Genomic DNA, 57,671 nt, shown 5'->3' with positions numbered 1-57,671 from the left:
CTGGATCCGTTTCAACCCTGCATCGACCAGAATCCGGTTGTTATAGTCCAGACTCGCGACATCGGCATAAGTACCGAGTGCCACCAGATCAAGATAATTGGTAATTACCGTAGAGGATTTTCCAAGTTTCTTGCGATGGGTAGACAGATTGGCCAGTATATAAAAAGCCACCCCGACCCCAGCCAGTGCTTTGCTTGGAAAGTCGCAACCGAGCTGATTGGGATTGACCACGGCTTCGGCTTTTGGTGTCGGCTTGGTCGTCAGATGGTGATCAGTAATGATCACCTGCATGCCATGATCCTGCGCCTGTTTTACTCCGTCATGGCTGGAAATGCCATTGTCCACGGTAATCAGTAAATCAGGCGTGAAATTGACAAAGGCCAGATCTGCAATTGCGGGCGTCAATCCATACCCATATTTAAAACGGTCTGGTACCAGATATTCAACATTGGCGCCCATATCACGCAGTGCCAGCACCATGAGTGCAGTACTGGTCGCGCCATCGGCATCATAATCGCCGACAATCACGATTTTCTGGCCATGATCAATCGCCTGATCCATCAATTGAATGGCTTCAGGCAAGCCTTTCATGGTCGGTGCCAGCAAATGCTTCAGCTTGAGCTCAAGTTCCTGCTCGGATTCCACCCCACGACGAGCCAGAATCTCGGCCACAAATGCAGGGACGCCCGGTAAATTTTCAGGGCGTGTCAGCAATGGACGTTGTTTGATTTCCAGTTTTTGCATGGTTATGGCATTAAGCGCTCTAAAGTCCAGCCGGCATCGGTTTTGCGATAACTTAAACGGTCATGCAAACGGTTCGGACGACCCTGCCAGAATTCATAATAATCGGGTTCGAGACGATAACCGCCCCAGAATACCGGCTTGTCCAGCTGTTGCTGATTGGCAACCTGGGTATGCAAATCCCAAAAACGTTGCTGCAATTCCTCACGACTAGCCACGATGCCACTTTGCGGGGTACTGATATGCGCGGCAATCTGGCTTTCGCGTGGACGTTTATGATAATAGTCGGTCGATTCTTCTTCCGATATTTTCTTTACACGACCCGAAATACGAATCTGACGTTCCTGATCCTGCCAGTAGAACAACAGTTCGGCATAAGGATTTTTAGCCAGATCCAGACCTTTTTGACTATCATAGTTGGTATAAAAATCATACCCTGCGTCAGTCGCTCCACGCAGCAATACCGTACGCACATGCGGACGGCCTTGTGCATTGGCTGTTGCCAACGACATGGCATAGGGTTCATGCAATTTTGCTTCCAGTGCATGGTTAAACCATTGCAGGAACTGCATATGTGGATTCGGATTGACTTGCTGTTCCTGTAACTCGCCTTTTTCATAATTCAGGCGTAGTTCACTCAGATCCTTGATCAGATCACTCATTATCTATGTTCCTGTTAAGCGGCATTGGCACGCACAGCATCTGCCAGGCTGTTTGCAAGTGTGGTGACTTCAGCCAGATCATCGCCTTCGACCATCACACGAATGACAGGTTCTGTGCCAGATTTACGAATCAATAAACGGCCACGACCTTTAAGCTGCTGTTCGGCTTTTTCAAATTCAGCTGCCAGTGCAGGCACTGAATAAGGATCAAACATGGCATTTAAACGTACATTGACCAGGACATTGGGCAACAGTTTAAAGTCAGCCACAAGTTCATGCAGAGCTTTTTTCTGCTCAACCATCACGGTTAAAACTTGCAGGGCTGCAATAATGGCGTCGCCTGTGGTGCTCTTGTCTAAAGTCAGAATATGACCAGAAGGCTCACCGCCAATTACCCAGCCATTTTCTTCCAGACCTTGCAATACATAACGGTCGCCGACTTTGGCACGTAATAACGGCACTTGTGCTTTTTCCAGCGCCAGTTCCAGCGCCATATTGCTCATTAAGGTACCGACGATACCTGCCGGTTTTTTCGAGCTTTGAGTCGCAAGAATATAAAGAATATGGTCGCCATCAATCAGATTACCGGCTTTATCTACGAGAACCACACGGTCAGCATCCCCATCAAAGGCAATACCCAAATCCGCTTGATGTTGAATCACGGCTTGTTGCAAGCTTTCCGGATGCGTTGAACCACAGCCCTCATTAATATTTAAACCGCTCGGCTCATTGTGAATCGCAATCACACGTGCGCCCAGTTCACGGAACACTGCAGGTCCCACGTTATAGGCTGCACCATTGGCACAATCCACCACAATGGTGAGTTCATTCAGATCCAGATGATACGGGAACGTCGATTTACAGAATTCAATATAGCGACCGTTGGCATCTTTAACCCGGATACTTTTACCCAGATTCGCCGTATCTTCAATCACAAAATCTTTTTCAAGTTCCTGATTAATTTCGTCTTGTAAAGCATCTGGCAATTTTTTACCTTCCGCAGAGAAGAACTTAATGCCGTTATCAAAATACGGGTTATGCGAAGCGGAAATGACAATACCCAAGCTGGCATGTAAGGCACGGGTCAAGTGAGCAATCGCCGGTGTCGGTAGTGGACCTAAAAGGTGAACATAAACGCCAGCGGCATTTAAACCTGCCTGTAAGGCAGCTTCCAGGATATAACCAGACAAACGGGTATCTTTACCCAGAACCACCAATGGTTTGGATTTTTTACTATGACGTTTTAAAACTTTACCAGCCGCAAATCCCAGTTTCAGGGCAAACTCAGGGGTAATCGGCAATTCGCCAAACTTTCCACGAATACCATCCGTACCAAAATAACTCATCTTTATCTCACTTCTTAGCGGATGATTGATATCACCCATTTTTTTCCTTGAGTCACACTTTACACCAAAATAAAAAAGCCGTCATTTGCATGACGGCTTTTTAAAATTTTAAATCACAGGAAATTAACCTACGCGATAGTTTGGTGCTTCTTTGGTAATGGTCACATCATGTACATGCGACTCAGACATACCGGCAGAAGTGATTTTCACAAACTTGGCATTCTGACGCAGGTCTTCAATCGTCGCAGAACCGGTATAACCCATTGAAGAACGTAGGCCGCCCATCATCTGATGTACGATATTACCCATTGGGCCTTTGTACGGTACACGACCTTCAATACCTTCAGGAACCAGCTTCTCGGCACCGGCCTTGGAGTCCTGGAAGTAACGGTCAGCAGAACCTGTCGCACCCGCCATCGCGCCCAATGAACCCATACCGCGATAAGCCTTGTAGTAACGACCCTGGAAGAATTCAACTTCGCCTGGTGCTTCTTCAGTACCGGCCATCAATGAACCAACCATAATCGTGCTTGCGCCCGCACCAATCGCTTTGGCCATATCGCCAGAGAAACGAATACCGCCATCTGCGATCAAAGGAATCTGATCTTTCAGCGCATTGGCAACAGAATCAATCGCAGAGATCTGTGGCATACCAATACCCGCCACAATACGCGTGGTACAGATTGAACCAGGACCAATACCAACTTTAACGGCATCCGCACCTGCATCAAGTAACGCCAGCGCAGCATCACCTGTCGCGATGTTACCGCCAATCACCTGAACTTGTGGATAATTGGCCTTAACCCAACGTACACGCTCGATCACACCTGCAGAATGGCCATGTGCAGTATCGACTACAATCACGTCCACACCTGCATCAACCAAGGCTTCTACGCGGCTTGGCGTTTCTGCACCAGTACCGACAGCAGCACCAACACGCAGACGACCCAGGTCATCTTTACAGCTATTTGGATACAATTCAGCTTTACGGAAATCGGTTACCGTAATTAAGCCTTTCAGCTCTTGCTGATCGTTGACCACCAATACTTTTTCAATACGGTGCTGTTGCAATAAAGCTTGGATATTTTCTTTCGATTCGCCTTCACGAACTGTCACCAGGCGATCCTGACCAGTCATGATATTGCTGACTGGCTGCTCAAGATTGGTTTCAAAGCGTGTATCACGACCGGTCACGATACCCACCACTTTGCCATCTTTCACAACGGGTACACCGCTGATATTGTTGGCTTGAGTCAACGCAATCAGTTCACGTACTGTGGTTTCAGGAGTGACTGTAATCGGGTCTTTGACCATACCCGCTTCGAATTTTTTCACACGGCGCACTTCTGCAGCCTGAACCGCGATATCCATGTTCTTGTGCAAAATACCGATACCACCATTTTGCGCCATTGCAATTGCCATACGGGACTCAGTCACCGTATCCATTGCTGCAGACACAAGAGGAATATTCAGGTTAATGCCACGAGTTAAACGTGTCTTTAGGGAGACATCTTTTGGAAGAACAGTAGAATAGGCAGGGAGTAATAGGACATCATCGAAGGTTAACGCGTCTTGAACGATGGTCAACATAACAGTCTCACTGGTAATTTCCGTGCACTATTATAAACAAATATCGGCTTAAATTTCATTGCAATTGCAAAATTATTTTTTTATTCAAGCTTTGTACACGCAGATCTATGTGGGTGCTAAAACAGTATCAATAATACCTCTGATAATGAAGTTCCCTATTTTAAATATACCCCGATCATTTTAATGGAGTGAAAAGCAGAGCCTAAACTCTGCTTTGGGTCGATTTAGCTGACGTATTCAAAACTGTCATCATTGTCAGCTTCATCATTTTCAATCTGAATAAAAGGCAACATATTATGTGCCAAACGGGCTTTATTGCATTGATCATCGGCGATCTGTACTTCTTTGCAGGATGAACTGCGCAGCTCATACATACCGCAACTGACCTGCTGGCCAATGGTGCCATCCAGTGCAATACAGCGTGGATTTTTTTGATTAGTTCCAGCCATACATGAATAGACTGCTGTCACAGGTTCGGTATAGTGCTCAGGCATATGAATACCTTCGGCCCAATAGAACGAAACCCTGAAATAGGCGCAGCACGCCCCGCAGCTTAAACACGCATCCGGTTTTGGAACTTGAGACAACATTTCTTATAAGTTCTCATGATCAAAAAAAAGTTTTTTGGAGAAGAAATATAAAAAATGTTGTTTTTCTACACAAGAAAAATTTTATTTTTCTGTGAACTATTCAGGACAGGTAAAAACAGTTTCGTCCATCAGGTCGGTGCCACATTGCAGCGTTTCAATCCAGTCCAGAAACTGGGTGATCTGCTCTTTACCCATAAAAGGCGTGCCATGCTGCGGCACAATCATCTCGATATCCATGCCCCGCACCATGTTCACCCAAAGACGAATCACCTTGTTATTGCACATATAACGCTGATGAAAGCTTTTCATTTTTGGGATATGCGCCGCAAAGTTTTCCAATGGTTTGGCAGCATCATCGACCATCGATGCGCCCATATCTCCCGAAAACAGGATCTTGGCAATCGGATCATAAAACTGGAAATTCCCCACCGAATGCAGGAAATGCGCCGGCACCGCCACAATGTGTGATTGACCCAACGAAACGATCTGACCATGATCCGGAAGTTCCACCAATCGATCCAGCCAGTTGCCTTTCATCCGGTCACTCATAAAGGCCGAGTTTAAGTGTGGCAAGAAGCGCGCCCACAGCTTGGATGCGACGACTTTGGCGTCCGTATAGACCAGCCAGCGTGGCATCGAGGTGATGATATCCGGGTCCTGGTGCGAGGCCATGACATAATCCAGATTGGTCAAACGGGTGTATTTATTCAGTTCCATGGTCAGCGGCACATAGGTTAAATCACCACCCGGATCAAGTACCGCCGCGCGCTCATGATCAATGATCAGAAACTGGTTTGCCTGAACGCCTTCACCTTTGACCAGACTGGTAAAACTGATGCATTTATGTGTCCCGTTATCAAACAGAACCTGCGATGTGGTGCGTTCAAAAGCCATGTAAATTCCCCAATTTATAATAAAAATAACGTTTTTATACCCGTATAAAATATAAGGAATTAATCAAACTTACAATCAATAAAACTAGCCATATCACACTATTTACCAAGGTTTTGAGAGAATTTTAACCATAAAAAATCCTGAGTTTTTAGCTCAGGATTCATGTAATTTATTATTTTATGATTTAAAAGAAATAATGTTGAGCCAGTGTTGCGACACCAATCACCAGGAAAATCGCCGCCCCAATTTTATGAATCAGGCTGATCGGGAGTCTATTCGCCAGCTTATCTCCCAAAAATACTGCAGGTGCATTGGCCAGCATCATGCCCAAAGTGGTCCCAAGCATCACCCAGAATACGCTATCGAAACGTGCTGCCAATGCGACTGTAGCAATCTGAGTTTTGTCACCAATTTCTGCCAGAAAGAACAGAATAAAGGTCGCACCAAATACCCCGAATTTTTGCCATTTATTGATACTGGCATTTTCATCCCCGAGTTCATCCGGAATCAGCATCCAGACAGCCATTGCGATAAAGCCAATCGAGACGATCCACAGTAGCACCTCCGGCCCGATCACGGTGGTCACCCATTGTCCCAATACTGCAGAAAGGCCGTGGTTAATCAGCGTCGCCAATAAAATGGCAACTAAAATAGGAACAGGTTTGCGAAAACGTGCGGCAAGCAGCAATGCCAGCAGTTGGGTCTTATCACCCATTTCAGCCAGTGCTACGATTGCAGTCGACAGTAAGAATTCATACATGAGGTTTTTCTCTGGCTAGCATCCAATACCAATGACTCACCGCTCCTGCTAGCCAAAATCTGCAGAGTGGTAAATCAAAGGTCTTGCCAACAAAAGAAAGCTTGGAAAAGCTAACTTGGTTCTTTGCTATGATGACCATGCTCGTTTGAGCAAATATGTTGACCATCACCCTTCTGCTTTGCGCAAAAGGCGGCTACTCCCCAATGAAGTGCGTCAAGTATAGAATCAAATAGATTATTTTTCAATGCAGCAGCAAAAAACCCTGCCGAAGCAGGGTTTTTCTCTTTACACCCTCTTTATATTTCTCCCAGAGGAAGAAAATAGAAGGCATATACATGATTTTTTAGATCAATAAAGTACGGATATCTTTAAGCAGCTTGGTCAGCTTGTTGGTGAAACGAGCAGCATCTGCACCATTGATCACACGGTGATCGTAGGACAATGAAAGCGGCAGCATCAAGCGTGGATCAAAGCCTTCACCATTCCAGACCGGTTGCATGGTTGCAGGTGAAATACCCAGAATTGCCACTTGCGGCCAGTTCACCAATGGCGTAAATGCCGTACCGCCAATTGAACCCAGGCTAGTGATCGTGAAGTTGGCACCTTGCAGATCTTTCGGCGACAATTTCTTGTCACGCGCTTTTTGACCCAAGGTTCCTAGCTCAGTAGCAATCTGTTTAATTGACTTCTGTTCTGGATGACGCAGTACAGGCACAGTCAAACCATCTGGCGTTGCGACCGCGATACCCATATGGATCTCGTTACGTAGCAAGACTGACTTGCCATCATCGGCCAAGTGACCAGCAAACTCACGCTCTTCTTTTAACAAGTGCGCAACTGCTTTGATGATGAATGCCATAATGGTCAGGCTCAAGCCTTCTTTTTTGAAGTTGCCTTTCAGTTCATTACGCCATGCTTCCAGTTCAGTAATATCCGCTGCATCAAACTGGGTCACTTGCGGAATGAAATTATTCAGCGACAACTGTGGAATAGACACTTGTTGCAAGCGCGTCAAGGCTTTCTCTTCCACACCACCAAAAGCGCTAAAGTCTGGCAGTTTTGGCAGACCTGCGACTTGAGCAGCAGCGGCTACAGGAGCCGCCTGTGGCGTAGTAAGACGCGTTTTGACATACGCTTTCAGGTCTTCTTTCATGACGCGCGCATGTGGGCCAGATGCTTTGACGTCTGCCAACACGACGCCCAGTTCACGGGCCAGTTTACGCACCGCAGGACCGGCATAAACTTTAGAATTAGCGGCATTCTGCTCTTTGGTCAGCTTGTCAGCATTATCCGACGTCGTGACTGTTTGAGTAGAAGATGCAGCAGGTGCCGGGGCTGCTTTTGGTGCTTCTGCTGCTTTCGGTGCTTCTGCTTTGGCTACGACAGGTGCAGCAGCTGCTTGCGCTTCAGCTTCAATTGTCACCAGTGCAATGCCTTGAGAGACATTTTGACCCAGTTCCACATGAATGGCTTTAATCACGCCGGCTGTAGTGCTTGGCACTTCAACAGTCGCTTTATCTGATTCCACCACGATGATGCTCTGGTCTTTTTCAACCGTATCACCGACCTGAACCAGAATTTCAGCCACAGCCGCCTTGTCTACACCTAGATCAGGCACCTTCACTTCAACATCACCTGCAGGTGCTGCTGGCGTTTGTGGCGCTTCAACTGCTTTCTCTTGGGTTGCCGCTTGAGCAACTGGTGCTTGAGGTGCTTCTGTCTGTACTTGTGCTGCCGAAACAGCCGTTTTCACTTTCAGAATGACCACACCTTCTTTGATCGTGTCGCCTTCTTTAATCTCGATGGACTCTACCGTGCCTGAAACCGTACTTGGCACTTCAACAGTCGCCTTGTCTGATTCCACCACTACGATACTTTGATTTACCTCGATTTCATCACCGACAGCGACCAGGATTTCCCCTACAGTAGCTTTTTCTACACCAATATCGGGGATTTGTACATCAACCACCTGTGAGCTCGCTTGAGCCTCAGGAGCAGCAGAAGCTTTAGACTGATGTGAAGCCAGTTCCTGCATGATTTCCTGATCCGGCAATGAAGTCGGAGTATTTTCTGAAGTTTTTTGTGAGGCATCTGCTTGCTGTGGCTCGACCACATCAGCGCTGCCGTCTTCAGCTTGTAGCTCAATCAGTACCGCGCCTTCAGCCACTTCATCACCCTGACTCACCAGAATGCTTTTTACCACGCCTGCTGAAGTGCTAGGCACTTCAACAGAGGCTTTATCAGATTCAAGCAATACAATGCTGTCATCGATCGCGATCGTATCACCCACTTTGACCAGAATTTCGGCCACTGTTGCCTTATCTACACCAATATCAGGAGTCGTAATTTGCATGCTTAGTTCTCCTCTTTGTAGTCAGCAACAGCATGTACAGATGGGGTTTCTTGCGGTGCCCAAGCCACTGGACGATCTGTATCAAGCTCAAAAGTCGAGATCGCATCTTTTACCAGGCGCGCATCAACTTCACCTTCATCTGCCAGTTTTTTCAGGGTTGCAACCACAATATGGGCAGCATCGACACCGAAGTAACTACGCAAGTTGGCACGTGTATCTGAACGGCCATAACCGTCAGTACCCAATGCTACGAATGGACGGCCATCTGGAAGATAAGCACGAATCTGTTCGCTATAAGCACGCATATGATCGGTTGCAGACACGACGATACCTTCAGTACCGCGAAGCTGTTTCGATACCCATGCTTCTTTTACGTCTTCAGCCAGCGGATGCAAGCGGTTGTATTCTTCACATGCCATACCGTCACGTGCCAGTTCATTGAAGCTGGTCACGCTGTAGACATTTGAATGAATTTGATATTCTTCACGCAGAATCTTCGCCGCCTTGATCACTTCACGCAGGATTACACCTGAGCCCAGTAACTGAACAGTGGCTTTTTCATCTTCTTCCAGTAAGTACATACCACGCTTAATGCCTTCTTCAACACCTTTTGGCATTTCCGGATGCTCGTAGTTTTCGTTCATCACGGTCAGGTAATAGAACACACGTTCCTGGTTCACATACATACGCTGTAAACCGTCATGCACGATCACTGCCAATTCATAACCGAAACATGGGTCATAAGAGACACAGTTTGGAATGGTATTAGCCAAGATGTGTGAATGACCATCCTGATGCTGTAAACCTTCACCGTTCAGTGTAGTACGACCCGCAGTTGCACCCAGCAAGAAGCCTTGTGCCTGTGCATCGCCTGCTGCCCATGCAATATCACCAATACGCTGGAAACCAAACATCGAGTAGTACATGTACATCGGAATCATTGGCAGGTTATTGGTTGAATAACTGGTCGCCAATGCTGCCCATGCACTCATCGCACCGGCTTCGTTAATCCCTTCCTGCAACATGTGACCGTCTTTGGCTTCACGGTAATGCATCAGCTGTTCTTGGTCTTCCGGAGTATATTTCTGGCCATGCGCGGCATAAATACCGAGCTGACGGAACATCCCTTCCAGACCGAAAGTACGGGCTTCATCTGGAACAATTGGAACAACGCGGTCTTTAATCGCTTTCTCTTTAAGAAGTGCAGAGATTAAACGCACCATCACCATTGTGGTGGATTGTTCTTTACCATTTGAACCGGCCAAGACCGAATCAAATACTGAAAGTCCAGGAATCGCCAGCTGTTCGCTTTCCTTACGACGTGCAGGCAGGTAGCCACCTAGCGCCTCACGACGCGCCTTCATATATTTCAATTCAGGGGAATTTTCGCTTGGACGGTAGAACGGTACTTCTTCAAGCTGTTCATCAGTGAAAGGAAGGTGGAAACGGTCACGCACGTATTTCAAAGAATTGATTTGCATCTTCTTGATTTGGTGAGTTTTGTTGACTGCTTCGATTTCTTCCGACAAACCATAACCTTTCACGGTTTTTGCCAGAATCACGGTCGGCTGACCTTTGGCCGTACATGCTTCGGCATAAGCAGCAAAGACTTTGTACGGGTCGTGACCACCGCGGTTCAGATTATCAATATCTTCGTCGCTTAAGTCTTTAACCAACTCAGCTGCTTCTGGATATTTGCCGAAGAACTTTTCACGCGCGTAAGCACCACCTTTTACCTGGTAACGCTGGAAATCGCCATCGACTGCTTCTTCCATCACTGCTTTCAGTGCACCGGATTTATCTTTATCCAGTAGTGGATCCCAATGACGGCCCCACACAACTTTAATCACACGCCAGCCTGCGCCGCGGAATAATGACTCAAGTTCCTGAATGATCTTGCCATTACCACGTACCGGACCATCCAGACGTTGCAAGTTACAGTTCACTACCCAAATCAGGTTGTCGAGCTTTTCGCGACCTGCCAGAGAAATTGCACCCAAGCTTTCCGGCTCGTCCATCTCACCATCACCCAGATAAGCCCAAACCTTACGATCTTCTTCTTTAATCAGGCCACGGTTCATCAGGTACTTTTGGATATGTGCCTGATAAATTGACATGATTGGACCCAGACCCATCGATACGGTCGGGAACTGCCAGTAGTCCGGCATCAAATAAGGATGCGGATAAGATGGCAAACCTTTACCACCCACTTCACGACGGAAATTATTCAGATGCTCTTCAGTCAGACGGCCTTCTAAAAATGAACGCGCGTAAATACCCGGTGCACAGTGACCCTGGTAATAGATCATGTCGCCGCCGAAGCTATCGCTGTTGGCACGGAAGAAGTGGTTAAAGCCCACATCATAAAGGGTTGCAGAAGAAGCAAAACTCGCCAAGTGACCACCGAGATCATCACCGGTTTTATTCGCGCGTAATACCATTGCCAAGGCATTCCAGCGGATCAGCGCGCGAATACGGCGCTCCATGTCCTGGTCGCCTGGCATTGCAGGTTGTTCTTCAACAGAAATCGTATTTAAGTAGGGAGTATTTAAACGCTGAATAGGAACATGCTTTGCAATTGCGCGTTGATAAAGTTTTTCTAATAAAAATGCTGCACGCTCAGTGCCCATGTGCTGCAAAACAGAGTCAAATGCATCTTGCCATTCTTGGGTTTCTTGCGCGTCTGTATCGCCATAAAACGCCATAATCTACAGTTCCTAAAAGCCTAATCTAATGTCTTATATGTACCATATTTAAGACCTCTGCAGGTATGGCCTTAGCTGAATGCGATTTAGCAGTACTATTTAGGAACTAAATGATGGGTGACGTATAATTACACTACATAACAAAAAATAGTCAATAAAGGCGATTTATTATACAATCATTATAATAGTTGGTGATAATATGAGACTTAAAAGTGATAAAACAAAAAGCCCTTCAAGTTGACTTGAAGAGCCTGCAGTTTAAACGCTTTAAAATGCTTATTGGAGGTTTTTATGTATAGAGATGCTTCTTGTTATTCAGGTCTATACTTAAGGTAACATGGCCAAATAAGTAGATGGGTTTTTACGTTGACCGTCTTTTACTACTTCATAATGTAAGTGTGGACCGGTACAGCGACCAGTACAGCCAACGTTGGCAATATGATCACCTGCTTGCACCTGCTCTCCCACACGTGCAATAAGACGTGAAGCATGGGCATAGCGCGTTAAATAGCCATTGCCATGATTGATTTCAACGTATTGACCATAACCTGTGCCCCAACCTGATTTGGTCACAATCCCTGGACCTGTTGCATAGATTGGTGTACCACTTGGCGCTGCAAGATCAAGGCCTGAATGATTTTCAGCACGGCCACTCATGGTACGGCCACCGTAATTTGAACTTACGCGAGAATTAGGTAAAGGATGAGAAATTAGCCAAGAATAAGCACTGTTTGCTGCCGCTTTGTTGGATGAAGTATTGGCATACTTCTGAGCAAGCGTACGATTGTTTAGTTCAACCGGTTTCTCACGAAGCTGAACATTCAATTTAGTCTGTGCTGGAATATCGATATCATCTGGATGAGTATATGCACCCTGTGCCAGAGTACGCGTCAATTGCTCGATACGATCTGTTGAACCATTTTCTTGATTTAGATTAACTAAATCTGCGAACGCAACCGAAGCCGCTGAAACTGATAAAGAAAATGCCAACAAAATACGTCGCATATGCATAAAAAACCTCTCTAAACTGCTTTAATCGAGTTCCTTGAAGATCTCTATCCTTGATATCCACTAAAAGAAGCGCATAAGATTAAGACATAAATATGTAGGAATTATGTATGTCGGAACCTGTCAACGTTTTTCAACAAACAAGAAAACAGATAAAAACAGGAAACTTTTCGTTTCTCTCATCACAAGTCGCTGCTTGGCAGAAACTCACGAAACTCGTACAACCGCTATTGCCCCAACCGGAACGCTGGCAAGTTGTCTGCTATCAAAATGGTGTGTTAACGATTACTGGTGAAAACCAGGCCATGATCAGTCAATTGGCCTATCTTCAAAAGCAATACATTTCACAACTCTCTCAAATAAATGAATTAACAGATCTCACTAAACTTCAAGTTTGTCTGCGGAATCCTTCGCAAACGCCACCTGTTTCAGCAACACCTGAAAGAGCCTTAAATGCAGAAACACAGGAATTACTTCGTAGTGCTGCTGACTTTATAAGCGACCCTAAGCTTAGCCAAGCTTTACTACGTTTGGCAAGCAATAAAAAGTAACATCGCAATCAAATGTAATAAATTAAAAAGCAAACATTATGTGATGTGTATCACAGTATTAAAGCAATAACAAAAACATAAAGACACAAACACAATGACTTATGTCACATTCACATACATGATTGGACAATTGGCTTCGTCATCAAATGTTACAATTTCATAGCAGCTTGGATCACTTTTCACATTGCGTAAAAGTTGATTATTCAAGGCATGTCCAGATTTATAACCATCAAATTTGGCAATAATCTGATGCCCGAGCAGGTATAAATCACCCACGGCATCCAGAATTTTATGACGTACAAATTCGTCCGAGAAACGTAAACCTTCTTCATTAACGACCCCGGTTTCATCCACACCAATGGCATTTTCCAGACTTGCACCTAAGGCCAGATTATTGGCTTTGAGATAATCCAGATCTTTCATAAACCCAAAGGTACGCGCTTCACTGACTTCATAAACGAAGGTTTCAGTAGAAAAATCGATACTGGCGGACTGATGTTCTTTTTTAAAGGCAGGATGATCAAAATCGATGGTGAAATTCAGCTGAAAGCCCTCATGTGGGCTAAAAATGGCACATTTGTCATCAATCAGTGCTTCAACCGGTTTAATAATCTTGACGAATTTTTTAGCAGCATCCAGTTCTTGCAAACCACCCTGCATGAGCAGGTAAATAAACGGACCTGCGCTGCCGTCCATAATCGGCACTTCAGAAGCCGATACTTCAATAATTAGGTTATCAATGCCCAGACCAGCGATCGCACTCATGACATGTTCAATGGTGCCTACTTTGGCATTTTCCTGAACCAGGTTCGAGCACATAAAGGCTTCCTGAATCAGCATGGCATCGGCAGGAATGTCGACTGGCGGATTCAGGTCAATACGACGAAACACAATTCCCCCATCGGCATGGTGCGGCACAAAGTTAATCATGACTTTTTGCCCACTGTGAAGACCGATTCCGCTCGCTTTCACGACACGTTTCAGGGTACGTTGTTTCAACATGCTTTTATCATCTGTTCATCTATAAAACCGCTATACGTTAGCATATTTGGCTATTGATAAAAAACAAAAAGGTGGCTTAAAAGCCACCTTTCCTGTCTAATCTAGCTAAACACATGATGTTACATGTTATTTACGCTGTTGATTCTTAAGATAATCCTGAATGCTCATTGGCGTTGGGCGCGGGCTAGAAACTGAAGCCGCCGCTGGATTCGCTGCTGCACCTGTTTCATGCTGCTGACGCTGAATTGCCGGTACATCATCATCTTCCACCACAGCCTGTGCAGCTGCTGCTGGACGAGTTGCCTGTACATTAGTACGTTTGGTCGGTTCAACTGAATCCGCTGCATGACGGGTGAGACCTGTTGCAATCACAGTCACGCTGATTTCATCACGCGCATCCGGATCAAAAACGGTACCGTAGAACACTTGACCCTCATCTAAATCGACAATCTGGTTCACGACATCAGTAATTTCTTCAATTTCACCGAAAGTCACGTCATCGCCACCAGTCACGTTGATCAGAATGCCTTTGGCATTCATGATAGTCACGTTGTCGAGTAATGGACTACGGATTGCCTGCTCAGCAGCCTGACGTGCACGGTTCTCACCACGACCCAGACCGACACCCATCATGGCATAACCACGAGTGCTCATGGCTGTTTTTAAGTCAGCAAAGTCAAGGTTGATATGGCCAGGACGGACTACCAAATCAAAAATACTGCGTACTGCATTCAACAATACATCATCCGCTTTTTTATAGGCATCTTTCATTGAAATATCACGGAAGACTTTCAATAGACGCTGGTTTGGAATGATGATTAATGAGTCTACATGCTGCTCTAGCGCTTCAATCCCTTTTTCAGCAGACTGTAGACGGCGTTTGCCTTCAAAGTTAAATGGCGTGGTCACGACACCAACGGTCAGAATACCCATTTCTTTCGCAATTTCAGCAACCACTGGCGCTGCACCGGTACCGGTACCACCGCCCATACCCGCAGTTACAAAGACCATATCGGTCCCTTCAAGCTGTTGGCGAATCAGTTCACGGCTTTCTTCTGCTGCGGTCTGGCCGACTTGCGGATTTGCACCTGCACCCAGACCACGGGTACTTTGCTCGCCCAGCTGAATTTTAAATTCGGCTTCCATGCGATCCAATGCCTGTTTGTCCGTATTGGCACAAACAAATTTTACGCCCTGGATATCGGACTGCAACATATGTTGTACCGCATTACCACCCGCACCACCTACACCAAATACAGTGAAACGGGCTTGACCATTGCTATCGCTATGATCGTCTTCGAAAAATTCAAATGAGGCCATGACCTATAAAATTCCTAATTCATAATTGGCAGTCACTAAGCCCGTATACTGCCTTAATCTTAATAAAATTGTTTTTAAGAATGCTGCTCATGCGTTCACTTGTCAAGTACAAGCCCGATTAACTACATCTTCCCAACAATATTCACAATAAAAATCGACTTAAAAGATTGATTTCAGGGTGTCATTAAAGCCAAACAAGGCTCTTTTGACCCGCTTAGCCAATGACAACCGCTCTACATCATCCTGTTCCACAATCGTGTCCTGGGTATCACTCTGACTAAACATCAGCAAGCCAGCCACCGTACTATATTGCGAGCGACGTAAAGCAGCCTGATGTTGTTCGTCTGCATACACCTGAGTCGGCGGATTACCTAAATGCGCCGAGACCCCCATGGTACGGCGAACAAAACTCACCATCCCTTCGATATGACTGGCATCACCGGTCAATACCACACCATGATACAAGCCCTGGATGGCACCATTTTTCACCAGCTCATCACGTACCAGACCCAGAATTTCTTCATAACGAGCCATAATAATTTCAGTCAGTTCAATCCGGCTGATGGTTTGTGGCCCGTCAATTCCTTGGAACTGAATCATATGGTCAGGCTTGACCACTTTCAGGTCGACACAGCCATACAATAATTTCAGACGTTCAGCTTCTTCGGTCGTGGTTTGCAATACTGCTGCAATATCACGGGTCACATGTTCACCGCCACGTTGGAAGGTATGGGTTAAGGCCAAACGACCATCCACATACACTGCAACATTGGTCGTGCCGGCACCGATATCTACTAAGCATACGCCATATTCTTTTTCGTCTTTCAGCAGGCTGGCTTCAGCAGTAGCCAAGCTCGACACCACCATTTTTTCTACACCAATATTGGCACCTTTCAGGGCGCGATCAATATTCTGCATGGTACTGATCGGCAGCATCATCAAATGATAGTGTCCGGTCATGCTATGTGCCGACATCCGAATCGGGTTTAACACCCATTCCGGTGAGTCGTCCAGCTCAAAACCCAGAGGCACAGCACTGACCAGATAATGATCTGAAGTCAAATGACTGGCTTTGGCCAATTCCAGTGCACGCACCACTTCACTGGTGGTAATCGCATGCTCGCTATTGTCGATCGAGGTGCGACCTGAAGCATAAAAGCTTTTTAATTCGGCACTTGGAATAGAGACCCAGGCAGAATGTACACGACATTCCGCCATATCTTCTGCTTCTTGAACGGCATTTTTAATTGCAGTAATAACTTTATCGAGACTGACAATTTTCCCTTTACTCATGCCTCGGTTACGAGCGGTGGCCATACCAATCACTTGGATATTGTCTGGCGCGTGTACCTTGCCAATCAAAACTGAAACTTTGTGTGTCCCAATGTCAATCGCCACAACCGAGGGAACAGCTTCACTCATTATTCACTACTACCATTACGTGTTTGTTAGATTTATGGCTTTAAATGCCTCTATTTTTTAAAGCCGGTCATTATGGCTTTACTGTTACCTTATTCTCAACGCCCGTGTCATCAATGGTTACAATAAAATGTCCATTTACAATTTTAGGCGGAATTGAATTTTTCCACTGTATCGACAATCCATTGCGATAACGCAGGTCGATGGCCGAAATTTTAGACCAGACCGGCTTTAAATCGCTCTGAGACAGATGGCTCAGGCGTTGTAATTTGCTCATAGTCTGGTCTTTATCCACAATTATTCTTAAACCCGAATCAAACTGCATAAACCAGGTCATTCGCTCGGTGAGATATAATTCTTTTAGACGAATGCCTTGTGGCAAAAATAACTGATTAATTTCATTATAACGACGCATCATGGTTTCTGCATGGCTCGCTGGCCCATGTAGCAACGGTAATGCCTGATAATTCTTGGGTATGACTTCAGTGAAAATAACACCACTGTCACTCAATAAACGCCCTGTCCCCCAACGTGCAATTGCATGATGCGGCATCACCCGCACCCGAATGCCATTTGGCCAGGCTCGGGACACCACGACCCGATCCACCCAGGATAATTCCAGAGTACGATCGCGGATCGCTTCCAGATCTGAAGTAAAATAGTTTTCGGTCACAATCGGTGACACATATTGCATAACCTGACGCTGTTCAGCAGCCGAGCGCGTACCTATCACGCCCAGCTCTGCCACGTCACTATTGGTCATGACTTTATATAAGCCCAATATTCCAAAGGCCAGCACCAATACCGCAATACACAACAATAACCAGCCACCAAAATTGGTCAGCTTTTCTTTGCGTGTCGGCGGCTTGTCGTGAATTGAAGTAATCGCAGCACGTTTACGGCGCATGGAAACAGGAAGTTGAGCCATATTTAGTGTGCCGAACCAGTCAAGGTCTGTTCCAGAATCGCGACACACAGCTCATCAAAACTGTATCCGACTGCAGCTGCCGCTTTTGGCACCAGTGAGTGACTGGTCATGCCCGGTACGGTATTGACTTCAAGCAACCAGAAGTTGCCCTGTTCATCCTGCATGGCATCAATCCGGCCCCAACCACTGGCACCGACTGCTTGGAATGCGCGCAAACTCAAGGCTTTTAACTGTTGCTCTTCAGCTTCGCTTAAACCACATGGAATGCCATATTGCACATCATTACGCTGATATTTCGCTTCATAGTCATAGAAGGCAACATCTTGAGGCGGTTCAAGACGAATCACCGGCAGCGCCTGACCATTTAAAACCACAATGGTATATTCACGACCGGTAATCCATTTTTCTGCCATCACCACAGCATCATGTTCAGTTGCCTTGGTAATTGCTTCTGCAAAATCTTCAATTTTCTCAACCTTACTCATGCCGATACTGGAACCTTCATGTACCGGCTTGATAATCAAAGGCAAGCCTAAAGCATTAACAATGTCGTTCGCATCAGAGTCTTTGGTGACAATGCGATACGGTGCTGTCGGCAATTCCGAACCCTGCCAGACCTGCTTGGTCTTGACCTTGTCCATGCCGATCGCAGAACCTTGTACACCGGTACCGGTATACGGCACGTTTAACCATTCCAGTGCGCCCTGGATCTGGCCATCTTCCCCGCCACGTCCATGCAATACAATAAAAGCACGATCATAATTTACCAGTTCTGTGACACTACGCTCCTGAGGATCAAACGCTTCCGCATTGACCCCTGAACGCACTAATGCCTCAAGTACCGCCGTACCACTGTCTAGAGAAACCTCACGCTCTGCAGATTTACCACCAAGCAACACGGCAACTTTTCCGAATTTTGAAGCATTTGACACGTTTATATCCTTAAACTTTTTTCAATCTGGTCAATTCAATTCAGTCACACAAGATGACTATTTTATATATAAGTGATTTTGTGCAAGTTCGACTGAGATTGCTCCAACATTACCTGCGCCCTGGGTTAATAACAAGTCATTTGCTTGCAATACTTTTCTCATGATCTGATTCAGGTTGCCGTCCGTCGCATCAACCAGAATCGGCTCGACTTCACCACGTAAGCGAATGCTGCGGGCCAAAGTACGGCTGTCCGCCCCGACAATCGGTTTTTCACCGGCAGGATAAACATCCAGCAACAATAACTGGTCTACAGTAGAAAGCACTTCCACAAAATCATCAAAACAGTCACGGGTACGGCTATAACGGTGTGGCTGGAACATCATTACCAGACGACGGTCCGGATGACTCTGACGCGCAGCTTTAATCGTCGCTTCGACTTCTTTTGGATGATGACCATAGTCATCCACCAGTTTCACGTCACCGCCCTCAATCGCAAACTCACCCTGAACCTCAAAGCGACGACCCACACCACTGAAACCTTCCAGTGCACGGCAGATTGAAGCATCAGACACACCTTCATCGGTTGCTATACCAATCGCGGCCAAGGCATTCAGCACATTATGCAAACCTGGCTGGTTGACCGTTACACGCAATGGCTCACGCTCTTTACGCAATACGGTAAAGTGGGTTTGCATGCCATCCTGATCAACATCTACTGCGCGGATGTCATTGTCCTCATTGAAGCCATAAGTCAGTAACGGACGTGCAATCCGCGGCATGATTTCACGGATATTGGCATCATCACCACAGACTACAGCCAAGCCGTAAAATGGCAGTTTTTGCAGGAACTGGATAAAAGTATCTTTCAGGACATCGAAGCTACCGCCATAGGTATCCATATGATCAGCATCAATATTGGTCACCACGGCAGCCATCGGTTCCAGGTGCAGGAAAGAAGCATCTGACTCATCGGCTTCGGCCACGATATAACGGCTGGCGCCCAAGGCTGCGTTCATACCGGTACGGTTCAGCAAACCACCGATCACATAGGTTGGATCCATGTTTTCTTCAGCCAGCATACAGGTGATCAGGCTAGTGGTGGTGGTCTTGCCATGCGTGCCGGCAACGGCAATACCATGGCGGTAACGCATCAGTTCACCCAGCATTTCCGCACGGCGAACCACAGGAATACGGTTTTCAATCGCGGTTTTAATTTCCGGATTTTCTTTATCAATCGCGGTAGAAACCACGATCACGTTGGCGCCCTTAATATTATTTGCAGTATGTCCGATATAGACTTTAATGCCATTCGCTTCCAGCTGTGCGGTGGTATTGGATGCCTTGATATCTGAACCGGAAACTTTATAGCCCTGGTTTTTCAGCACTTCCGCAATACCACACATGCCTGCGCCACCGATCCCCACAAAATGAATGTGTTTGATACGGCGCATTTCCGGCACTTTGATTAACTTTTTCGCTTGTTCAGCTGGGGTTGTTGGAGACATAGTTTACTCGGATTACAATTCTTGAATTAAACGGACCACATGTTGAGTCGCATCGGGTTGAGCCTGTCGGCGTGCTTTCACGGCCATTTCCATTAACAGCTGGCGATTCAGCATCGGCTCTAATAATGTTGTTAAACTTTCCGGGGTCATCGTGGCCTGCGGGCAAATCTTTGCCGCATTGATATTGGCCAGGAAACCGGCATTGGCCGTCTGGTGATCATCCACTGCGCTTGGAAGCGGCACAAAAATCGCAGCCACCCCGGCAGTGGCAATTTCAGTGACGGTCAAAGCCCCGGCACGGCAAATCACCAGATCGGCATCAGAATAGGCTTTGGCCATATCCTCAATAAAAGGCTGTACTTCAACTTGTAGACTGGCCGGTGCATTTTCATAACGTGCCCGGGTCGCCTCGGCATGGTTTTGCCCACACTGATGATAGACGCTTAATCGCACATTGAGTTGCTTTAAAGCTTCCGGAACCCGTTCATTTAAGGCTTGCGCCCCCAAAGACCCACCAACGATCAGAATACGTAAGGGCAATCCTGCCTTGTCACGCTCCTGATAACGCCAGGATGGATTTAAAATTTCGCTAATTTCCTGTCGTACCGGATTACCCGTAGTCACGACTTTATCTTGGGCCGGAAAGGTATTTGGAAAAGCCTGGCACACCGTCTTTGCCACACGCGACAATTGGGTATTGGTAAAACCGGCAACTGCATTCTGTTCATGGATCAGCACCGGAATACCTAAGATACGCGCAGCCAAACCACCCGGGCCTGCCACATAACCACCAAAGCCTGCCACGGCATCGACCTGAAGCTGTTTCATGAATTTCATGGCACTTAAGGTGGCTTTCATAATTTTAAAAGGCGCCAAGGCTTTACGCACAAAACCATTGCCACGCACACCTTGAATATCGATCTGATAAATGGGAATATTCTGGTTTTTTAACAGGCGGTTTTCCATGCCTACGGGCGTGGCCAACCATGAAACCTGTATACCTTTTTGTTGTAAATCTTTGGCAACAGCTAACGCTGGAAACACATGTCCACCTGTACCTGCGGCCATCATCATGACATGTTTAGGCTGTTTTTGCTGAGCTTCGGTCACGGTTTAATTCTTCAATTCAAAAAATGGAGCAGGAAATCTGATTTAAGTAATCAATTGTAATCACAAACCTCAGGCCATGAAAGTTTATTTACTTTATTTCAACAAGGCTTTAATTGTTTTTTCATGCAAATTCCAAGTTTAGACTCGTTTTATTTATAAGGTCTGCACTTTTCCTTCGACTTAAGTGACATATCATAGCAATTTTAAATGATTTTCTCATTATATTATCAATAACCTTGCCACGGACAGGGCTTTATTTAGAACCCTTTACAGCTCACTCCCGGTCAATCCATATCCTATCATCGACTAATGAGCTTAGGCTTAAATCCTATCAATTTTATAAAACTTTCATGTTATTCATATCTATATATGAATGATGCTTGATGTACAAGCAGATGCTTTAAATGGACTCAGTTCGGATAAATGTCAAAAATATCATGTCATGATGTATGGATTATCTTGGCCGGTTATCTGGCTGCGATCCATGTCGGCAAACTTTCGGCCGTGATTCCTGTATTGCAGCAGGATTTAAACCTGAGTTTTACCCAGGCTGGTTTTTCATTAGCGTTGGTGCAGGCTGTCGGAATGCTGTTTGCGCTATGCATTGGCGCCTTCTCGGAAAAAATGGGATTAAAGCGCTGCCTGATCATGGCCTTAATCATTTTAGGGCTGAGCAGTTTTGCCGGGCTTTGGATTACGCAGCCTGCCACTTTATATGTATTGCGCTTTATGGAAGGAATCGGGTTTTTAACCATTTCCTTGTGTGCGCCAGCAATTTTAAAACGTACCAGCCGCGCTGAGACACTGAATTTCAAGATGGGACTCTGGAGTTCCTATATGGGCATCGGTGTCAGTCTGGCCGTATTGACGATTCCTCTCCTGCTTGAATATCTGGACTGGCAAATGATCTGGGCCATTTTGGGCTGCCTGTGCCTTGTCATTGCTGGCATGATTAAACAATATTTAAATATTGAACCTGTCTTGGTAACACAGCCAGACTCTTCTCAGCCAGCTACGGAAAACACCTCATTCTGGCAGATTGTTAAAATTACCCTGACCCACCCATCGATTATCTGTCTGGCGATTATTTTTGCCTGTTATAGCAGTCAATGGATCACTGTCACGGGCTTCCTGCCTACGCTGTATGTCGAACAGGGGCTAGACTTAAAACGCGCAGGGATGCTGGCTTCAATGGTCGTGCTGGCCAACCTAGGCGGTACTTTTGGCGCAGGCATGTTGCTGCAACAGGGTTATAGACCGCACACCTTATTGAGTACCGGATTTGTAGCAATGCTCTGCAGCAGTTGCTTGGTATTTGCTGCAAATTCCTGGCTCTCATTTGAATTGCAGGTTGTCAGTGCCGTGCTGTTTTCACTGATTGGCGGGATGATCCCAACCACTGTTTTTGCGATTACCCTGCACTATGCACCACGTGCCTATGCAGCAGCGGCCAGTGTGGGTCTGGTTTTACAAATTTCAGCCTGCGCACAGTTTTTTATACCGACCCTGAGCGCTGCGCTGATATCTGCCACTCAATACTGGGCCAATCTTGCCATTATCACCGTCTGCCTTTCGATGCTGGGCATGGTAATGACGGCATATTTATTTAAGCGTTACCCGAAATAAAAAAGGTAAAAAGAGCCTGCAAGCAGACTCTTCTTTCACCTGATTTTACCTTTAAACCTGATTGGCCTGACCTGCTTCCAGCACGGCAAACAGATCATCCGCAATCGAGGTGCCAAACTGCGCATCAATTTCACGGATACAGGTTGGACTGGTTACATTAATTTCAGTAACATAATTTCCAATCACATCCAGCCCCACAAAGACCAGACCTTTCTCTCTGAGATACGGCCCTACTTTTGCTGCAATGGCTTTGTCAGTTTCAGTCAGTGGGCGCGCCTCGCCCAGGCCACCCGCGGCCAGATTACCGCGCACTTCACCATTTTGTGGAATACGGGCCAGACAATATGGCACTGGCTCGCCATTAATCATCAGGATGCGTTTATCGCCTTCGACAATTTCCGGAATATAACGCTGCGCCATAATCGGCTGGGTACCATTATTGGTCAGCATTTCAATGGTTGAACCGATGTTGATGCCATCCTGATACAGACGGAAAATCCCGGTGCCACCCATACCATCTAGCGGTTTTACAATCACATCGACCTGTTCTTTGAGAAATTCACGGATCAGGCTTTGTTGCGAAGTCACCAAGGTCGGAACTTGCAGATGCGGGAACTGGGTTGCGAACAGTTTTTCATTACAGTCACGCAGGCTTTGTGGCTTATTGATAATCCATGCCCCTTCGCGCTCTGCCTGTTCCAGAATATAAGTGGTATAGACAAAGTTCATATCAAAAGGCGGATCTTTACGCATCAAGACAACGTCATAAGCAGCGATCGACTCTTTGCGTTTTTCGCCGAGTTCACAATAATGATCGTAGTCTTCAAATACCTGTAACGGCGCGATCAGACCAAAGGCCTTGCCCTGGTCGATATATAAATCTTGCTGCAATGCATAACCGAGTTCATGCCCGCGACGTGCTGCTGCCCATAGCATCGCCATGGTCGAGTCTTTCTTCAGGTTTACATTTTCAATGGGATCCATCACAACAAGTACGCGCATGTGTCTCTGCTCTTTTTCAAAAAATGACTTGGCAAGGAGTATAGCTTGTGTCGATTCTTTTGTTTATGGTGATTTTGCATGACTTATTTTATATAGGTACTGAGACAGATTGAGCCCACAGGAGGTTTGCCATGCAACAGGCCATTATCGGTTTTCACCTGGATGAGGAACAGCATTGGGTTGCAGAGCTGGCCTGCGGACATGGCCAGCATGTGCGGCATACCCCGCCATGGCAAAATCGCCCATGGGTGATGACCGAGCAAGGACGTAAAGAAAAACTCGGGATGCTGCTAGACTGTAAAAAATGCGAAAAGTGCGAAACTGAAACCTGAACCTATGAAAAAAGTAGTATGTAGGTGACCTAAAAAATAATCTTGTCCAGAATTTGCTAATTTGAGTTACTGCGTTTATGCTTTTATTGCTCAAACATGCAGCGCATTTTTTCAGGGTGTACTTTTGCTCATACGGCTCGTCAAACAGATCTGGTTGGTGATGCTTGTGGTTTTTGCCATAGGCTGGAGCAGTGTGTCTGTCGCATCTGCAAACACCATGCATCTGGTTATGCCGTCTGAAAAAACGAATCCTCATTGTCTGGAAATGACAAAACCCTCTGCTTCTCACTCGCTGCATAAGACTGATCATCATCAAGATCAGGAACTGATTCAGCCGGACTGTGTCAGTGACAGCACCCAGCAGTCATCAGATTGTCTGGATTGTGGCACTATGGCCTGCCAGAACTTGGTCACCAGCCTGCCCATTACAACGCCCGAGTTAAGCGTGCCTGATCACGGTTATCCGGAAAAAACCCTCCTCCCTGCTTACCATGCCCAGCACCTTGTCGGTTACTGGCAAGAAATCCTGCGCCCACCCAAAGCTTGATCCTGAATTTTTAAATTTTTTTATTCATTAAGGATTAAGTTATGTTGCTTAAAATCAGTCAAAGCCTGTGTCTGGGCTTCGGTCTCATCTCGTCGTCTGCCTTGTTTGCAGCCGTAAAAGAATATCATCTGGTCATTGATGAAAGCCCGATCAATCTCACCGGAAAGACGGTCAAGCGTATCACTGTAAACGGAAAATTCCCTGCACCCTTGCTGGAATTCGAAGAAGGTGATGATGCAGTCATTCATGTACAAAACAACCTGAACAATCAGGATACCTCACTGCACTGGCATGGCCTGCTCCTGCCCGGGCTGATGGATGGTGTCCCCGGATTTAACGGTTTTCAGGGCATCAAACCGAAACAGTCTTTTACTTATCGCTTCAAGGTTCGTCAAAACGGCACCTACTGGTATCACGCACATTCCAAAGGTCAGGAACAGGACGGCCTCTATGGCGCCTTGGTGATTCGCCCCAAAGCCCAGACATTGCTACCTGCACATGAACAAACCGAGCGGGATTATGTGGTGATGCTGTCGGATTTTCACGAACAGGGCAGCCAGCAGATTCAGAACAATTTAAAAAAATCGGCCGAATATTATCAGAACCAGCGCGAAACCGTTGGCGATGTATTTAAGCAGGTAAAAAGTGACGGCCTCAAGGCCACCTGGTCAGACCGCAAGATGTGGAACCAGATGCGTATGCTGAAAACCGACCTATCTGATGTTACCGGTTATACCTTTCTGATCAATGGAAAAACGCCGCAACAAAACTGGAGTGGCCAGTTCCAGCCCAATGAAAAAGTCCGCCTGCGTTTCATCAATGCTTCTGCCATGTCGTTTTTCGATGTGCGTATTCCCCAGCTGAAAATGACCGTGGTCAGCGCCGATGGACAAGCTGTGCAGCCGGTCGCTGTAGATGAATTCCGGATTGGAACTGCTGAAACCTATGATGTGATTGTGGAACCCACTGCAGCGCATTACCAGATTGAAGCGGAATCGATCGACCGCTCAGGCTTTGCCATTGGCAGTTTGCATCAGGCAACTGATTCAAGCAAAACCCCGGCCCCGGTTCAATTACCGACACCGCGCCCTCGTGCCTTATTGACCATGGAAGATATGGGACATGGCGAACAGCATGACATGTCGCATGACGCACACAGCAGTCAGACCACGCAGACTGTCACAAGTGAACATGATCAGCATGCCCAGCACGACATGCATGCAAGTCATAGTGCCATGTCCGGAACCAATCAGCCTGTTCAGGGCTGGGCCAATATGTCTACGCCTGCAGGGCACAAAGCCTTGCAATATCAAGACCTCAAAGCCCTGACACCGCAACCTGATACCCGCGCAGCAGAACGTGAACTGGTGATTCGTCTGGGTGGAACTATGGAGCGCTATATCTGGACCATGAATGGTAAAAAATTCAGTGATGCCGAGCCACTTCAGGTGAAATATGGCGAGCGGATCCGGCTGAAATTTATCAATGACAGCATGATGGCCCATCCGATGCATTTGCATGGCATGTTTATGCAGCTGGAAAATGGTCAGTCTGCTGCAAATATGCCAAATAAACACACCGTGATTGTGCCGCCCGGGAAAACGGTGACCACCCTGCTCACAGCAGATGAACTGGGAGAATGGGCGATTCACTGCCATCTGCTCTATCACATGAGTGCCGGCATGATGAACAAGCTGATTGTGGCACAGGTTGACGAAGATCAAGCATCTCACCCTTCTTCACAAAAAACGCCGTCAAAGCCAGCAGCTGCCCAAGGAGAAAGCCATGCACATCACTAATCTTTTTGTAAAGTCAGTGCTTAGCAGTGCGCTTACCCTAAGCAGTCTGAGTATTTTTGCGGCAGCTTCTAGCGAGCATACGGGTCATAATGAACATCAGCATCATAGCGGATATCATGCCATGCAAAACATGGCTGATGACCACGCACAGCATACTGAAACAGCAAATGCCGTTTCTCATCAACCGCCACCAAAGTTATTGCATCAACAGCAGGCGCTGAACACACCACAAAATTCAGTCAGTTCTGCCAGCGAACATGATCATCGTAAAGAACATGGCGCACAGATTTATAGCCAGATTATTCTGGACCAGAAATGGCAGCATAGTTCAGAGGGAAATGGAGCATTCAAGTCCAAGAACCAGGCCAGAGTCGGCACGGATGAAAATAAAATTTTCCTCAAGCTAGAAGCCGACAAACATGAATCCCGTCAGGCCGAATATGATGCCAAAGTGTTGTATAGCCGAAATATTTCTGATTTCTGGGATGTGCAGACCGGGGTGCGCTATCGACAGGAAAATTTAGCCGAGCCTTCTATAAACCAGCAGAACGAGCGCTTCGATGCAGTATTTGGGCTACATGGCCTGGCTCCCTACTTTTTCGAAACGGATGCTCATGTCTATGTTGGTGAAGATGACTTTGTCGGATTAAAACTGAAAACAGAGCGTGACCTGTTACTGACTCAGAAACTGATTATGCAACCCTTTGTCGAACTGGATGTCATCCTGAATGATCAGGCAGCGAATGCGAAAAAAACCGGCCTTAGTCATGCCACCTTGGGCCTGGAAACACGCTATGAACTGAGCAAAAAGCTCATGCCTTACCTGGAAGTGGGTTATGAATATAGTAAAGGCAACAAACAGACAGCCTGGCAGCAAAGCTCTGATTCTGAAAAAGGCTGGATCTATGGTGCAGGTCTAAGAATGATGTTCTAAATTTTTGATACAGAAAATTATGCAGCTACGGGATATGAAGCTCCATTTATGCCCCGTAGCGCTATGGCACTATACATTTGGCTGAGAAAGATTTTTTAAGCCTATGAACTGTACATGCGATGTTTTTCTGCACTTTCCCGCTCATTAAGAGACTTGTTATTTTGCGAAAAACTAGTCTTCATCGCCTTGATTTCCACTGTTACTTTTAGCAACCAAAGTGCCTAACATAATGATAAAGGTACTCACACCGCCAATTAACAGGCTCAGCAGCCCCATTTCCAGCATAAAATTACTATCATCAGTCTCAGGGGCACCCCATAGAAATTGAAGACGATCGCCAAAAATAAAATTGATCGCACATACAAGCAGAAATCCAATCAAGGTGGCAATCAGTAAAGTAACCACCAAGTTCTTCCACATTTTACATCCGACAAACAGGATGATCATGGCCAGTCCAACCATGGTGATGATGGATATAAGTAACACACTGTTCCAGTAATCCATGAGACTCACTCGTATTTGGTTTTAAATTAAAATTAAGAAATTCTTATAGTTAATTTTTCCAATTGAATTTTAATATAGGTGGATTTTTATACATGAGCAATGACGATAACTATCTTAAAGCTACAAATGTTAATTTACCCAAAGTTATAAAATACACTGACTTAGTAAAATCTTGCTAAGTACTGAACGATTCTGATTAACATAAAGTAACGTAAACACAACGTGTATTTATTGTTTAACTTGGTTAAAGCTTAAATACAACCGATAAAGCTCAAGCAAATCAGCTTGAAATTCTTTAAAAAAGAAGAATTGAGCCACTTTTATAAGAAAAATAAATAATAAATATAAAAAACTTGAATATTTCCTGATTTAGGCTATGCTGTGTTTAACTAGAAAAAAGCGTTGTTTAGTTAAGCTTCTTTAAGTGCCGCAGTATTATTTATAATCCTCAGTTTTTTCAGATCTTTATTTCAATTCTTGTTGTTTTTCCAAGTTATCCATAGTCATTTGCATGACTAAAATTATTAAAATTTAACAGGTTATATTATGTCTACTACAGTTACCGGTACAGTAAAATGGTTTAACGAAACTAAAGGTTTTGGTTTTATTCAACAAGAATCAGGTCCTGACGTTTTTGCACACTTTAAAGAAATCAGCAGTTCTGGTTTCAAAACTTTGTTTGAAGGTCAGCGCGTTTCTTTTAGCGTGGTTGATGGTCAAAAAGGTCCAAATGCGATCAATATCGTTGCGCTATAATTTAGCACAGCAATAAGAAAAAGCACCTTCAGGTGCTTTTTTTAGCTCTGAAGATTCATAATTTTGGTGAAAGGTTTTCTACTCCTCTATTTAGCTCATTAACAGTGAATTTTTAAGAATCATGTTCTGAATCATTGCTGTTGTAAGCGTTGCTCTATAAAGAAATAGAAATGAAAAACCCCTGGCATCTGCCAGGGGTTTTCCGTATGGGTTCGCTTAGTATAACTCCTGTCGTACCTTACTTTCCTTGTATTTATCTATTGTTATTCTTGTGCGGAACGTCCTGTTCCTGTTAAAGCTATCATAGGAAATTTCCACCATTCAAAACAGCTGCAAAGTGCTGGAATTAATGTAAGCCAATGCTTACAAGAATAGACAGAGATAATAAATTTCAAATGCTTAGAAAATCGAGTATCTATAAAAAAAGGAAGCACAAGCTTCCTTTTCTATGCCAATCTAGGCTTAGATTCCGTATTTAACACGGTAATCTTCCATTTTCGCCAAAGCTTCTAGGTCACCTTTCGCTTCTAGGTAGTCCATTAAATCTTTCATAGTAATTAAGGCATGTACAGGAATCTCAAGCTCTTGCTGCACTTCCTGAATCGCAGATAAATCACCCTGACCTTTTTCCTGGCGGTCTAGTGCCACTAATACACCTGCAATTTGGGCACCGGCATTTTTCAGGATGGTGACGACTTCACGAATCGCTGTGCCTGCGGTAATCACATCATCAATGATCCAGACTTTTTTACCTTCTACAGAAGCACCGACCAATACGCCACCCTCGCCATGGTCTTTGGCTTCTTTGCGATTAAAACCCCACGGCACACTTACCCCATGATTTTGCGACAGAGCCACAGCAGTTGCTGCCACAAAAGGAATGCCTTTATAGGCAGGGCCAAAAATCACTTCAACATGATCACATTCAGTCAGTTTCGCTGCATAGCCAGAAGCCAGCAGGGTCAAGGCTTCACCATCATTCAACAGACCCGCATTAAAAAAATAGGGACTCACACGCCCCGATTTTAAAGTAAACTCACCAAATTTAAGTACACCGCGTGATAATGCGAGTTCGATAAAAGCTTGCGGGTTAAACTGAGCTGGCGTTGACATGAGGTGCTCCTAAATCCATTAATTAAGGTAAGACTTGCGCATGATACCAAAGAGTAGCTATCCAGGTGATCAAAAAATTCTTCGCGTCGTTTCAATTAATGTCAACGGCTTACGTTCATCTGTCACCAAAGGCCTATTGGAATGGATGGAACAGTCTGATGCCGACGTGATTTGCATGCAGGAAAGCCGGATCACGCATGCGCAGTGGACGGACAAATTCAAGCCTGAAGGCTGGTACACGCACCTGTTTCCTGCCGAGCGTCCGGGTTATGCCGGTACGGCCATTTATAGCCGTCTGCCTTTTGTATCTTTAACTGATGGCCTGGGTTTTGAACTGGCCGATTCACAAGGCCGTTTTATTGCCGCTGAATTTGACTTGGGTTTAGATCAAACTGTACAGATCTGTTCCCTGTATCTGCCTTCGGGTTCATCAGGCGATGAAGCGCAAGCACGTAAAGATCACTTTCTGGAAGAATACGCAAAAATTCTGAAACAGTGGCGCGATGAAAATAAATCGGTGATTGTCTGCGGTGACTATAATATCGTGCATAAACGTATTGATATTAAAAACTGGTCGGGTAACCAGAAAGCCTCGGGTTGCTTGCCGCATGAACGTGCCTGGCTGGATCATATCTACGATGAGCTTGGTTATGTCGATACTTTCCGTGAAGTGCGTAAAGAAGCCGAGCTGTATTCCTGGTGGTCAAACCGTGGTCAGGCGCGTGCCAAGAATGTTGGTTGGCGGATTGATTATCATGCCTGCTCTCCAGACTGGAAAGAGCGAACCGTTAATGCCTGGGTCTATAAAGAACAATGGTTTAGCGATCATGCTCCAGTGATTATCGACTACAAATTATAAAGCCTCACCATTTGATTGAGTGAACAGTTGTTCACTCAATTAAGGCTTATCTCTTACATGACATGACGTATTTTTTGGGTTTATCTCAATGTAATAACATAGCATTATAGCGCTACGGCACAAGGACATGTCAGGACGACAACATAAGGACAGGACGCCGTAGGACGAAAATAAAACAGACTATAGATTTAGCTTGTTTTGCATGGATGTGACATTGGACGTTGGATTGAGACCCGCATGATCAGGATGATTAAATGCGGGTTTTCTATTTCTATCATTCCCAAATTTTTATTTTTCTTATTATTTAGATTGTTCTTTTTCTTGCTGCTCATGTTAAAGCTGCTTGATGTCATTTTGATGACATGACTTTTCTGGTATTTAAAATTTTTTCTTTTTTTCATTTGCTTTTGCATGGTTTGCTGCTGCCAATTTGGTTAAGCTAGTTCATGATTTAAATTTTTTAGATGGCAGCTATGTTAAAAATTTACGGAATTAAAAATTGTAGTTCGATGAAAAAAGCCTTTGATCTGCTGACGGAGCAAGGTCTGAGTTATGAATTTCATGATTATAAAAAACAGGGCATCGATGCTGAAACCGTCAAAACCTGGCTGGATGCCTTGGGTCAGGACGTGGTTCTGAACAAGAAAGGCACTACCTGGCGTAAACTCAGTGAAGAAGAGCAACAGGCCACCCTGTCAAGTGAAAATGCCTTAATTAATGCATTAACCACCCATACCAGTTTAATCAAACGTCCAATACTGGCAACCTCTACAGGATTTATTGCCGGTTTTAATGAAACGGTTTATCGTAGCTTAGCCCACTAATATCTTGTATTGAATAACACTCATAAAAAAGCCTGACATCGATCAGGCTTTTGTATATCTGCTTAAAATAAATTAGTTGGCACGAATCCAAGTCTGGTTACGACCCAATGCCGCTACACCGATGAAACCACGTAGCTCAAGTTTCTTGCCACCGTCTGCCAACTGGCCTTTCAACTTATAGGTTTTACCGGATTGTGGATCAAGGATCGAACCGCTGTCATAGCTAGTCCCGCCAGCATTTTTTAGACCTTTAACAATGGTCAGGCCTTTCAGAGATTTGTTGTGATATGGACCTTCACATTTCTTGCAGGCATTTTCTTCACCTGGAGTTAACACAGACTGAATACTGGCTGACAAAGTGCCGTTCTTTTGTTCAGTGAATTTAACCATGGCCTTAGGCTGCTTGGTTTTATCATCAATGGTTTTCCATACCGTGCCATTTAAAGGATCCGCGGCATTAGCCAGTGCAGATAAGCCTAGTAGTCCTAACGTAAGCGCTATTTTTTTCATTTTTCTTCATTTCCTTAGTCTGAAAATAGACCCATGTAGTATTAAAAAGTCACAACAATTTTTCAATTTTTAGCTGTGACTATTTAGTGTAACCTTGTAAATATGGTTGGTAAATAATCTACACGATCAATAAAAGCACAAAAAGATGGAAGGAAGATGAAGATAAGCCCGCTAACGAAACAATTAATTACAGAAAGCTTTTTAAAAACGGCCATTCGTGCCCCGAGCAGATTCAGTCTTCCACCGAGTTCAATGCGCATTGCTCTGGAACAGATGTGCAAACTTTTCCCTCAGGATAAAACGGTACAGATTCGCTCGCTTCGACTGGCCGGACTGCACGCGGAAGAAATTAAGCCGCAGCAGGAATCGACCCAGCTGATTTTTCATATTCATGGCGGCGCATTTTACTTAGGTTCTTTAAATACCCATCGCGCCTTTATGACTCAAATTGCGGCTCGAACCCAGATGCAGGTACTGCATGTCGATTATCCGCTATCACCTGAATCTGCCTATCCAGAAGCATTAGAAGCCTTGTTTGATGTCTATAATCTGCTGCTGGATCAAGGTGTTCAGGCCAAAGATATTATTCTGTCCGGCGATTCTTGCGGTGCCAATCTGGCCTTGGCGCTGGCACTCAAAATACAGCAGGAAAGTCTGCCACAGGTCAGCGGTCTGATTCTGCTGTCTCCACTGCTAGATTTAACGTTGACCAGTGAATCTTTACGTTATAACCAGAAGCATGATGCCCTGCTGTCTCTGGAAACAGTTCAAACCGGGATTGAATATTATGTACCGCGTTCAATTGATCGGGGTGATCCGGAAGTTTCTCCTTTTTTTGCCGATTTAACCGGTTTGCCACCGATTCATATTCAGGTAGGTTCCAAGGAAATTCTGCTGGATGATGCTAGCCGTTTTAAAGAAAAAGCGGAGCAGGCAGGTGTCGAGGTCGAATTTAAACTGTATACCGGCATGTGGCACAACTTCCAGATGTTCAGCGCCTGGTTCGATGAAGCCAAACAGGCGCTGACCGATCTTGCAGAATTTGCCCATCGTCTGGATCGGGATTAAGCATGATTTAGCATATAAAAAGGGTCAGCCGTAGCTGACCCTTTGAAAAGAGGTTTTAGGTTTTAAATGGCCTGAACCTGCTGCAATGCAGTTTGTAGCGCTTGGGCTTTAACCGCTTCTCCCATGTTCACCCCTTCAGCACGAATCACTTCAATATCATTCACGCCAGTAAAGTTAAATACGGTTTTCAAGAAAGCCTCCTGAAAATCAGCCGGGCTTTGCTCACCATACACACCACCACGGCTGCTGGCGATATACACTTTTTATTGCCCGCCAGACCCACAGGACCTTGTTCGGTATATTTAAAGGTGCGTCCCGCGACACAGATCCGGTCAATCCAGGCTTTCAGGGTCGATGGCAAACCGAAGTTATACATCGCTGCACCAATCACCACGACATCCGCCTGCAAATATTGTTCTAAAATTTCCTCGCCCAATGCCGTCTGTTCTGCATTCTGGCCCATTAAAATTTCGGCGGTAAGATGGGGAATAGGCTGTGCTGCCAGATCCAGATATTCAACCTCAATGGCCTCAGCATATTTTTGCTGCAATTGTTCCACCACGGCCTGAGTTAACTGACGCGAAATAGAAGCATCTCCTAAAATACTGGAATCAATCTGTAAAACTTTCATGGCTTCGCTCTTTATCTTTGGTTGTTTCTAACAATGCAGCCATTTTAACGATTGACCATATTGAAATAATTAGCACAAATAAAACACATCATCCTGAATTTAGAACAAAACTGTATACCTCTTAACCTCTTTAATTTTGATGAGAACCCTTTGGCATAGCCTAGATCACTTACGCTATCGGCAAAGAATGAGCAGATCAGATATCAACTAAATCACAAAAATGTTTTAAATATTGTTGTTTATCAAGCATTCAAACTTATGTTATCTTGTGTAAATAAAGCTATAAATATCCAATAAGTCTTAAAAAATCTGCCATAACAATTAAAGTCAGACCGGGACCATGAAGCGAATATCGCCTGTATTAGAAAAAGTGCTAAGACACAGAATCAAGAAATATCTGGTCGAAGATGAAGTCGTGATGAACTGGCGTATCCTGAAGAAATGCATCCTGATGCTGACTTTGGGATGCGGTGTACATCTGACCTGGCTCGGCTGGGATCTCTTTGTTTTATTCAATCCTGAGTATTGGCAATATGTACAGATTGAACGGGTTCATTCACAAGTCGTGCTGAACGGCAGTTTTTTATTGATTTTAGCCTTACTGATTTATCCTTGTTATAAATTTCAGGGCAACCGTCTGGTGGAACGTTATCTACCCTATCTGGCAGTCGGCACCTTTGTGGTTTCGCTATGCCGGGATGCCTATATTGTCGGCGTGATCAGTCCGGTCGCTACCACCGCTTACGTCTGCTTAATTATGGTCGGTCTGGTGCTGTTTCATCGCACGCTGGTGTATAGCATGCTGATTCCTGCCTCCATTTTTCTGGGCGGATGTGCCTATTTAAGTTTCAGTCATCAATTACCTTATTCACCGCTCTTTAATATCGATGACAAGCTTTTCTATAATGGTTTCTGGCTGTTATCGATGCTGTATTTTATTTTGCCAATTCTGGCCGTCTGCATGGTGTTATTCGAGATTCTGCTCAGTCAATGGCGTCATCGCGAGCAGCTGATCAAACAACTGAGCCAGATTGATCCACTCACCAACCTGTTTAACCGCCGTAGCATCAACCAATGTCTGGATAAACTGAATGCTGCAGCCACTCCAAATTACGCCTTGGTCTTACTGGATCTGGATCATTTCAAGAAGATTAATGATCACTATGGCCATCATAAGGGTGATGAAACCTTAGTCGAAGTGAGTGCCGTGCTGAATCAGCAATTGCGCGAAAGTGATATAGTCGGCCGTTTTGGCGGGGAAGAATTTATTTTGGTGCTTAAAAATACCAGTCTGGAAAAAGCCGAACAAGTGGCTGAACGCTGCCGCATCGCCATTCAGCAATTGCAGATTTTCAGTGATGAGGATGAGCTGATTCCGGTGACCGCCAGTTTCGGGATTGCCATTTCTAGCGCGGAATTACGCCCACAACAATTATTGAGTCAGGCCGATCAGGCGCTTTATCAGGCCAAAGCCGGTGGGCGTAATCTGGTCAAAGCTTATGCTGAACCGGTGCCAGTACAGATGCAGGTTTCTTAAACGGGTTCAGCTTTTTTTAAGAACTAAATTATGGATTTTCACTTTGAGCCAACGCTTGCAGCTGTGCCAGCAATTCTGCCTCGCTAAAAGCACCGGTTAAACGTAAACCCCTAATTTCCTGCTGCTGCGCATTCAAGAATAAATACGTCGGCGGCCCGAGAATTTCCCATTGGTTTAACAGCGCTTGATGAGAGACATTATATTGGCTTAAATCCAGCTTGATCAGGAAATATGGCGCAAGCGCCTGCTGTACCGCTGCAGATTTTAAAATACGATGTTCGATCGGCTGACAGGCAACACACCAGTCGGCGTAGACATCAATAATAATCTTTTGCCCTTGTGGTGCCCTGTCCAAAATCTGCTGAAATTCTGCTGCACTACGTGCTAAATGCCAGTTGGCTTCTGTGCTCGCCTGCTCCACAAAAAAACGCTGACTGTGCTGATATTGACTATAAGCAATATAAGGCACGGCCAGTACTAGACACAGGATATATAGCCATCTCAAACCGGTACGATGCCAGAAAATCCGGAACAGCACATAAGCCACGAAGGTCATACCCAAAGCTAAGGATAACCATTGTAAAGCCGCTTCTGAAATGAGTGGGCGAATAAAATACAGCGCCAGTGCCAGCATGATAAAGGCAAAGAGCACTTTGATCTGATTCATCCAGTGCCCAGCTTTAGGCAGAATCCGTGCCCCCAGAATACTGGCCAGCAATAAAGGCGTGCCCATCCCAAAACCCAGAGTAAACAGCAACAGAGCCCCCTGCCACTGACTTTGTGTCTGGGAAATAAACAACAATGCACCTGCCAGTGGTGCGGTCATGCATGGTCCTACCAGAAGCGCCGAAATCATGCCCATAACGCCCGCACTGACCAGACTACCTCCCTGCTGCATGGCCTGTGCCCGATCCAGACGATGAACCAGACGTTGCGGCAGTTTGATTTCAAACAGGCCAAACAGATTCAGGGCAAACAGGACAAATAGCACACTAAAAGCAATTAAAGTCCCAGGTTGCTGCAACCAGCGCTGAAAATTCAGGCCGGCCGAAGATGCAATTAGGCCAAGTACTGCATAGACAGCGGCCATACTGCTGACAAAAGTCAGTGCAATCATCCAGGCTTTCAGGCCTTTACTGTCACGTACAATCAGTGAGGTCAGAATCGGCAGCATCGGCAAGGAACACGGCGTAAACGCCAGTAAAATTCCCAGGCCGAAAAACAGCAAAAGCCCATAGCCCAAAGAGCGTTCAAGCAGTTGGGCTGACCATTTCTGGTCTTGTGCTGCATAGGGTTCGGTTTGTGTGTTGGCTGATGCAGAGATTTCATCTGCTGTAGATTCTGAAGAATCTGCTGTATTAAACAGGGTATTGTGTTGCAGTGATGAAGTATTCAGATCAAGTAAACGCTTTGTTCCTGATCCGGCAGCTTCAAATTGCACCAGACCGGACAAATCGGTCTTGAACTGAATGGTTTGTGGCGGATAACAGATCCGGTCTTTGGCACAACCCTGCCAGCTAACCTGATAGGATCGCCCCGCCTGAGTCGGGATCTGAAACTTTAACTGCTGATAATAAACCTGGGTATGCCCATAGTTGTCATCATATAAATCTTCAGCGGGTGGCAACTCAAACGTCACCGGCTGGTTGCCCTGCCGGACTTCAATTTTATGCTGATACAGATAATAGTTGTCCGGAATCTGCCAGCTCAGTTCAGCCTGCTGCTGACTGGTGGAGATCACGCTCACAGGAAAAGCCTGATCGGCAGACAACAATGCAGTTTCCGCTTGAGCAGGACTGCTGAACAAGGTGCTTCCCAAAATAACCGGGGCAAGTATTTTCCCCCAGGTCGGGAACTGCGAGTATTTCATCATCTGTGAGTTGAATAACTTAGAACAGTACAGAGAAACCTAGGCCTGAGAAGTAGCTTCGATCTGCACCATCCAGATCTACACCGACATTCGCATCTAACTGGACACGATCGTTTAAAGCATACATGACCCCGGTACCGAGTGCGTATTGATTATCGACACTTTCCGCTTTACGGTAAATCAGTTCAGAATAACCTGACCAGCGATCAGTAATGCGGTAGCCTAGAGAAGGAATCGCAGACACTGCCCAGTTGCTGTCCTGCCATTCATAACGCATGGTCAATGCGGTACTGACCAAGTCATTATATTGATACGACACGACAGAACCCAAGCTGTAAATATCTTCTTCATTAGTGAAACCGGCATTGCCTGTTGCAATGATGGCTTCGGCCAGCAAAGCCATACTGAGTTTGTCATCATCCAAATCAATGGCCTTTTTCAGACCAATACTAACATCGCCCAGACCATCATCTTCTTCGGTCTGGCCATTGGATTTCACTTGGGTCCAGGTCGGGCCAGCCCAACCTAAACGCAATTCCAGATCATCACTGAGTCCGGTACGTAACAACATATCTGCACTGAGTGTGGTCGCGGTCTGATCGCCCGACTTGCTATAACGCGCTGTAGGCAAGCCTTGCTCCCAAGCGACATTTCCGACTGGAGTAATTCCAGTACTGAGACCCTCACCTGGTCGATCAAATTCAAAATCTGCTGCGAAAAGCTGTGCACTACAACCGGCCAGTGCAATCAAACCCAAGGTTTTTAATGTTGTCATGTTGGAGCTCTTTATTAAAATTTAACTGAGTTCTTTCGTCATTTTTGCGCCATGCTTGCGAAGCAGTTCTAGCGTCTGTTTTTCTTCATCCAAGGCTTCTGACCAGTTGATTTCATCAAAATCACAATCAAAGAATAGATCACTAATTGAAGATAAAATAGTCATGCCATCTTCATCTTTGCTATTTGGATCGACTTTTTCATCCAGTAAACGCTGTACAGCTGGCGCGCATGCGGCACTTGCGGCATCCCAGAGTGGACCATAAATTTCTTCTGCATCCCACAAATGCAGATTCACTTTGGCCTGGATCAGTTCTTCCAGAATCTGTAAATGTACCGCCAAACGTGCCTGTTTCTCCTCTTCTGAAAGTGGTGTTCCGGCTTCATACAGCTCACACACTTCTTCCCACCATTTAAACAGGCCATCTGACCAGACCGAAATCACCGGGCCTTTGTCATGATCAATAAAATTCGGGTTGAGTCCATCTGCCAGCAGCTGTTTGACCTGGTCCAGATTTAATTCTTCGAGTGCTTGCACAAAAAGTTGTTGTTGCGCAGTTAACATGATGGAGCTCACTTTGATTCGTTTTCGACTATTATGCCGAATAAAGCAGGATTTGTTGTGCTTCTCATAACTATATTTTTGTTTAATACGAAAAAAGCCCCGCAGGGCTTTTTCAAATCGGTTCGGCTTAGTCTTCGATATCCGCAGTATCTGTGTCTGCTAGTTCGAGAGCACCAGGACGAACATTGTCTTTTTTCTCGATCACATGTTCCAGACTACGTTTTAGTCGGTCAATTGCACCATGGATCGCAGTATCGACATTATGGCCACGATGATTGACTACGACAGGTTTCAAGCCTGCAGGACGCGCTTCAATCATACAACGAATATCGTCATCGCCGCCTTTGGCGCCATTTTCATCACTAAGATGGACTGAAAAATGGGTAATACGTTCGCTGTGGCGCTGGAATTCTTGATTTAATTCTTCCCGTACATAAGTAATTAAACGATCACTATTCTGAATGTGGTTATCGGTACGAAGTTCAATATTCATATATTACCATCCTCAATCTTTGTAACTTTTGAGTGCAAAATTTTTTATCTTGGCACGTTTGTAGCTTGCTGTTTCGCATCGCATTTCACTTCTTCAAATGATTGGAATCACACCCTCCATTTTGAATGATGAACACATTTTTGAGTCTGCAGAATCGTGTCCTTATATCTTGAATATCGGCTGTATCTGGGAAATATGCAAGTGATATTTTGGTTTTTTAGCAAAAGAATAATCCATTGTGACAACTGCTTACTCAGCTCAAAAATACAGGATTTTTCAAACAGCAATTGCGCAACTCTTCACACAATTTAGTTTGAAATGTTTTTTAAGCCAGACCGATAAATCGCTTAAATAACATTCGACCAAGAAACCTAAAAAAAAGAAATTAAAAGTATTTTTTTATGAAAATTAGCTCACTTTTATCTAATAGTTTTTCTTATAAGATCAGCGCCTAGTCAGCCTTACAGTTCTGAAGAGATAATATGCTTTATCATTATTTAGTTGCTTTTGCAGAACCGGGAAAAATACTCTTTCGTCATTCGAAAATAATAAACTGCAAAAATGATTTTCAATTGAAATATAAGACCGATCACTCTTATTTTACGACGCTGAGAAAGGCTTATAAAACGACCGTCATTTGAGATTTTAGAACTAACCTCATTACACAAACAGAACAAAGCTATTCAGCCTCAGGCTCAAATTAATTACTAAACAATCTGTATATTCCCCCTATTTTTACTGGTTTTCTAAACTCATCATCCTGAATTGAAGTGATTTTATATTTCTAGTTATACATTCAGTCTTTTAAGACGCTACATATTCAACTTCATTTAAAAAATAATAATTTAGAGAAATATCAGCAAAAGGCAATGAAAACTGAGGAAGATGATCGTCTTCATTCAACTCATGGGGGCTGAAATATATTTAAGTCAGCGATCACTTTTAACTTTATTTTTACTTATTAATCTGTATGCTTATTCTGCTTTCTCGGGGGATAGATTTAAATGAAATTTACACAACTTGCGGCACTTTGTGCATTGGCTTCAACTGCAGCATTTGCTCAAGCAAAACCAGTTTGGCAGGACTTTAGCGTTACAGGTCTTTATGGTGAAAACTATGAAGTTGTAGACGATCAGCAAACTACTTTAACTGTTGAATATGCTGCAAAAGTTAAATATGCAGATGTATTCTTCTTTATGGATCGTCTGCGCGGTGGCGATGATGTTAAAAGTACGTACTTTGAGTTATCACCACGTTTAAGCTTAAGCGAAGTTACAGGCCAAAAACTTGCCTTTGGTCCAGTGAAAGATGTGCTTATTTCAACAACGTGGGAAGGTTCAGATAATGCTGATAACTTCCTATATGGCGTGGGCTTTGACCTTGATATCCCATACTTTCAATATGCAAGCTTAAATCTTTATCGTGCAAACAATGAAAAAGTGTTTGGCAATAAAGACGATTATCAAATGACGCTTACCTATGGTGTGCCATTTAAACTGGGTGCTGAAGATTTTCTTGTAGATGGCTTCCTTGATTGGTCAACTGCTGAAAAAGACGCTCAAGCAAGCGAGTTAAACTGGACTACACAGTGGAAATGGAATGCGGGCAAACACATTTCTCCAGATACCCGTTTATACCTCGGTGTTGAACATTCAGTGTGGAACAATAAGTTTGGTCTTAAAAATCAAGATGAAAACAATGTCAGCGCACTTGTGAAATATCATTTCTAATTGATGTATGATCGAAAGCAGAACTCCGGTTCTGCTTTTTTTAAACTGTGATTTCAGCTCACCTCTACTAGAACAAGAATATGCCTGATTTTGATATTCGACCTGCGACCGAACATGATCTTGAAACCATCCTCAAGATTTATAATCAGGAAGTACTCTATGGTACTGCGACCTGGAACAGAACAGCCTTTGATTTGAACTATTTCAAAATCTGGTTTAAGCAGCTTAAAAATCAGAATTTCCCGGTTTTTGTGGTTGAAGATACTCAAAATCAAGTCATTGCTGGCTATGCCTGTTATGATCAGTTTCGTAGTATTCAGGGCTTTCAACAGACGGTAGAACATTCCATCTTTTTAAATCCAGATTATGCAGGGCAAGGTTTGGGTTCTAAATTATTACAGTATTTAATTGAACAGGCTCAAGTACAGAAATTGCATATCATGGTCGCAGCGATTGATTCAGAAAACACCTCATCGATTCGTCTGCATGAAAAACTGGGTTTCGTTCAAACTGCCTATATGCCGCAAGTCGGACAGAAGTTTGGGCAATGGCGTGATTTGGTCCTCTTACAACTGAATCTGGATCAAGCTTGATTCATTCTTAGTTTAAAGCTATTCCAGAACTGCTTTCTGGACACTCCTCTTTAGCTTTTTAATACTTGGCCATCACGATATTTGGTTGTTATCCAGTTTAATAAGCACAAGTTCTATTTACTTATACGAGCGGCTATGTTTTATTCAGCTCAAAATCATACTGAATAACACCATGTATAAATCTCTATTGTCTATTGGTCTTTTAAGTTTAAGTATGCTCACTTTTGCTGATTCAGACTTTGAAAAAGAATTGTGTTCAGGCTGTAGCCAAGTGCAAAGCTATGCAAATAATGGCAAGAAATTCTACGACCAAAAACAATATCAAAAGGCCATAGCGCAATTCAAACAACAAGCCGCCTGGTCATCTTTTTGTGCGATGAATGTAGAAGACGGTGGTACAGCTTTTTCTGAGCGTGATATCACCACGGCATTTAATAATGTTGGCTTAAGTTATGCCAAGCTTGGAAAGCCGCAATGGGCACGCGCCTGGTTTTCCGTTTTTCCGAATGCTAAAGCCAGCCAGTTCAATCTAAAACAGTTGCCTGCACCAGAAAAACCGAAGAATCTTGCAGGCAAATATGTCCGCTATGCAGGTTTTGGCCAGTGGAATACGATGGAAGTTAAATGGGCTTCGAATGCCTACCAAATTGAGTTTAATGGACTCTATATGGGTTTGCGCAGTCTGATTTATGGACCAAATATAGGAGAATTTTCAACCCGGATGCCATTGAATAAAGCTCAGACCAATTACAGCGTAGAAGATTGCAAAATTGATTTGAAATTTCAGTTTAACGCTCAAATTGGACAACAGATTGCGGTGAATAGCAGCAATCCGATGTCTTGTGGTTTTGGACATAATGTCTCGGCGGATGGCATGTATTTAAAGGTTGAGTGATTGCTGATTCAGCGATATCTTATTGCCCTATAACAAACATAATATTCAAAATATTACAGGGAAAATATGGCTAAATTTCTAAATACCAGTGCAACTAATTTTTTCTTAGAAGAACTCATTAAAAATGCCAAAGAACGTCTAATTTTAATCAGTCCGTATTTACGTCTCAATGACCGCATCAAAGAATTATTAGAAGACAAAGACCGGCTAAAAATTGATGTTCGCATTGTCTATGGCAAAAGTGATTTGCATCCTGAAGAAATTAAATGGATTCAAAAACTGGACTATGTCCGTTTGAGTTTCTGCAAAAATCTGCATGCAAAATGCTACCTCAATGAATCGGAATGTATTATTTCGAGTTTGAACTTATATGAATTTAGCCAGGTCAATAATAATGAAATGGGCATTTTGATTAGTAAGTATGAAGATGATGACGTCTTTAAAGATGCTTATGAAGAAGCGCAGCGCATAATTCGGATTAGCGAAGAAGTTCGGATTAGCTTAGATGAAGTTAAAACAGATAAGGTTGAGACTCAAACTGAGCATGAAATAGAACAAGAAAATGTAAAGTTCAAGAAATTAACAACAGCAAAACTTGCTTCCAAAGTTGGACTCAAGACTCCTGATTTGCTCGAACAGCTGGTGAATAAAGGCTATCTTAAACTTGAAAATGATAAGCACTTTTTAACTGATACCGGCAAAGCGATAGGCGGTGAATTTAGAACCGGACAATTTGGCATGTACTTCCTTTGGGATGAAAATACAGAAATCTAATTCCTCCATTATTCAAAAAAGAAAATTCCCCTCTCTCTTTAGGAGATGAGAAGCTCTGCTTGGTAAGAGGAGATTTAAAATTTAATCCCTCCAAACCTCCCTTTCTTACGCTTCGATATAAAGCAGTGCTTATATCTTGCTCAGGGAGGCTTTTTCCCTCTCCTTCTAGGCATAGGTATCTACACATCTATGAGATACCTAATGCCATTGTGGCTATCTCATTGAGTTCATCTATTGAATATTCCGAGAGCAGTTGAAGAGTGTTCAGTAAAATCGAAAGCCCTGCCAATAAGGCAGGTGCACTTTCCAACCTACCTCTTTTCTGCTGCCGACCTGAAAGACGGGTGAGAAATACACGAATTTTCTGATGGTGTTCATCTTCAGAACGCTGGATTCGCCAAGTTAAAACACAAGCCATACAGCTAATCAGTAACCGCCTTAAAATGGCTTCAGGTCTGGTCTGAAGCCATGCTTCAATATCATGACCTGCCTGCTTGAGCAGCTTGAAATAGCATTCAATTGTCCAGCGCCAGTAATACCAGGTCGTCATCTCTACCGTAGTAATCTCTGATGGAACATTGCTGATTAGTGACCATCTTGCGACGGTCTTATCCTGATCATCTTTCACTACGGCAACAATTAATCTGGCTTCAATCGCACTCCCTGGCTGGGGAGCAACCCGTTGGCCTGAATCGTCATTTCTCTTCGGTTTTGCTGCACGTGTTATCCGGATAGCAGTTTCTCCCACATGCAACATATGCCGGTTTCCTTTATAGGCAATCGGCTGGACCTGCTGCGTTTCTACTCGTTCTGCGGCTTCTGCAACTTTGCATGTTTTGCCCTGATGCTCAATTCGATGGCCTTCTTTCGCCCGAATCAGCCATTTAAAACCCTGGCTGCTCATTTCCCTTAGGTGGGCAATGGAGTCACCTTCACGATCAATGATATGAACACATGTTTTCTCAATGGGATATTGTTCAATCACTTTGATTTGTTCGGTAAGTGAATCTAGATGAGATTTGCGCCCAGCAGAGTGTTGACTGAATGTGGAATAGCAGCCTGAGGCATCTGATAGTGTCTGCGCCAGTGGCGCAATAGGTAGTCCCGAGGCTGCATCAACCAGCAGACTGCTTTGCAATTCATAGCCTGAATCATATTGATGGGTTCTTTGCAGGCGCTGAATTTTATGATGGTGTTTCACATACTGTAGCTGAGACCAGTCATGAACAATCAATGCATATTGATGCGGTGATGCCTTGATCTGTTCACATGCAAGATGTTCAATTGGCTGGTTTAACTGACTAAAAGAGATTTTGTCATTATTCAGGAATCGCCAGACCGCTTGTGTGGTTGCGAAACTCGACTTTTGGGCAGAAGCCAGGTCTTTGATTGCCGGAGCAAGTGAAGCAAGAGGGTTCATATTGAGCTTTACAAGGCTGTTATAGCGCTTGACAAGACGCTGATCCAGGCCAGAGATGTTAAATTGAAGAGCATGCTCTTCAATTTAACGCAAAGTTCAGGAATTGTGTAGATACCTATGCCTAAAAGGAGAGGGTTAGGGAGAGGTAAATAAAGATAAACCCTCATCCCCCGCCTTCTCCCATAGGAGAAGGAGCTAAAAGCCTTAAATTGCCACCAACTCCCGAATGCCTTTCTCCGGCATTTCACTACCCACACCTTGCGCCACGACTTGGCCACGTGCCATTACGGTATATCCATCAGCAAGTTCTTCAGCAAAGTCATAAAACTGCTCAACCAGCACAATCGCCATCTCACCACCATCAGCAAGTTTACGAATCACCCGTCCAATGTCTTTAATAATGGATGGCTGAATACCTTCAGTCGGTTCATCCAAAATCAGCACACGCGGTTCAGAAGCAAGTGCTCGTGCAATGGCAAGCTGCTGCTGCTGACCACCAGACAAATCTCCGCCACGGCGATGCTTCATTTCATCCAACACAGGGAAAATTTCATAGAGATGCTCAGGCACTTTGCGTGTCTTTGCGCCTTTAAATTTCGCCATACCAATGAGGATGTTTTCCTCCACGGTTAAAGTTGAAAAAATATCTCGACCTTGGGGCACATAAGCCAGACCTGCACGGACACGCTGTTCAGGACTGAGTTTCGAAATGTCCTTGCCATCCAGCAAAATCTGTCCGGATTTAATCGGTAAAATACCCATCAGACATTTAAGGAGCGTGGTTTTCCCTACACCATTGCGCCCAAGCACCACCGAACACTCACCCACAGGTGCAGTCAACGACACATCACGTAAAATATGACTGCCACCATAAAATTGATTGACGTCTTTGACTTCTAACATCACGGTCTCCTTAACGTCCTAAATACTTTTCAATGACATCTTCATTGGCTTGTACTTCTGCCAATGTGCCTTCTGCTAAAATTGCGCCTTGCGCCAATACCGTGACTTTTTCACTAATGGTGTCGATAAAACTCATATCATGCTCGACCACAACGAGGGTGTGATTTTTCTTGAGTTCTAAACACAGCTCTGCCGTGCGTTCGGTTTCGGCATCAGTCATCCCTGCCACAGGCTCATCAAGCAAAATCAGTTTAGGGCGTTGCATCAGCAACATACCGATTTCTAACCATTGCTTTTGACCATGTGACAGCAAGCCAGCAGGTTTATTAATGAACTCTTGCAGACGAATTTGAGTGAGGGATTCATCCAAGGCATTTTGTGCATCCGGATCAAGCTTGCTAAAGAGGCTTTTTTTCACACGTTTGTCTTTGGGTGCTGCTAGAAGCAGATTTTCCATGACGGTGAAATTTTCAAACACGGTCGGTTTTTGGAACTTGCGCCCTATGCCTGCTTCCGCAATTTGTTCAGTGCTCATTTTGGCTAAATCGTAGTTTTGCCCAAAAAATGCTGTGCCTTCGGTTGGTCGCGTTTTACCGGTAATCACATCCATGAGGGTGGTTTTCCCTGCCCCGTTCGGCCCAATGATGCAGCGTAATTCGCCTTCTTCTATATAAAGCGACAAATCGTTTAAGGCACGAAAGGCATCAAACCAAACACTGACTTTTTCTAAATACAGCGCAATACCATGGGTAAAATCCGCGCCTTGTTCTTTAGGACGGCCATAGCCTTCAGCGGCATGACCACCATGCGGTTGTAGGACCTCGCTCATTCGCTACGCTCCTTTTTAAAACGGTCAAACAGACCAATAATGCCTTTCGGTAAGAAAATGGTCACCACAATAAATAGCGCACCCAAAATAAGTAGCCATGCTTCCGGATAAGCCGAGGTGAAATAGGTTTTTACCCCGTTAATGACACCTGCACCAATTAGTGGGCCAATTAAAGTGCCACGACCACCCGCTGCCACCCACACCGCCATTTCAATCGAGTTCACCGGGTTCATTTCACTTGGATTAATAATGCCTGCTTGCGGCACATACAGCGCGCCTGCAATCCCTGCAATCACAGCAGAAAGCACCCAAGCAGAGAGCTTGTACCAAAGCGTGCGATAGCCCAAATATTGCAGACGATTTTCGCTGTCACGAATCGCCCCCAACACACGGCCATAAGGTTTATTCATTAAATGACGTAACCCAACAAAACAGAGCAGCAGTACCAATGCGGTGATAAAGCACAGGCTGGCACGCATAGATGCCGAGGTAATGTCCATACCTAGCATGGTTTTAAAACCGGTAAAGCCGTTGTTGCCACCAAAGCCGGTTTCATTACGGAAGAAAAGTAATGCAGCGGCAAAAGTCATAGCTTGGGTAATAATCGAGAAATACACGCCTTTAATTTTGGAACGGAAGGCAAAGAAGCCGAAAATAAAGGCGATGATGCCCGGCACTAATACCACCAATACCAATGACCAAAGGAAGTATTCCGTACCGACCCAAAACCATGGCACTTCCGTCCAACTAAGGAAGCGCATAAAGTCAGGAATGCCATCCCCTGCAGACTGGCGCATTAAGTACATCCCAAAGGCATAACCGCCAAGGGCAAAGTACAAACCATGTCCTAAACTTAAAATTCCGGCATAGCCCCAAACTAAATCCAGTGCCAAAGCGACCAGAGCCAAACACATGATTTTGCCAATCAAGGTGACCCAATACGCAGATAAATGCAGGGTTGAATCGGCAGGTAACAGGTGTAACCATGGCAATGCCAATAAAATGGCAAAGCATACGGCAATCGCAATGCCACTATGCGGTTTGTCGGATAATAATTGTGTAATCTTCATGTGCTTACTCCACAAAACGGCCTTTGATGGCAAACAAACCTTGTGGACGTTTTTGAATAAACAAAATCACAAGCACCAAGAGAACAATTTTTGCCAGTACCGCACCAATGCCAATTTCCAAGGCGGTACCACTAATACCTAGACCAAGCGCTGCAAGGACTGCACCCCACACCTGACCTACACCACCGACAACCACCACCAAGAAGGCATCAATAATGTAGTTTTGCCCTAAATCCGGCCCGACGTTACCCACTTGTGCCAAAGCACAGCCCGCTAAACCGGCCAAACCTGAACCTAAACCAAAGGCCATCATGTCGATACGGCTTGAACGAATACCAACGGCTTGTGCCATTTGACGGTTTTGCGTCACCGCACGTACAAACAAACCAAAACGGGTTTTATTCAGTAGGTAAACCAACAACAAAAGCACTGCAATGGTGAAGACAATAATCACAATACGGTTATACGGCAGCATTAAACTTGGGGTAATTGAGATCCCGCCTGATAGCCACGAAATATTCGACACTTCGACATTTTGCGCACCAAAAGTCATGCGTACCAATTGCATCAAAATCAGGCTGACCCCAAAGGTTGCAAGTAAGGTTTCCAATTGACGACCATATAATGGACGAATCACGGTACGTTCAATCAACATGCCGATCAGCCCACTCACCAAGAATGCCGCAGGAATCGCGGCGATTAAGTACCAATCGACATAGCTGCCCAAATAGCTTTTAAACAGGCTTTGCACTACATAAGTGGTATAGGCGCCAATCATAATGAGCTCACCATGCGCCATATTAATCACACCGAGCAAACCGTAGGTAATCGCAAGACCCAGTGCAGCAAGCAACAAAATACTGGCGGTACTTAAACCTGAAAATAAATGTCCTGTCCATTCACTGACTTGAATCCTGGTTTTAATCTCGCTTTTTGCTTCGACTAAAGCTGCTTTCAGCTCAGGATGGATAGTCGGCTGTGACAACTCATTGTCGATCATCGCCAAGACATCAGGACGATTAGAATCTTGTAAAATTTTTGCGGCTTGAATTTTGACGAGCACATCTGAGTTTTCATAATCCAGACGCGCTTTCAGTTGTGCCAAACGGGCTTTGACTTTATTGTTTTGTTCTTTTAAATACAGCGCATTGATATGTGCTATATCAAGTTCCGCAAGATTGCTTTCATAAATATCAATCGCTTCTAAACGCTCAGAGGCATCATCCGACTTCAACTTGCTTTGTGCCAAACCAAAGGTCAATGCTTTACGCAAGGTATTCACCAAAGTGACTTGTGCAAGGTCGCTTGGCCAATCTGCAACAGCATCTAAACTTGGATAACTGAGCAACTGATCATCGGCTTCTAAAATATAGGTTTGTCCTTGAGAATCGCTATAAAGCTGGTCGTTTTCAACATATTCTGCAAGCTGATCTAACTGTTCAATACTGCCTGGCCATTGATTGAGTAAAGCACGACGTTGAGCAAAATCACCTTTCACAAATTGCTGAATCGCATCTTGTGGTTGTATCGCTATGGTTGAATTATTGTGTTGTAAAGAGGTTTCTGCTGTTGCCATTTGCATACAAAATATTTGTATACACAACAGAAAAATAGTGGCGATATTCACACGAATATTCATTATATACACCCCTATTCCATTGGAAGTTTTCCGTGGAGAGTAAGAAAAAAATCAGAGGATGCCTGCTACGGCTGTAGCAGGCAAAAGATAGGTATTATTTAGGAATGTACGGGCTCCAAGGCTCTGCTTGAATAGTTTGAGATGTTTTGTAGACCACATCAAACTGACCATCACCACGAATCTGGCCAATCATGACTGGCTTGTGTAAGTGATGGTTACTTGCATCCATTTTTAGGGTATAGCCCGATGGTGCTTTGAATTCCTGACCTGCCATCGCTTCACGGACTTTATCGACCTCTGTAGAACCTGCTTTTTCAACGGCTTGCTTCCACATATTAATCCCGACATAGGTCGCTTCCATTGGGTCATTGGTCACCAGTTTGTCAGCATTCGGCAGTTTGAATTCCACTGCATACTGCTTCATTTTGTTGGTAAATTCTGTATTGACCGGATTCTTCACTGACATGAAATAGTTCCATGACGCCAAATGACCGACCAATGGCTTGGTGTCAATACCACGCAGTTCTTCTTCACCCACCGAGAACGCCATGACGGGAATATCAGAGGCTTTAATGCCCTGATTACCCAATTCACGATAGAACGGCACATTCGAGTCGCCATTGATGGTCGAGATCACCGCAGTCTTTTTACCAGCTGCGAATTTTTTCACATTGCCGACAATGGTTTGATAGTTGCTATGACCAAATGGCGTGTACTCTTCCATGATGTCCGCATCAGCCACGCCTTTAGACTTTAAAAAAGCACGTAAAATCTGGTTGGTGGTACGTGGGTAAACATAGTCTGTACCGAGCAGAACAAAACGCTCCGCTTTACCGCCCTCTTCACTCATCAAGTATTCCACGGCTGGAATGGCTTGCTGGTTAGGCGCAGCACCGGTATAAAAAATATTTTTGGATTGTTCCTGGCCTTCGTACTGTACGGGATAGAACAATAAGCCATTCAGCTCTTCAACCACTGGTAAGACAGATTTACGTGACACCGACGTCCATGCACCGAAAATTACCGCGACTTTGTCTTGGGTAATCAGCTGACGTGCTTGCTCTGCAAACAGTGGCCAGTCAGATGCTGGATCGACCACCACAGGTTCCAGTTTTTTACCCAGTACCCCACCATTATCATTGATTTCCTTAATCGCCATTAAGGCCGTATCTTTCAGTGAGGTCTCAGAAATTGCCATCGTGCCTGACAATGAATGCAGGATCCCGACTTTAATCGTGTCGCCGCTGTCTGCGACTTTGCTTTCTGCGCCCGGGGCTTCTGCTTTTTCAGCAGATTTTGAACACCCCGTTAATGCAACAGCCCCTGCCATGGTTGCGGCTAAAATACTTTTTGAAAATAAATTGCGTTGGAACATCAGATTTTTCTCCAAACTTTATAATGGTGCATTTTTCATGCTTGTCTTGTTGTACATCTGGATGGAATGATTCAATTTCTGTGCCAAGGCTTCAAAAAATAAAAAAATTTACTTTAACTGATCTCATTATTTGTATTATTAATCATTGATTTAGTAATACTAAAAAGAATTAAATCGGTATTTAAATGCTGTATCCGAACTCAACTCTAAATAGGTCATGCAAAGAGCAATGAAAACATGGCAGAAGTGATATAGAAGATGATGTACAAATAAAGTGCAGCCTATTGAATAAATTTTGCACTGTTTTAAAACAAAAAATCCCGCGCTTGCGGGATTTTTTATTACTTAAATTCGATAGTTTAAACCACCAAATCTGCCAGATTACCTTTTTGCTCCAACCAGTCTTTACGGTCACTAGCACGCTTTTTCGCTAAGAGTTTATCCAATAAACCTGCAGTATGATGAGCATCATCCAGATCCAGTTGCACCAGACGGCGCGTGTTTGGATCAAGTGTGGTTTCACGTAACTGACTGGCATTCATCTCGCCCAGACCCTTGAATCGGGTGATTTGCGGATTCTTGGTTTTGCATTTTTTCAGGATGCTATTCAGCTCATCTTCATCCAAAGCGTAGTGCACATCTTTATTGTCATCAATACGGAATAATGGCGGCATCGCTACAAATAAATGCCCTTCCTCGACCAGTGTAGGAAAATGCTTTACAAACAAGGCACACAGCAAAGTGGCAATATGCAGACCATCCGAGTCGGCATCGGCTAGGATACAGACCTTGCCATAACGCAGTTCAGACAAGTCATCCGAACCCGGATCAACGCCAATGGCAATCGCAATATTGTGTACTTCCTGCGATGCTAGAACTTCGTCAGAAGAGACTTCCCAGGTATTCAGGATTTTTCCACGAATTGGCATAATCGCCTGGAAGTTCTTATCACGCGCCTGCTTGGCCGAACCACCCGCAGAATCCCCTTCCACAATAAACAGTTCTGACTGATCCAGATCATGGCCTACACAATCCGACAATTTACCTGGCAAAGTTGGACCTGCCACAATCTTTTTACGTTCTACTTTTTTCGCAGCTTTTAAACGGCGACCGGCTTTGGAAATGGCCATTTCAGCCAGTTGCATGGCGATGTCAGAATTCTGGTTCAACCACAATGCAAATGCATCCTTGGCGATATTCTGCACAATCCCAGCTGCTTCACGGCTCGACAGACGTTCTTTAGTCTGACCCGAGAACTGTGGCTCCTGGAATTTCAGCGACAGGATATAATTGACGCCGTCCCAGACATCTTCGGCAGAGAGTTTCATATTCCGCGGCAGCAAATTACGCAGTTCACAGAATTCACGCATCGCATCGGTGACGCCTGAACGCAGACCATTCACATGCGTTCCGCCTTGTGCGGTCGGAATCAGGTTGACATAAGATTCCTGGACGCTTTCACCCCCTTCGACATTCCAGCAAATTGCAAATTCTGCGCTGGCGCGCTCTGCGTCACCTGTGGCGACAAAAGCCGGTGCCGGAATAATTTCACGGTCTTCCAGCTCGTCCATCAAATAATCAACCAGACCATTTTCAAACTGCCAGGTGATCTTTTCATCATTGATCTGATCAACATAATTGATCTGTAAACCCGCCGCCAAAACAGCTTTGGCTTTGAGATTATGTTTTAACGCTTTTAAGGCAAATTTAGGAGAATCAAAATATTTGGCTTCAGGCCAGAATTGTACCGTAGTTCCTGATACCCGTTTCGGTGCCTTACCTGCCAGTACTTCAAGCGGTGCCACCGGTTCACCATTTTCAAAGGCCATTCTGTACAGGTTACCCTGACGCTGAACTTCGACCTCTACACGGGTCGAAAGCGCATTGACCACTGAAATCCCGACGCCATGCAAACCACCGGAAAACTGGTAATTATCGGTGCTGAACTTACCGCCGGCATGCAGTTTGGTCATGATAATTTCAATACCGCTCTGGCCATATTCAGGGTGAATATCCACCGGCATACCACGGCCATTGTCTTCGACTGATAAAGAACCATCTTTATAGACCGTGACGGTAATCTTGTTGGCATGCCCTGCCAGTGCCTCATCGACAGCATTATCAATCACTTCCTGTGCCAAATGGTTGGGACGAGAAGTATCGGTATACATGCCCGGACGACGACGGACCGGATCCAAACCAGATAAAACTTCAAGAGATTGAGCCGTATATTGAGACACGTTATTCGGTTTCCTTTTTTATGCAGTCCAATAAAAACTGTAAGACGAACGGAATTTTTTCCGCAAAATCATCCATCCCGTGACTGCCATGCGCTTCAGTCATCAGCATTGCAGGGGGATGCGCAGCACTATAATAACGATGTGCTTCACGATAATCCAAAACTTCATCGCCTTGTTGCAGCAGAACCAGTATTTTGTCTGCATCTTGTGCAACAGGCAGGGCCAATTGCTGCAGTTGTAACAGATCTGCCTCATCCAGACACCAGTTCGGATGGACTTGATAAGGCAGTTGCTCGTCAAACAGTTCACGAAACAGTTGCCATGGTCGCATTGCCGGATTGATCAGTACAGCAGGCACAGCATGCTGTGCGACCAGATGTGTCGCATAAAATCCGCCGAGACTGCTGCCCAGTAACGCCACATCATGCATCGATTCAATCAGGCCAGAAACATGTGCAATGGCAGCGTTCGGTGACATGTTTAAATCGGGTAAATGTACCTGAATTTCAGGATACTTTGCACAGTAATGTTGCAGCAATTTCCCCTTGATCGAGTTGGAATTACTCTTGAAACCATGCAAATAAATGATATTCATGAACTACCAACAAAAAACCCATCAATCATCAAAATTTAATTTAAATAATGTGAAGTACACTACTTTATAAGACCAGTTAATTGCTTAAATTGTCTGACAAAAAAGCCCAAAATCTTTTCTCATTCTCGTTATTTTAAGCTGAGGCCCTCAAAATCCGGAAACTCAACAAGAAAAAGAATTTATACCGCGAAGTTCTTTAAAAAGAAAGATGGCACCACATGCGGCTCATTGAAAGGACAGGATCAGATGCCAAGTTTGACACCGTTACATGAAACCTATTGTCGATGGGACCGAACCCCGCCGAGTCAGGCCGATGTACTGGAAGGTCTGGCGCAGCTGGTAACGATGCGCTTTAACGATGTGATCCAGGAGCTGATCAAGAGTATTCAACGCGAAATTTTAATGAGTATTTTTGGTTTAAGTGAAAATAACTCAGAAAAAATTCAGAATATTCCTTCGATTGTGCGGCTCTATCAAATGTCTTATGACATGTTGTTTCATTATGGCAATACCTTGATTGCCCCGGGTCTGCGCCAGATTATTGAACGTTTCCCAAAACTACATAATAAACCGCTGACGCCTTCCTTGCATTTTCTGGTCAGTGTCTTAAATGGCATTATCGGGGATTATCTGCTGAAATATCAGAACCCTCTGGCTCTGCCAATGGTGATTTATGACCATTATGGCTCGCTGCAAAAAGGTGAGCTGAGCGGTCGTATTATCCTGTTTGTGCATGGCTTATGCATGAACCATTTAGACTGGTCGAATCGCAAATATGAAGGCATTGGGGCAAAATTACTGGCGCAGCGCGACCGCAATACCATGCTCTATCTGAATTACAATACCGGACGCCGGATTTCTGCCAATGGCCGCAGTCTGGCGAATACCTTGCAGGATCTGGTCGCTCGTAATCCGAGAATTACCAGTATTGACCTCATCGGCCATAGCATGGGTGGGCTGGTGTCACGCAGCGCACTGTTCTATGGCAAGCAGAATGTCTATAGCTGGGTCAACATGGTGGAGAATCTGGTTTGTCTGGGTTCACCGCATCATGGTGCGGTACTGGAACGTTTTGGTTTTAGCTTGCAGGACAAACTTGGACATTTTCCACTGATCCGGCTGCTTGGCCATCTGGTCAATATTCGCAGTAACGGTATTCTGGATTTGCGCCATGGCAGCGTCCGGGATGATGACTGGGAGCATAATCCGCTACGGATCGGCTTTATGGATGATCACCGTAAACCTGCCCCGATTCCCTCTCATATCGACACCTATCTGGTCGCCGGCACCATCGAGTTTGAAAACCGCAAGAACAAGACCCTGCATGTAATTGGTGATTATCTGGTCAGTATTAAAAGTGCTTTGGGCGAGCATCCCAATCCGCGTTTCCAGCTCAAAGTCCCGGACGCAAACAAGGCGATTTTTTACGGCCTGAACCATTTTGAAATTCAATATCATCCGCTGGTGGCCGAGCAGGTGGCACGCTGGTTCTATCCAAGTGTAGAAGATGAAGCCTTTGATCAGATTCATGAATATGTGATGGATCTGGACAGTCTGGAAGGCATTGCCCTGACCTAAACTGAAGTAAATAAAAAAAGCCCTCGATTGAGGTAATGCCAGTCAGTTAAGAAATTGACTGGCATTTTCTTGGGTATTTCTGCGGTTTTCCTTTCACAACTCGTGGGCAACTTCTAACCCTTCTCTCAGGCAAAACATACCTCCTCGATTTCTCCAGTAAACTTTCTAGATGTTTAGGTAAATTCCCTGCGGAGTCTAAAGAATCAAATCTTAATATATTCAGGATGCTGATAGAGGCAATATGAAAGCTGATTCTCAAAGGACTGACTTTTGCACGTTGAGCCATATGTTTCATTTGTCTTCTTAGAATATTATAGGCAATGAAGACCCCCATAATTCTTGATAAATTAAATCAGGTTGCTTGCTCCTCAAATGCTTACCTTCCTGTAAATCACTTTTGATTTCTCGGTAACACATTTCTATTTCCCAGCGCTGGGCATAAAGCTTCGCCAAGCCTATCAGTGGATATGCCTTTGAATCCATTAATGAAGTGATATAACGTCTAATTTTCCCTGCCTGCTCAACTTCAATCAAACGCGCTTCCCAATATTCTCCTAATGATGGATTTAGCTTCCTGGCTCTAGCTGAAAGAGGCATTTTGATTTGAAAGTCATGCGGGGAATTACGTTTAATGATCTCATAGCGTAAATTATCTTTTGCTCTCATTAACCAATGACTGGCTTCTACTCGTGTTTGCCAGTCAATCAAGAAATCAGCAGAGAAATAGGCTCGATCAAACAAGGTAATACTATGCGATGGAGGACATAATCGATTTGCCAGTGTAAGTTCACCCTGATCCATGCTACCTATTTGGGCATCAATGATTTCATGGGTGCTGGTATTTACCAGGCAGGTTGCTCTCACTTGTGGATAAGGGGCTGCAGCGGTTTTACCCTTAGATGAGCCAAAGTGTTCAAAATTCTCGTCTGTATAAGGCATAGACCAAACCACCCCGTCAACAGCACATACACTAAGGCCATGAAAGTTTGAGTATTGCTGTTGGGATTCTTCAAACCAGGCTTGGCTGAGTAGAGAAAACAAGGTATTCAAGGGCTCTCGTCCTAAACGTTGTCGTGCTTGCACTGCTGCACTGGGGACACAATATTCTGTTGTACCAAACACAAGTTTTAGTTGCTCTACGACATACCCGATCGGTTGATCTCGAAATAGGGCAAGCCCAATTACCAGCCATACCACATGTTCGGCAGGTAATTTTCTTCTCCTGATAGAAGCCTTACCTGTTTGATGTAGGCTTTCTTTAATCCAGTTTAAATCAATGAGTTCACTGAAATGGCTGAGTGAAGGCAAAGAATGTTGAAGGGTGCAATCTAAATTTTCAGATAAAGTCATAAAAAAAATGAGCGTATTGGCATACACTCATTTTTACTACATTTTTCTAATGTCTGCTTAACTGACTGGCATTACTCGATTGAGGGCTTTTTTTAAATACGGAATTAATATTTATCTCTGAGTCGTTTAACCGGTGCCTTTTTATATTTACGCAACAGTTGCCATAAACTGATCAACAATAAAATACTGAAGAAGATCAAAGACCAGACAGGTAAAGATTGACCCAAGAAAGTCCAGTCAATCGCGGCACATTCCCCTGAACCATTTAAGACCTGTTGCAGCACGGACTGCATTGGCAAGGTCTCCAGCCAGTATTCCAGACCAGGACCACAACTCGGCACCTGATCCGGTGGCAGGTTCTGTAGCCAGACATGCCGGGCAGCCACACCCACAGACCATAGAATACTGAGCGAACCTAGCAAGGCATACAGTCGCTTCATGAGATTGGATGCAGGATTATGCAGACATGCGATGAGTGAGATGATCCCCAATCCGATTAATCCGACACGCTGGAAGACACAGAGCGGACAAGGCGCCAAACCCTGTACATGTTCAAGATATAAGGCAAATGCCATGCCGATGACGGCAGCCAGAAACAACAGACCACTCACGAAGCGATAACCCCATTGCATGGTGAATCCTCTTATTTTTTATCGATATTGGGCTAAATAATCAGCAAAACTGACGCTGCTATCTTGCTCGAGTTGCTGTTGTTGCTGCAATGACTTTTGTGACATTTCTTCAAAATAAGCCAGGGTTTCCGGGCTGAGCTGATGCGCTTCATAGACACTGCTGTGTTGCTGGGCCAGATGTTGGCCAAAATGCCACATACTGCCCTGTTCACGCGTATCCCCGACCACTAGGGCAGACAAGGTGGCATCGACTTCATCAACCCGGATCATCATGGTTTTTAATGCATCGGTATAGAGAGTAGTGTCATAGGCTGAATTTAACAGCTTGGCCAGGGGATGCATGCGCTGCAAATGCATGGCACACCAGTCTTCAATCGGATAAGACTGGCCATTTTCCATAATTGCCGCATTTGGCGCACGGCCACGGTTCACCACCTCGGCCTGATTCTGCTCAATAATATCCTGTTCATCGCTAAGGAGCGCCGGACTGTCCTGCAATAAACAGTACAAAGCTACCACTTCGAGGAAGCCGGCCGTATCTTCATTAATCCCAATCGGGCTATAGGGATTGACATCGACGGCACGTAACTCGACATAGGCAATCCCGCGATTTTCAAGGGCCTGTGACGGCGTTTCACCTGCAAGCGGCACCTGTTTCGGACGCACCAGACTGTAATATTCATTTTCGATTTGCAGCACATGATCATTGATTTGGATCGGCTGGCCATTGGCATCATCTAGTCCCAAACGGCTAAACGGTTTATACGGCGTTTTGACCGCCTTTTGCAGTCCGTCCAGATAGTCCTGCAAATTATTGTAGTAAATACCGAGCTGTTTCTGCGCAGAGTTTTGATAGCCAAAGCGTCCCATACGCAATGCTGTCGCAT

General features: G+C 44.8%; 51 protein-coding genes, 2 pseudogenes and 1 riboswitch (2 of these 54 running past the window's edge). Of the genes and pseudogenes, 16 read left to right on the top strand and 37 right to left on the bottom strand.

From position 1 onward, the window contains the following. The 10 genes from recJ to HGD77_RS01035 form a co-directional block, all read right to left on the bottom strand. Nucleotides 1-744, bottom strand: the start of a protein-coding gene (gene recJ, locus HGD77_RS01080; protein WP_004729175.1) for a single-stranded-DNA-specific exonuclease RecJ. 957 nt of this gene lie to the left of the window's left edge; the window shows 744 of its 1,701 coding nt (coding positions 1-744); its start codon is at nt 742-744; its stop codon lies beyond the left edge, outside the window. Nucleotides 745-746: 2 nt separating this feature from the next. Next, nucleotides 747-1,403 carry a pyridoxamine 5'-phosphate oxidase gene (gene pdxH / locus HGD77_RS01075; protein ID WP_004281335.1) on the bottom strand — a complete coding sequence of 219 codons (657 nt, stop codon included), beginning with the start codon at nt 1,401-1,403 and terminating at the stop codon, nt 747-749. A 14-nt stretch (nt 1,404-1,417) separates the two neighbouring features. Further along, entirely contained in the window at nt 1,418-2,749 is a 1,332-nt protein-coding gene (gene glmM, locus HGD77_RS01070; RefSeq protein WP_004281334.1) for a phosphoglucosamine mutase, read from the bottom strand. A gap of 123 nt (nt 2,750-2,872) precedes the next feature. Continuing rightward, nucleotides 2,873-4,339, bottom strand: coding sequence for an IMP dehydrogenase (guaB, locus tag HGD77_RS01065; RefSeq protein ID WP_004281332.1), 1,467 nt, complete (start codon nt 4,337-4,339; stop codon nt 2,873-2,875). Between the two features lie 224 nt (nt 4,340-4,563). Further along, complete coding sequence (locus HGD77_RS01060; RefSeq protein WP_004729171.1) at nt 4,564-4,929, bottom strand: YkgJ family cysteine cluster protein; 366 nt, start codon at nt 4,927-4,929, stop codon at nt 4,564-4,566. A 96-nt stretch (nt 4,930-5,025) separates the two neighbouring features. Beyond that, complete coding sequence (locus HGD77_RS01055; RefSeq protein WP_004729170.1) at nt 5,026-5,823, bottom strand: MBL fold metallo-hydrolase; 798 nt, start codon at nt 5,821-5,823, stop codon at nt 5,026-5,028. 184 nt (nt 5,824-6,007) lie between these two features. Then, on the bottom strand, nt 6,008-6,583 hold the full coding sequence (locus HGD77_RS01050) for a TMEM165/GDT1 family protein (RefSeq protein WP_004729168.1): 576 nt from the start codon (nt 6,581-6,583) through the stop codon (nt 6,008-6,010). A 73-nt stretch (nt 6,584-6,656) separates the two neighbouring features. Beyond that, a riboswitch (yybP-ykoY riboswitch) is annotated at nt 6,657-6,797 on the bottom strand. Nucleotides 6,798-6,926: 129 nt separating this feature from the next. After that, entirely contained in the window at nt 6,927-8,936 is a 2,010-nt protein-coding gene (locus HGD77_RS01045) for a 2-oxo acid dehydrogenase subunit E2 (protein WP_168730610.1), read from the bottom strand. A gap of 2 nt (nt 8,937-8,938) precedes the next feature. Continuing rightward, nucleotides 8,939-11,641, bottom strand: a complete 2,703-nt coding sequence (aceE, locus tag HGD77_RS01040; protein ID WP_004729164.1) for a pyruvate dehydrogenase (acetyl-transferring), homodimeric type — start codon at nt 11,639-11,641, stop codon at nt 8,939-8,941. A 327-nt stretch (nt 11,642-11,968) separates the two neighbouring features. Further along, the gene (locus tag HGD77_RS01035; RefSeq protein WP_004281322.1) at nt 11,969-12,652 is read right to left on the bottom strand and encodes a M23 family metallopeptidase; all 684 of its coding nucleotides are present in this window, start codon (nt 12,650-12,652) and stop codon (nt 11,969-11,971) included. A gap of 107 nt (nt 12,653-12,759) precedes the next feature. Here HGD77_RS01035 and HGD77_RS01030 point away from each other — a divergent pair, with 107 nt between their 5' ends. Next, nucleotides 12,760-13,200 carry a DciA family protein gene (locus HGD77_RS01030; RefSeq protein ID WP_004729162.1) on the top strand — a complete coding sequence of 147 codons (441 nt, stop codon included), beginning with the start codon at nt 12,760-12,762 and terminating at the stop codon, nt 13,198-13,200. A gap of 99 nt (nt 13,201-13,299) precedes the next feature. Here the strand turns inward: HGD77_RS01030 and lpxC are convergent, their stop codons facing one another. The 7 genes from lpxC to murG form a co-directional block, all read right to left on the bottom strand. Continuing rightward, entirely contained in the window at nt 13,300-14,202 is a 903-nt protein-coding gene (gene lpxC, locus HGD77_RS01025; protein WP_004281319.1) for a UDP-3-O-acyl-N-acetylglucosamine deacetylase, read from the bottom strand. 126 nt (nt 14,203-14,328) lie between these two features. Next, a complete protein-coding gene (gene ftsZ, locus HGD77_RS01020; RefSeq protein WP_004647240.1) occupies nt 14,329-15,522 on the bottom strand; it encodes a cell division protein FtsZ in 1,194 nt (397 codons plus the stop codon). Nucleotides 15,523-15,681: 159 nt separating this feature from the next. Beyond that, nucleotides 15,682-16,944 (bottom strand): cell division protein FtsA, encoded by a 1,263-nt coding sequence (ftsA, locus tag HGD77_RS01015; RefSeq protein ID WP_004647239.1) that lies wholly within the window; start codon nt 16,942-16,944, stop codon nt 15,682-15,684. A gap of 70 nt (nt 16,945-17,014) precedes the next feature. Continuing rightward, on the bottom strand, nt 17,015-17,869 hold the full coding sequence (locus tag HGD77_RS01010) for a cell division protein FtsQ/DivIB (RefSeq protein WP_004647238.1): 855 nt from the start codon (nt 17,867-17,869) through the stop codon (nt 17,015-17,017). A 2-nt stretch (nt 17,870-17,871) separates the two neighbouring features. Continuing rightward, on the bottom strand, nt 17,872-18,801 hold the full coding sequence (locus HGD77_RS01005; protein ID WP_004647237.1) for a D-alanine--D-alanine ligase: 930 nt from the start codon (nt 18,799-18,801) through the stop codon (nt 17,872-17,874). A gap of 57 nt (nt 18,802-18,858) precedes the next feature. Next, complete coding sequence (gene murC, locus HGD77_RS01000) at nt 18,859-20,307, bottom strand: UDP-N-acetylmuramate--L-alanine ligase (protein ID WP_004647236.1); 1,449 nt, start codon at nt 20,305-20,307, stop codon at nt 18,859-18,861. Nucleotides 20,308-20,319: 12 nt separating this feature from the next. Beyond that, on the bottom strand, nt 20,320-21,417 hold the full coding sequence (gene murG / locus HGD77_RS00995) for an undecaprenyldiphospho-muramoylpentapeptide beta-N-acetylglucosaminyltransferase (protein WP_004647235.1): 1,098 nt from the start codon (nt 21,415-21,417) through the stop codon (nt 20,320-20,322). Nucleotides 21,418-21,840: 423 nt separating this feature from the next. On the opposite strand from murG, the gene HGD77_RS00990 reads away from it, so the two are divergent. Further along, the gene (locus tag HGD77_RS00990; RefSeq protein ID WP_168730609.1) at nt 21,841-23,043 is read left to right on the top strand and encodes a CynX/NimT family MFS transporter; all 1,203 of its coding nucleotides are present in this window, start codon (nt 21,841-21,843) and stop codon (nt 23,041-23,043) included. 51 nt (nt 23,044-23,094) lie between these two features. Here the strand turns inward: HGD77_RS00990 and gshB are convergent, their stop codons facing one another. Continuing rightward, nucleotides 23,095-24,045 (bottom strand): glutathione synthase, encoded by a 951-nt coding sequence (gene gshB, locus HGD77_RS00985; protein ID WP_004729150.1) that lies wholly within the window; start codon nt 24,043-24,045, stop codon nt 23,095-23,097. A gap of 131 nt (nt 24,046-24,176) precedes the next feature. On the opposite strand from gshB, the gene HGD77_RS00980 reads away from it, so the two are divergent. The 4 genes from HGD77_RS00980 (at nt 24,177) to HGD77_RS00965 (ending at nt 27,657) form a co-directional block, all read left to right on the top strand. Beyond that, nucleotides 24,177-24,377 carry a DUF3565 domain-containing protein gene (locus HGD77_RS00980; protein WP_004281307.1) on the top strand — a complete coding sequence of 67 codons (201 nt, stop codon included), beginning with the start codon at nt 24,177-24,179 and terminating at the stop codon, nt 24,375-24,377. Nucleotides 24,378-24,501: 124 nt separating this feature from the next. After that, nucleotides 24,502-24,924 carry a hypothetical protein gene (locus tag HGD77_RS00975; protein WP_171476901.1) on the top strand — a complete coding sequence of 141 codons (423 nt, stop codon included), beginning with the start codon at nt 24,502-24,504 and terminating at the stop codon, nt 24,922-24,924. A gap of 41 nt (nt 24,925-24,965) precedes the next feature. After that, entirely contained in the window at nt 24,966-26,723 is a 1,758-nt protein-coding gene (locus HGD77_RS00970) for a copper resistance system multicopper oxidase (RefSeq protein ID WP_168730608.1), read from the top strand. Next, entirely contained in the window at nt 26,710-27,657 is a 948-nt protein-coding gene (locus tag HGD77_RS00965) for a copper resistance protein B (RefSeq protein ID WP_168730607.1), read from the top strand. The genes HGD77_RS00970 and HGD77_RS00965 overlap by 14 nt, the downstream gene beginning before the upstream one ends. A 171-nt stretch (nt 27,658-27,828) precedes the next feature. On the opposite strand, the gene HGD77_RS00960 is transcribed toward HGD77_RS00965, so the two are convergent. Beyond that, a complete protein-coding gene (locus tag HGD77_RS00960; protein WP_005267675.1) occupies nt 27,829-28,161 on the bottom strand; it encodes a hypothetical protein in 333 nt (110 codons plus the stop codon). A gap of 546 nt (nt 28,162-28,707) precedes the next feature. Between HGD77_RS00960 and HGD77_RS00955 the strand changes: the two genes are divergently transcribed. Continuing rightward, nucleotides 28,708-28,917, top strand: coding sequence for a cold-shock protein (locus tag HGD77_RS00955; protein ID WP_004281299.1), 210 nt, complete (start codon nt 28,708-28,710; stop codon nt 28,915-28,917). A gap of 462 nt (nt 28,918-29,379) precedes the next feature. On the opposite strand, the gene pyrE is transcribed toward HGD77_RS00955, so the two are convergent. Beyond that, on the bottom strand, nt 29,380-30,030 hold the full coding sequence (gene pyrE / locus HGD77_RS00950; RefSeq protein WP_005267676.1) for an orotate phosphoribosyltransferase: 651 nt from the start codon (nt 30,028-30,030) through the stop codon (nt 29,380-29,382). 40 nt (nt 30,031-30,070) lie between these two features. Here pyrE and HGD77_RS00945 point away from each other — a divergent pair, with 40 nt between their 5' ends. Further along, entirely contained in the window at nt 30,071-30,889 is an 819-nt protein-coding gene (locus tag HGD77_RS00945; RefSeq protein ID WP_004281295.1) for an exodeoxyribonuclease III, read from the top strand. Between the two features lie 473 nt (nt 30,890-31,362). Next, nucleotides 31,363-31,713 carry a Spx/MgsR family RNA polymerase-binding regulatory protein gene (locus tag HGD77_RS00940; protein ID WP_168730606.1) on the top strand — a complete coding sequence of 117 codons (351 nt, stop codon included), beginning with the start codon at nt 31,363-31,365 and terminating at the stop codon, nt 31,711-31,713. A gap of 72 nt (nt 31,714-31,785) precedes the next feature. On the opposite strand, the gene HGD77_RS00935 is transcribed toward HGD77_RS00940, so the two are convergent. After that, complete coding sequence (locus HGD77_RS00935) at nt 31,786-32,223, bottom strand: DUF2147 domain-containing protein (protein WP_005105342.1); 438 nt, start codon at nt 32,221-32,223, stop codon at nt 31,786-31,788. A 156-nt stretch (nt 32,224-32,379) separates the two neighbouring features. Here HGD77_RS00935 and HGD77_RS00930 point away from each other — a divergent pair, with 156 nt between their 5' ends. Next, on the top strand, nt 32,380-33,291 hold the full coding sequence (locus HGD77_RS00930; RefSeq protein WP_168730605.1) for an alpha/beta hydrolase: 912 nt from the start codon (nt 32,380-32,382) through the stop codon (nt 33,289-33,291). Between the two features lie 62 nt (nt 33,292-33,353). On the opposite strand, the pseudogene HGD77_RS00925 reads toward HGD77_RS00930, so the two are convergent. After that, a pseudogene (locus HGD77_RS00925) lies at nt 33,354-33,922 on the bottom strand (FMN-dependent NADH-azoreductase). A gap of 340 nt (nt 33,923-34,262) precedes the next feature. On the opposite strand from HGD77_RS00925, the gene HGD77_RS00920 reads away from it, so the two are divergent. Next, nucleotides 34,263-35,459, top strand: a complete 1,197-nt coding sequence (locus tag HGD77_RS00920) for a GGDEF domain-containing protein (protein ID WP_005267681.1) — start codon at nt 34,263-34,265, stop codon at nt 35,457-35,459. Nucleotides 35,460-35,487: 28 nt separating this feature from the next. Here HGD77_RS00920 and dsbD read toward each other — a convergent pair whose 3' ends face one another. The 4 genes from dsbD to HGD77_RS00900 form a co-directional block, all read right to left on the bottom strand. Further along, nucleotides 35,488-37,329, bottom strand: a complete 1,842-nt coding sequence (gene dsbD / locus HGD77_RS00915) for a protein-disulfide reductase DsbD (protein ID WP_005267682.1) — start codon at nt 37,327-37,329, stop codon at nt 35,488-35,490. Between the two features lie 19 nt (nt 37,330-37,348). Beyond that, complete coding sequence (locus HGD77_RS00910; protein ID WP_004281287.1) at nt 37,349-38,104, bottom strand: transporter; 756 nt, start codon at nt 38,102-38,104, stop codon at nt 37,349-37,351. A 21-nt stretch (nt 38,105-38,125) separates the two neighbouring features. Beyond that, entirely contained in the window at nt 38,126-38,668 is a 543-nt protein-coding gene (locus tag HGD77_RS00905; protein ID WP_004647221.1) for a hypothetical protein, read from the bottom strand. Nucleotides 38,669-38,795: 127 nt separating this feature from the next. Then, on the bottom strand, nt 38,796-39,161 hold the full coding sequence (locus HGD77_RS00900; RefSeq protein ID WP_004647220.1) for an HPF/RaiA family ribosome-associated protein: 366 nt from the start codon (nt 39,159-39,161) through the stop codon (nt 38,796-38,798). Between the two features lie 1,004 nt (nt 39,162-40,165). Here HGD77_RS00900 and HGD77_RS00895 point away from each other — a divergent pair. The 4 genes from HGD77_RS00895 to HGD77_RS00880 all read left to right on the top strand — a co-directional run bounded on the left by HGD77_RS00895 (nt 40,166) and on the right by HGD77_RS00880 (nt 43,153). Beyond that, a complete protein-coding gene (locus HGD77_RS00895; protein ID WP_005105335.1) occupies nt 40,166-40,891 on the top strand; it encodes an outer membrane protein OmpK in 726 nt (241 codons plus the stop codon). Between the two features lie 80 nt (nt 40,892-40,971). Beyond that, a complete protein-coding gene (locus HGD77_RS00890; RefSeq protein ID WP_005267684.1) occupies nt 40,972-41,484 on the top strand; it encodes a GNAT family N-acetyltransferase in 513 nt (170 codons plus the stop codon). A 172-nt stretch (nt 41,485-41,656) separates the two neighbouring features. After that, nucleotides 41,657-42,379, top strand: coding sequence for a hypothetical protein (locus tag HGD77_RS00885; RefSeq protein WP_005267686.1), 723 nt, complete (start codon nt 41,657-41,659; stop codon nt 42,377-42,379). A 66-nt stretch (nt 42,380-42,445) separates the two neighbouring features. Next, nucleotides 42,446-43,153, top strand: coding sequence for a phospholipase D family protein (locus HGD77_RS00880; protein WP_168730604.1), 708 nt, complete (start codon nt 42,446-42,448; stop codon nt 43,151-43,153). Nucleotides 43,154-43,340: 187 nt separating this feature from the next. Here the strand turns inward: HGD77_RS00880 and HGD77_RS00875 are convergent, their stop codons facing one another. From HGD77_RS00875 to HGD77_RS00840, 8 genes are all read right to left on the bottom strand, one after another. After that, nucleotides 43,341-44,573 carry a transposase gene (locus HGD77_RS00875; RefSeq protein WP_004730312.1) on the bottom strand — a complete coding sequence of 411 codons (1,233 nt, stop codon included), beginning with the start codon at nt 44,571-44,573 and terminating at the stop codon, nt 43,341-43,343. A gap of 204 nt (nt 44,574-44,777) precedes the next feature. Next, nucleotides 44,778-45,476 (bottom strand): urea ABC transporter ATP-binding subunit UrtE, encoded by a 699-nt coding sequence (gene urtE / locus HGD77_RS00870; RefSeq protein WP_004729117.1) that lies wholly within the window; start codon nt 45,474-45,476, stop codon nt 44,778-44,780. Nucleotides 45,477-45,486: 10 nt separating this feature from the next. Further along, the gene (gene urtD / locus HGD77_RS00865; protein WP_168730603.1) at nt 45,487-46,305 is read right to left on the bottom strand and encodes an urea ABC transporter ATP-binding protein UrtD; all 819 of its coding nucleotides are present in this window, start codon (nt 46,303-46,305) and stop codon (nt 45,487-45,489) included. Beyond that, nucleotides 46,302-47,375 carry an urea ABC transporter permease subunit UrtC gene (urtC, locus tag HGD77_RS00860; RefSeq protein ID WP_168730602.1) on the bottom strand — a complete coding sequence of 358 codons (1,074 nt, stop codon included), beginning with the start codon at nt 47,373-47,375 and terminating at the stop codon, nt 46,302-46,304. The genes urtD and urtC overlap by 4 nt, the downstream gene beginning before the upstream one ends. Nucleotides 47,376-47,379: 4 nt before the next feature. Further along, entirely contained in the window at nt 47,380-49,014 is a 1,635-nt protein-coding gene (urtB, locus tag HGD77_RS00855) for an urea ABC transporter permease subunit UrtB (protein ID WP_005261530.1), read from the bottom strand. A gap of 94 nt (nt 49,015-49,108) precedes the next feature. Beyond that, complete coding sequence (gene urtA / locus HGD77_RS00850) at nt 49,109-50,389, bottom strand: urea ABC transporter substrate-binding protein (protein ID WP_005261529.1); 1,281 nt, start codon at nt 50,387-50,389, stop codon at nt 49,109-49,111. A 359-nt stretch (nt 50,390-50,748) separates the two neighbouring features. Further along, complete coding sequence (gene parE / locus HGD77_RS00845; protein ID WP_005261524.1) at nt 50,749-52,629, bottom strand: DNA topoisomerase IV subunit B; 1,881 nt, start codon at nt 52,627-52,629, stop codon at nt 50,749-50,751. A 1-nt stretch (nt 52,630) separates the two neighbouring features. Next, nucleotides 52,631-53,224 carry a YqiA/YcfP family alpha/beta fold hydrolase gene (locus HGD77_RS00840; RefSeq protein WP_005261523.1) on the bottom strand — a complete coding sequence of 198 codons (594 nt, stop codon included), beginning with the start codon at nt 53,222-53,224 and terminating at the stop codon, nt 52,631-52,633. A 246-nt stretch (nt 53,225-53,470) separates the two neighbouring features. Between HGD77_RS00840 and HGD77_RS00835 the strand changes: the two genes are divergently transcribed. After that, complete coding sequence (locus HGD77_RS00835; protein ID WP_168730601.1) at nt 53,471-54,802, top strand: alpha/beta fold hydrolase; 1,332 nt, start codon at nt 53,471-53,473, stop codon at nt 54,800-54,802. A gap of 46 nt (nt 54,803-54,848) precedes the next feature. Here the strand turns inward: HGD77_RS00835 and HGD77_RS00830 are convergent. The 3 genes and pseudogenes from HGD77_RS00830 to gshA all read right to left on the bottom strand — a co-directional run. After that, nucleotides 54,849-56,152, bottom strand: a pseudogene (locus HGD77_RS00830) (IS4 family transposase). A 104-nt stretch (nt 56,153-56,256) separates the two neighbouring features. Then, complete coding sequence (locus HGD77_RS00825) at nt 56,257-56,784, bottom strand: disulfide bond formation protein B (RefSeq protein ID WP_005261513.1); 528 nt, start codon at nt 56,782-56,784, stop codon at nt 56,257-56,259. Between the two features lie 18 nt (nt 56,785-56,802). Continuing rightward, nucleotides 56,803-57,671 carry the 3' portion of a glutamate--cysteine ligase gene (gene gshA / locus HGD77_RS00820; RefSeq protein WP_005105318.1) on the bottom strand. Its footprint extends 709 nt past the window's final position, so 869 of the gene's 1,578 nt are visible here — the last part of the coding sequence; the start codon falls outside the window, past its right edge; the stop codon is at nt 56,803-56,805.

The organism is Acinetobacter sp. NEB149 (assembly GCF_012516415.1).
Taxonomy (GTDB): Bacteria; Pseudomonadota; Gammaproteobacteria; order Pseudomonadales; family Moraxellaceae; genus Acinetobacter; species Acinetobacter lwoffii_V.
This window is presented reverse-complemented; position numbering and strand designations above follow the sequence as displayed.

What these genes read in the sequence shown, in the direction of transcription:
- HGD77_RS00970 (WP_168730608.1), top strand. Translation starts at nt 24,966, where the DNA reads ATGTTGCTTAAAATCAGTCAAAGCCTGTGTCTGGGCTTCGGTCTCATC.
- HGD77_RS00955 (WP_004281299.1), top strand. Translation starts at nt 28,708, where the DNA reads ATGTCTACTACAGTTACCGGTACAGTAAAATGGTTTAACGAAACTAAA.
- HGD77_RS01035 (WP_004281322.1), bottom strand. Translation starts at nt 12,652, where the DNA reads ATGCATATGCGACGTATTTTGTTGGCATTTTCTTTATCAGTTTCAGCG.
- HGD77_RS00825 (WP_005261513.1), bottom strand. Translation starts at nt 56,784, where the DNA reads ATGCAATGGGGTTATCGCTTCGTGAGTGGTCTGTTGTTTCTGGCTGCC.
- HGD77_RS00835 (WP_168730601.1), top strand. Translation starts at nt 53,471, where the DNA reads ATGCCAAGTTTGACACCGTTACATGAAACCTATTGTCGATGGGACCGA.
- HGD77_RS00930 (WP_168730605.1), top strand. Translation starts at nt 32,380, where the DNA reads ATGAAGATAAGCCCGCTAACGAAACAATTAATTACAGAAAGCTTTTTA.
- HGD77_RS00910 (WP_004281287.1), bottom strand. Translation starts at nt 38,104, where the DNA reads ATGACAACATTAAAAACCTTGGGTTTGATTGCACTGGCCGGTTGTAGT.
- ftsZ (WP_004647240.1), bottom strand. Translation starts at nt 15,522, where the DNA reads ATGGCCTCATTTGAATTTTTCGAAGACGATCATAGCGATAGCAATGGT.
- pyrE (WP_005267676.1), bottom strand. Translation starts at nt 30,030, where the DNA reads ATGTCAACGCCAGCTCAGTTTAACCCGCAAGCTTTTATCGAACTCGCA.
- HGD77_RS00880 (WP_168730604.1), top strand. Translation starts at nt 42,446, where the DNA reads ATGGCTAAATTTCTAAATACCAGTGCAACTAATTTTTTCTTAGAAGAA.
- urtC (WP_168730602.1), bottom strand. Translation starts at nt 47,375, where the DNA reads ATGAAGATTACACAATTATTATCCGACAAACCGCATAGTGGCATTGCG.
- gshB (WP_004729150.1), bottom strand. Translation starts at nt 24,045, where the DNA reads ATGCGCGTACTTGTTGTGATGGATCCCATTGAAAATGTAAACCTGAAG.
- HGD77_RS00980 (WP_004281307.1), top strand. Translation starts at nt 24,177, where the DNA reads ATGCAACAGGCCATTATCGGTTTTCACCTGGATGAGGAACAGCATTGG.
- glmM (WP_004281334.1), bottom strand. Translation starts at nt 2,749, where the DNA reads ATGAGTTATTTTGGTACGGATGGTATTCGTGGAAAGTTTGGCGAATTG.
- HGD77_RS00900 (WP_004647220.1), bottom strand. Translation starts at nt 39,161, where the DNA reads ATGAATATTGAACTTCGTACCGATAACCACATTCAGAATAGTGATCGT.
- HGD77_RS00945 (WP_004281295.1), top strand. Translation starts at nt 30,071, where the DNA reads ATGATACCAAAGAGTAGCTATCCAGGTGATCAAAAAATTCTTCGCGTC.
- HGD77_RS01055 (WP_004729170.1), bottom strand. Translation starts at nt 5,823, where the DNA reads ATGGCTTTTGAACGCACCACATCGCAGGTTCTGTTTGATAACGGGACA.
- HGD77_RS01030 (WP_004729162.1), top strand. Translation starts at nt 12,760, where the DNA reads ATGTCGGAACCTGTCAACGTTTTTCAACAAACAAGAAAACAGATAAAA.
- HGD77_RS00935 (WP_005105342.1), bottom strand. Translation starts at nt 32,223, where the DNA reads ATGAAAAAAATAGCGCTTACGTTAGGACTACTAGGCTTATCTGCACTG.
- urtE (WP_004729117.1), bottom strand. Translation starts at nt 45,476, where the DNA reads ATGTTAGAAGTCAAAGACGTCAATCAATTTTATGGTGGCAGTCATATT.
- HGD77_RS00895 (WP_005105335.1), top strand. Translation starts at nt 40,166, where the DNA reads ATGAAATTTACACAACTTGCGGCACTTTGTGCATTGGCTTCAACTGCA.
- murC (WP_004647236.1), bottom strand. Translation starts at nt 20,307, where the DNA reads ATGTCTCCAACAACCCCAGCTGAACAAGCGAAAAAGTTAATCAAAGTG.
- aceE (WP_004729164.1), bottom strand. Translation starts at nt 11,641, where the DNA reads ATGGCGTTTTATGGCGATACAGACGCGCAAGAAACCCAAGAATGGCAA.
- pdxH (WP_004281335.1), bottom strand. Translation starts at nt 1,403, where the DNA reads ATGAGTGATCTGATCAAGGATCTGAGTGAACTACGCCTGAATTATGAA.
- HGD77_RS00875 (WP_004730312.1), bottom strand. Translation starts at nt 44,573, where the DNA reads ATGAACCCTCTTGCTTCACTTGCTCCGGCAATCAAAGACCTGGCTTCT.
- dsbD (WP_005267682.1), bottom strand. Translation starts at nt 37,329, where the DNA reads ATGAAATACTCGCAGTTCCCGACCTGGGGGAAAATACTTGCCCCGGTT.
- HGD77_RS00905 (WP_004647221.1), bottom strand. Translation starts at nt 38,668, where the DNA reads ATGTTAACTGCGCAACAACAACTTTTTGTGCAAGCACTCGAAGAATTA.
- HGD77_RS00885 (WP_005267686.1), top strand. Translation starts at nt 41,657, where the DNA reads ATGTATAAATCTCTATTGTCTATTGGTCTTTTAAGTTTAAGTATGCTC.
- HGD77_RS01010 (WP_004647238.1), bottom strand. Translation starts at nt 17,869, where the DNA reads ATGGCTCAACTTCCTGTTTCCATGCGCCGTAAACGTGCTGCGATTACT.
- urtD (WP_168730603.1), bottom strand. Translation starts at nt 46,305, where the DNA reads ATGAGCGAGGTCCTACAACCGCATGGTGGTCATGCCGCTGAAGGCTAT.
- HGD77_RS01060 (WP_004729171.1), bottom strand. Translation starts at nt 4,929, where the DNA reads ATGTTGTCTCAAGTTCCAAAACCGGATGCGTGTTTAAGCTGCGGGGCG.
- HGD77_RS00960 (WP_005267675.1), bottom strand. Translation starts at nt 28,161, where the DNA reads ATGGATTACTGGAACAGTGTGTTACTTATATCCATCATCACCATGGTT.
- HGD77_RS00990 (WP_168730609.1), top strand. Translation starts at nt 21,841, where the DNA reads ATGTCAAAAATATCATGTCATGATGTATGGATTATCTTGGCCGGTTAT.
- HGD77_RS00940 (WP_168730606.1), top strand. Translation starts at nt 31,363, where the DNA reads ATGTTAAAAATTTACGGAATTAAAAATTGTAGTTCGATGAAAAAAGCC.
- urtA (WP_005261529.1), bottom strand. Translation starts at nt 50,389, where the DNA reads ATGTTCCAACGCAATTTATTTTCAAAAAGTATTTTAGCCGCAACCATG.
- ftsA (WP_004647239.1), bottom strand. Translation starts at nt 16,944, where the DNA reads ATGAGTGAAGCTGTTCCCTCGGTTGTGGCGATTGACATTGGGACACAC.
- HGD77_RS01050 (WP_004729168.1), bottom strand. Translation starts at nt 6,583, where the DNA reads ATGTATGAATTCTTACTGTCGACTGCAATCGTAGCACTGGCTGAAATG.
- lpxC (WP_004281319.1), bottom strand. Translation starts at nt 14,202, where the DNA reads ATGTTGAAACAACGTACCCTGAAACGTGTCGTGAAAGCGAGCGGAATC.
- HGD77_RS00840 (WP_005261523.1), bottom strand. Translation starts at nt 53,224, where the DNA reads ATGAATATCATTTATTTGCATGGTTTCAAGAGTAATTCCAACTCGATC.
- guaB (WP_004281332.1), bottom strand. Translation starts at nt 4,339, where the DNA reads ATGTTGACCATCGTTCAAGACGCGTTAACCTTCGATGATGTCCTATTA.
- HGD77_RS00965 (WP_168730607.1), top strand. Translation starts at nt 26,710, where the DNA reads ATGCACATCACTAATCTTTTTGTAAAGTCAGTGCTTAGCAGTGCGCTT.
- HGD77_RS01045 (WP_168730610.1), bottom strand. Translation starts at nt 8,936, where the DNA reads ATGCAAATTACGACTCCTGATATTGGTGTAGATAAGGCAACAGTGGCC.
- urtB (WP_005261530.1), bottom strand. Translation starts at nt 49,014, where the DNA reads ATGAATATTCGTGTGAATATCGCCACTATTTTTCTGTTGTGTATACAA.
- HGD77_RS00890 (WP_005267684.1), top strand. Translation starts at nt 40,972, where the DNA reads ATGCCTGATTTTGATATTCGACCTGCGACCGAACATGATCTTGAAACC.
- HGD77_RS00920 (WP_005267681.1), top strand. Translation starts at nt 34,263, where the DNA reads ATGAAGCGAATATCGCCTGTATTAGAAAAAGTGCTAAGACACAGAATC.